Here is a 56,798-nt window from a genome sequence, read left to right as displayed (position 1 = left end):
GCGCGCCTCATCCGCCAGCACAACACCAAGCTGTTCGACTTTGCGCTGGCGCTGCACAAAAAAGACCGCGTGGCCGCTGAGCTGCGTCTGCCCGCCACGGCCATCACGGCGCGGCCGTTTCTGCATGTGTCGGGCATGTTCCCGGTGGAGCGTGGTTGCCTGGGCGTGATGTGGCCGCTGGCCAGCCACCCCACCAACAAGAACGAGCTGATCGCCTGGGACCTGGCCCACGACCCGCGCGAACTGGCCGCGCTGAATGTGGAGGACATCCGCTTGCGCATGTTCACCCGCTCGGCCGACCTGCCCGAGGGCGTCACACGCCTGCCCATCAAGACCATCCACCTCAACAAATCGCCCATGGTGGTGGGCAATGTGAACACCCTCACGCCCGCGCTGGCGCAGCGCTGGGGCATTGACCTGGCCCAGGCAGCAGCGCATGCCGAAGTGGCGCGCAGCCTGCCCGACATGAGCGGCATCTGGCCCGCCGTGTTTGCCCGGCCTGCCGAGCCCGCCCCCGACGTGGACCAGGACCTGTATGGCGGCTTTGTGGGGAACAACGATCGCCGCTATCTGAACGACCTGCGCAGCATGTCCGGCGCCAAGCTGGCCACCGCCCGCACGGGCTTTGACGACCCGCGCCTGACCGAGCTGGTCTGGCGCTACCGGGCGCGCAATTTTCCGCAGACCCTCACGCCTGAGGAGCAAGAGCGCTGGGAGGCCCACCGCGCCGCCTGCCTGTTCGACGGGCAGGGCGGGGCGCGCACGGTGGAGCAGCTGTTCACCGAAATCGATACCTTGTCAGAGACCGCAGACGACGACCGCACGCAGGACATCCTGGGGGCCTTGTACGATTACGCCGAGCACATCGCACCGGAGCGGTAGCTCCCCCTGAGGCGCTGGCGCGCCTTCCCCCAGAGGGGGACGCACCCCGGTGGCCTGGCAAAGCCAGCTCCACGGGGGCGCTGGCGTAGAGATCGCGCCAGTGTTCGTCGTCCCGCCTTGCACGTAGACCAGTAGAAACAGAGCAGCCGCAGATTTTTATGACGACACCGCAAAACCGCAGCTTCACCACCCAGATCGTGCACGCCGACCGCCTGGGCGGCGCAGAGCAGGGCGCCATCCACCAGCCCATCCACACCTCGGTGCAATACGGCTACGAGAAGGTCGAAGACCTGATCGCCGTTTTCCAGGGCACGGCCAAGGGCGGCTTCAACTACGCGCGCCAGGGCACGCCCACCACGGCGGCGCTGGAGGCCAAGATCACGCAGATGGAGCGCGGCCACGGCACCATCGTTTTCTCCACCGGCATGGCGGGCATCTGCGCTGTGTTCCTCACACTGCTCAAGGCGGGCGACCACCTGGTGGCCAGCCAGTTCGTGTTTGGCAACACCAACAGCGTGCTGGGCACGCTGGCCGACCTGGGCATTGAAGTGACCACCGTGGATGTGACCGACGCGGCCCACGTGGCCGCCGCGCTGCGCCCCAACACCCGCATGGTGTTTGTCGAAACCATCGCCAACCCCGGCACCCAAGTCCCCGACCTGGAAGGCATTGGTGCGCTGTGCCAGCAGCACGGCCTGCTGTACGTGGTGGACAACACCGTGGCCTCGCCCTACCTGTTCCGCGCAGCCACGGTGGGCGCGGGGCTGGTGGTCAACTCCCTCACCAAAAGCATCGGCGGCCTGGGCGACGCGCTGGGTGGGTCCATCACCGACACGGGCCTGTACGACTGGTCGGGCTACCCCAACATCTTTGCCGCCTACCGCAAGGGCGACCCCAAGGGCTGGGGCCTGCAGCAGCTGCGCAAAAAGGGCCTGCGCGACATGGGCGGCACGCTGTCGTCCCACGCCGCCCACCAGCTGGCCCTGGGCGCCGAAACCCTGGCCTTGCGCATGGACCGCACCAGCGCCACGGCCCTGGCGCTGGCCCAGTGGCTGGAGGCCCACCCGGCCATCGCGCGCGTGCACTACCCACTGCTGCCCTCGCACCCGCAGCACGCATTTGCCAAAAAGCACCTCAAGGCAGGCTCGTGGCTGCTGTCGTTCGAGCTGCGCAACCCCGACCAGTGCCTGCCCGTGTGCAACCGCCTGCAGCTGCCCATCAAGGCCACAGGCCTGGCTGACACCCGCACGCTCATCATCCCGGTGGCGCACACCATCTTCTGGGAGGCCGGCCCCGCCGTGCGCGCCACCATGGGCATTGCCGACAGCATGATCCGCCTGTCGGTCGGCCTGGAAGAGGTGGAAGACCTGCTTGCCGACTTTGAGCAGGCCCTTGCCGGGGCCTGACCGCGCCCGGCCTCGTTTCACCGTGCGTGCCATCCCATGAAACCGTTCACGCTGAGCTTGTCGAATCGCCGCGCAAGGTGCACGCAGGCCCGGCCCGAACGGCTTGTGCCTGCTGCGCGCAAATAGGCACACTAGGCATCCACCGCCCACCCACGCCGGGAGCCCCGCCATGGCCACAGCCACCTCTGCACCGCCCGCCAACATCGGCAAATACCGCATCGAGCGCGAACTGGGGCGGGGCGCCAGCGGCATTGTGTATTTGGGGCTGGACGGCTTCCGGGGCCGCAAGGTGGCCATCAAGCAAACCCACTCACACCTGCTCAAGGTGCCCGAGCAGGCCGAGCGCTACCGCAAGCTGCTGCGCAACGAGGCCGCGCTGTCGGGCCGCCTGCGCCACCCCAACATCGTGCGCCTGCTGGATGCAGACGAGGAAGCGCTGCCGCCCTACCTGGTGCTCGAATACGTGGACGGCCAGCCGCTGTCCGACTTTGCAACGCCTGATGCGCTGTTGCCCGTGCCCCAGGTGCTCGACATCGCATTCAAGTGCTGCAACGCCCTGGACTACGCCTGCCGCGAAGGCCTGGTGCACCGCGACATCAAGCCCGCCAACCTCATGCTGGCGCGCGATGGGGATGTGAAGCTGACCGACTTTGGTGCCGCGCTGTCATTGCGCAGCGATGCCACGCAGCTGTCGGGCCTGGTGGGCTCGCCGTCGTACATGTCGCCCGAACAGGTGCGCGAGCAGGACCTCACCCACCACAGCGACATGTTCTCGCTGGCCGTGGTGGTGTACGAGCTGCTCACCGGCCGCCGCCCGTTTGATGGCGACACCGATTTCGCCACCCTCTACAAGATCAGCAACGACGCCCCCACGCCCCCCAGCCTGCTGCGCGCGTCGCTGCCCCCGCATGTGGACGAAGTCCTGCTGCGCGCCCTGGCCAAGCAGCCCTCTGATCGTTTTGCCACCTGGCCCGACTTTGCCCAGGCCCTGCTCGCCGCCCACCGGGGCCTGCCGCGCCAGCGCTCGCAAGACACCGAGGCTGAACGTTTTGCCCGCCTGCGCGCGCTGCCATTTTTTGCCGATTTTCACGACGTCGCCCTGTGGGAGCTGATGCGCCTGGGCAGCTGGCGCCGCCTGGAGCAGGGCACCGTGCTCATGCGCGAGAACACGCCAGGCGACTCGTTCTGCATCCTCATCGAAGGCCAGGTCGCCATTAGCCGCCAGGGCTGGAACCTCAGCACCCTGGGCCCCGGCGTCACCCTGGGCGAGATGACCTACCTGCGCCCCGACAACAAGATGCGCACCGCCACCGCAGTGGCCGAAACCGAGGTGCTGGTCCTCAAGGTGCGCAACCCTGCCCTGCGCGAGGCGTCGGAAGATCTGCAGTCACGCTTTGACAAGGCCTTTATCAAGCTGCTGGTGGGGCGGCTGATTGCGACCAATGAGCAACTGGCGGAGTGGGAGCTGGTGGCTGCGCCGGGTGGGGGGATGCAGGAAGGGGTGGGGGATTGAGAGCCAGCTTTCAGAAGTGATTGGATGCTCGGGTTGCCCATAACGGGCCCCTGCTCTCACTCTGCCGCCTTGGGCGCGCTAAGGCTTTTGCTATAGAAGCCCGATTGATCAAAGCAGCAGACGCGTTTCTCGCCCGCCGCCAGCTTGTCGCAGGCAGTTTCCACTCGACTTTTGCGAGTTCTTGCCTGCTTCGCGGATTCAATCCAGTGAATCCAATCAACACGGGCAATGGTTGTCGTGGCATCCCAAACCGCCCTAGCTTTCGGGGAGGCAGAAAGAGCTTGCTGAAAATCCGGGGGCAGCGTTGGCTCTGGCTCGTTTGCCATGGCAGCAAGCTCTAACGTAACCGTGTCGCCGATTTCTGCACCTGAGACTTCGCGCAAGGCTTCATCAACCTTCAACCAGTGGCTCAGTTGACCATCCGGCTCAAGCGTTGCCTGAAAAGAATGACCGTTAATGGTCCCTTCCACGCTCGTTCGCCCACGTCGGGGTAGTGTTTCACTTGCGGACTTTGGCAAAACCAGAAACGCCCACGAATGCTCGTCACTTAAAGTGATTGGGCGGAGCAGTTTGGCTGTGAATTGTGAGCTGTCTGTAGCTTGGCTCATAGAGTCCACCAATAAGACTGACGTTTGACATGAGTGGCGGCGCCAAGCTTGCCGGGTAACGTCCTTGCGATGGGAGAATTAGGCATCGCACTCATTCTCCAGCCCCCGTGATTTTCGGTAGCTTTATTTCGGGGGAAAGGGATTTCTGCCAGTCTCGAAGATCCCATGCGAACCAAAACATCGGCACTGCATATAAGAACGCTAGCCCTATGTCTGGCGCGCCTCCAAACATGCGAGGCATTGGTGACCAAAGTTGAATACCTACGAAGTATTGAATGCCGGCCAGCGCCTGCCCAAAGAGCATTCTCTGTCTAGGACTTCCAAGAGTAGCTATCGACGGGTAGGTGAGCACGACAGCAACGTGTTCCGTTGACGAGAGATATGCGCAGAGGTCACGCACCTGCCTCAGCATTACGCAGCCTACGACTCCAACAACAAAGATTGCGACGGCGCATGTCCATCGTGCTGAGTTAACTGGTACGTTCACATCCGTAAAAGGGAGTCTTAGCTGTGCACCATTGCTAGCCGTGGGCAAGTAGGCAGCGATCAAGCACAAGACCAACCAGACACCAAGCAGTCTGTGCAGCAAATCCAAGCACCGAATTGCGTTTTCACGTATTGAGGAGTTCACATCAGTCATTCGACACGCCTAAAGTAATTTAGATCGAAAAACCTGTAAGACAAACTGGACCATGCGGGATATTTTGGACACTGATTTCTTCTGGAATTGGCTTGTGGCCAGGGTTGCCAGCCGTTTCTCGGTTCATATATCCAGGTGTAAAAATGCCGGAAAACCCGGCAAGGGTTGATCGCGCAAACTATAGCTTGCGAGTGGGTAGGGCCTGAGCCCTTCATGAGCCAACTTTCATGTAGCGAGCAAGCTGGGCGGTGAGCCTACGTGGGCTTCCCAGTCCCCGAGTGCGCACGTCCATCCCCGCTGTACATCGCAAATGCAAATGGTTATCATTTGATTGCCTGAGTACGTTACACCCCGTCCACCGCAAAAGGCTCCTCCAGGAGTTTTGCGATGGACCTGATGGGCACCCCCACCCACCCCCACACCCTTAACTGCGCCGCGACCACCGCCGGTCTGCCGCCAGTCCCCGCCACCTTGCACCAATGGGAGCGCGCCATGCAGCGCGCCCGCGCCGCCGGGCACATGGGCCAGATGGCCATGGCGCTGGCGTTTGAGCAGCAGGCGCTGGCGCTGGCATTGCGCCTGGTGCAGCAAACGCCCCCGGCGGGGCGCGAGGACGATTGCATTGCGGCCCTGGTGGTGTCGCACCTGAACCTGGCCGAATTGCAGGTGCAGGCGGCCGCGCCCGATGCGGCGGCGCGTTTGCTGAGCCGGGCCCACGGGCTACTGCAGAGCCTGGTGGCGGATGGCCGGTGTGGCACCGCCCTGCGCCAGGCGGCGTGGCGGCATGGCCGCGAAACCCATGCTGCCTTGCTCGCCCATGTGCGCAGCCATGGCGCCCATCCCGCCATTGCCCAGGCCCTTGCCGGGGGCGGGCCTGCGGGCCCGCCGTCCTGACGGCCACCCGCACAACCCACCGTTTGGGCCCATTGGCTGCGTGGGTTTTTTCTTCCCGCACCGGTCCTGCGGCCCGCACCGGATGGCCCTTTCTCCCAACCTGATCGAAAACAACCATGCCTTACACCCTGCCTGCCTTGCCCTATGCCTACGACGCGCTGGAGCCGCACATCGACGCACGCACGATGGAGATCCACCATGCCAAACACCACCAGGCCTACATCAACAACCTGAACGCCGCGCTGGAGGGCACGCCCCATGCCGATCTGCCCATAGACGAGCTGGTGGCGCGGCTGGTGCTGCTGCCCGAAAACCTGCAGGGCCCTGTGCGCAACAACGGCGGTGGGCATGCCAACCACAGCTTGTTCTGGCGCGTGATGTCGCCCCAGGGCGGCGGGCAGCCCGAAGGCGAGTTGGCGCGCGCTATCGACACCGACCTGGGCGGCTTTGCCGCGTTCAAGGATACGTTCACCAAGGCCGCGCTCACGCGGTTTGGCAGCGGCTGGGCCTGGCTGTGTGTGGGCGCGGCGGGCCAGCTGGTGGTGGAGAGCACGGGCAACCAGGACAGCCCGCTGATGGCGGGGGCGATGTCGGGCAACACGCCCCTCCTGGGGCTGGATGTGTGGGAGCACGCCTATTACCTGCAGTACCAGAACCGCCGCCCCGAGTACATCGCGGCCTTCTACAACGTGATTGACTGGGCCGAGGTGGCCCGTCGCTTTGCGCTGGCCCGGGCGTGACGGCTTCGCCCAGCGATTCCTGTCCCTGGACCCACCTTTTGCCCACACCCGGAGCCGACGCCATGCAGATGCCGCCCACTTCGCCCGACACCGTTCTGGAACCCGCTGCGCCCACCACCGTGCCCACCATGCCGCCTGCAGGGCGCGGCGTGGCTTTGCGCGGGCGGCAGTGGCTGGGCCTGGGCATTGTGCTGCTGGGCATCGTGGCCGCTGCGGCCCAGGCGTGGCAGTGGATTGTGGGCCAGCCCGCTGTGGAAGCAGCCTGGTGGGGCGGCCTGGCGGCTGCGCTGGCCACGGCGCTGGGCACTGTGCCGGTGCTGCTGGCGCAAAGGTTGTCCGAGCGCACGCAGGACACGCTGTTTGGCTTTGGCGCAGGCGTGATGCTGGCTGCCTGTTCGTTCTCGCTCATCATCCCGGGCATCCACGCGGCACGCGCGGGTGGGGCCAGCGCCTGGGGGGCCGGGGGCACGGTGGGCGCGGCCATTTTGCTGGGCGCGCTGGTGCTGCTGTGGATGGAGCGCCTGCTGCCGCACGAGCATTTCATCAAGGGCGTGGAGGGCGCCCCGGCGTCGCGCACGCTGCAGCGCACCTGGCTGTTTGTGTTTGCGATTGCGCTGCACAACCTGCCCGAAGGGCTGGCCATTGGCGTGGCGCATGCGGGCGGCGACCCCTTGCGCGCCAACGCGTTGGCTACCGGCATCGCCATCCAGGACGTGCCCGAGGGCCTGGTGGTGGCCATGGCGCTGCTGGCAGCGGGCTACCGGCGCGCGCTGGCGGTGGGGCTGGGCATGGCCTCAGGCCTGGTCGAGCCCCTGGGCGCCGTGCTGGGGGCGGCGGTGGTCAGCGCGTCGGCCAGCCTGCTGCCCTGGGGGCTGGGGTTTGCGGCCGGGGCCATGCTGTTTGTGATCAGCCACGAGATCATCCCCGAGTCGCACCGCAAGGGCCACGAGGCCTGGGCCACGGGCGGGTTGATGTTGGGCTTTGTGCTGATGATGCTGCTGGATACAGCGCTGGGTTGAGCTGTTAGCTATGTATTTAGTAGCTATAAAGGCATAATGGTCGCGCGCAGAAGCCCTTTTTTGCTTGTAATTTTCTGCTTCTACCCGAAGAGCTGGTAGCACACAGCAATGGCGGCCACCACGCCTGCCAGCTCGGCCAGCAGCGCGCAGCCTACTGCGTGCCGGGCGCGCTGGATGCCCACCGCGCCAAAGTACACGGCCAGCACATAGAAGGTGGTCTCGGTGCTGCCCTGGATGGTGGCGGCGGCCAGGGCGGCAAAGCTGTCCACGCCCTGGGTCTGCATGGTTTCAATCAGCATGGCGCGCGCCGCGCTGCCCGAGAACGGCTTGACCAAGGCGGTGGGCAGCGCGTCCACAAACCGGGCGTCGGCGCCCAGCGTGGTCACGCACCAGCGGATGCCGTCGAGCACATAGCCCAGCGCCCCCGAGGCGCGGAACACGCCCACCGCGCACAGCATGGCCACCAGGTAGGGCAGCAGGCCCTTGGCCACGTCAAAGCCTTCGCGGGCGCCGTCTATGAACGCCTCGTACACCGGCACCTTGCGCCATGCGCCCAGCGCCACAAACAGCACGACCAGCGCAAACAGCGTGAGGTTGCCCAGCAGCGACGACAGCGAGGCGAGTGCGGCGGCGCTGAGCGTGGTGAGCAGCGCCATGAACCCGCCCAGCACCAGCGCCACGGGCAGCAGGTAGGCCAGCACCACGGGGCTCCACAGCGGCAGGCGCTGCACCACGGCCACACTCAGCAGTCCCACCAGGGTGGAAGCGGATGTCGCCAGCAGGATGGGCAAAAAGACCAGCGTCGGGTCGGGCGCGCCCTGCTGCATGCGGTACATGAAGATGGTCACAGGCAGCAGCGTGAGCGAGGACGCGTTGAGCACCAGAAACAGGATCTGCGCGTTGGTGGCAGTGTCGGGCTGGGGGTTCAGCTCCTGCAGCGACTTCATCGCTTTCAGGCCCATGGGCGTGGCGGCGTTGTCCAGCCCCAGCGCATTGGCCGCAAAGTTCAGCGTGATCAGCCCCAGCGACGGGTGGCCGCGCGGCACCCCGGGCATGAGCCTGGCAAACAGCGGCGCCAGCCAGCGCGCCAGGGCGTCCACCAGGCCCGCCTTCTCGGCGATGCGCAAAAAGCCCAGCCACAGCGTGAGCGTGCCAAACAGCAGCACCATCACCTCGACCGAGAGCTTGGCCATCTGGAACAGGGCCTGCACCATGGCCGAGAAGATGTCGGCATTGCCGCCCACCAGCCACTGGGCCAGCGCGGCCACCGCCGCCGTCAGGAAGAAGCCGAGCCACAGGGTGTTAAGCATGGGAGGGGGAGCGCTGAGGGGCGGGTGAGGGTGGGCGTGTGGCCGAGGTTACACGCTGCCGAGGGCAGGGCGGGGCCGTTGGCAGCCGGTTTGGCGCCGCCACGACAGCGCCAGGGTTGTGTGCCTGGGGGGATTTTGGGGCGCCGGGTAAACTATAGGGTTTTTGCCGCGCGGGGCGACCCACGGCAAATACCCCCCAACCCACACACAAAGGTAACCCCCATGGGCGCGCAGTGGAAAGCAAAAGGCAAGGCTCTGGTAGCCGATGCCAAGGGCAAGCTGTTTGGCAAGCTGGTCAAGGAAATCACCGTGGCCGCACGCGGCGGCGCCGACCCGGCCAGCAACTCGCGCCTGCGCCTGGTGGTCGAGCAGGCCCGCAAGGCATCGATGCCCAAGGACACGCTGGAGCGCGCCATCAAGAAGGGCTCTGGCACCGGGGCCGACGCCGTGAACTACGAGCGCGTGATCTACGAAGGATATGCACCGCATCAGGTGGCGGTGATGGTGGAATGCCTCACCGACAACGTCAAACGCACGGCGCCTGAGATGCGCGTGCTGTTCCGCAAGGGCCAGTTGGGCACCTCGGGCTCGGTGGCATGGGATTTCGACCACGTCGGCATGATCGAGGCCGAGCCTGCCGTGGCAGGCGCTGACCCTGAAGAAGCCGCCATTGAAGCGGGCGCGCAAGACTGCGAGCCAGGCGATGAAGAGGGCACCACCACCTTTTGGACCGACCCCGCTGAACTGGACCTGGTGAGCCGTGCGCTGCCCGCACACGGTTTCAACGTGCTGTCGGTCAAGCTGGGCTACAAGCCCAAGAACCCGGTCAACCCCGCCAATCTGACGGCCGAGCAGCTCGAAGAGGTGGAGAGCTTCCTGGCTGCCATCGACGGCAACGACGACGTGCAGAACGTGTTTGTGAGCCTGGGCGGCTGATACACGGCCGCAGGCCCCTGCGGCCAGCGCCACCGCTACCGGCTTTCACACCACCAACCTTTCCATGACTGCAGACCACTACGCCGCCCTCGGGCTGGCGGCCAATGCGTCGCTGGCCGAGATCAAGAAGGCCTTTCGCCAGAAGGCCTCGTTCTACCACCCCGACCGCAACGACGCGCCGGACGCTGCACAGCGTTTTGCCCAGGTGCAAAAAGCCTACGAGGTGCTGTCGGATGACGAAGCACGCCAGGCCTACGACGACAACCGCCGCCGCAACCTGCTGGACGACCCGCTGCAGACCGCACAAGAGATCTGGCAGGCCTACAGCGCGCGCATTCTTTCTTCTTCCTCTACGTCTTCTCCTTCCTCTCCCCTGTGAAACTTTCTCCCTACTTTCATGACCTGCGCTCCGCCTACCAGGCCGAGCTGGACGACTTGGTGTCCGACTCCGAAGGCAACGATGTGCTGCGCAAGCGCCTGGCAGAAAAGCGCAACGAAATCGCCTTTCTGGTGCAGATGATGGAGCTGGCCCCCGAGATGGTGGCCGTGGTGTTTCACCGGGGCTTCCGCTTCACCAAGCCCGCTGCGGTCGAGCACCTGCTGGGCCAGCCCGTGGATGCCTTGCCCGACTGGCACAGCCTGACCCACGCCGTGGCGCTGGAGCCCTGGGCGCAAAGCCTGGCGCAGACCGTGCTGCGCGAGCCCGAGGGCGCGCGTTTTCTGGCTGTGGCTGCTGGGCTGGAGTACCTGCAGCAGCACGCCCGCATCGCCCCCGCCGCCGCAGGGCATGGCGACGCCGATACCGAGGACGACGGTGAAGACGCCGTCGAACACGACGACGACTACAACGCCTTGAGCGCCGACGACGCGGTGGACCCGCAAAACAGCCGTACGCGCGAAGAGTCCAGCGCCAACTGGCTGGCCGACGCAGGCTTTGACCGCAAGGAGTGACCGACCATGAGCAGCAGCAACCAACATCTCGCCCTGATCACCAAGACCACCAGCCTGATCGCGGCCGGTGACATCGTGGGCGCCGAGTCGGCCCTGGCCGAGCTGGCCGACACCGACGGCGACGGCGCGCTGATGGTGGTGCTGGACCAGCTCGCGCCCAAGGACATCCTGGCCGTGATGCGCGAGTACGACGACTCCAAGGCGTCCGTGGTCAACATGCTGGTCACGCCCGAGCAGTTTGCGCGCGCCATGGTGCTGGAGAAGCAGTATAAGGACCTCACCCACACCCACCTGCGCAACATGGTCAACGCCGTGGTGTTTCGCGACGATGCCGACCCGGTTGAGTTCCTCACCGCGATTGGCGACCTGGAGGGCGGCGCCGAGGCCCTGGCCAACTACTTTGCCGAGAAGTGGAGCCGCATCGAAGCCTTTGCCCGCACCGGCACGTTCGACGCGGTGGAAGACTATGGCGTGACGCTGACGGACGACGAGCTGCTCGCCTCCGGCTATGTGCAGCCGCGTGTGGACCAGGACGAAGTGGCCGACCGCGACTGGATGCAGATGGCCTGGCTGCTGCGCTACGAATGCCGCGACCTGTTCATCGAAATGCTGCTGGTGCTGCGCGCCAAGGCGCGTGCGTTTGACCTGGGCCTGGAGGAGGGCGACGATGCCCCCGCCGAAGAGGACGACGGCAAGTTCGAGACCAGCGAGACCGACCGGGGCAAGGCCACGCCCGCGGCCCGCGCCTCTGACGAAGAATCCGCGATCTAGAGAACATCCCCCTGTGGCGCTGCGCGCCTTCCCCCTTCTCTCGAATCACTGCGTGATTCGGGAAGGGGGACACCGCCCTTGCTGCGGGGCGGCCCTTGCTCGGCGGTCCTGGCTTGGGCCGCGACAGTTGCAAAGAGCGTGAGCAACGCGATGGAGTACCTGCATGACCTTGCCCCCTACGACTGCTTCTGATTCGCCAACGGGCGCCAATGCCCTGCAACTCCACGACGCGCGTCCTTTCTTTGAAAAGGCGCTGGTGTACGGCGTGCAGCATGGCATCCTGGGTGCAGACCGGCTCGCGGCCATCCACACCGATGCGCCCAAGGGCATGGTGCAGATTGCGCGCTACTTTGGCAGCGAGTTTCTGCGGCCCGAGCTGGAAAAAGCGCGGGACCGCATGGTCAACCTGATCAGCCTGTACCTGTTGGAGACCACAGGCGGCGACCTGGCCGAGGCGGCGGTCTCGCTGCGCGACAACTCCTTCTTGTCGCGCTCCAAGGGCGGCTCGGACATGCTCAAGCGGCTGATCGCCATGCCCGAGAGCAGCAACTTCGGCATGGCCGGGTATGCCGATGCCGAAACCCCGCTGCTGGCCGCCTGGTCGCTGCGCAGCCATGCCGACTACCGCGCCGAGCTGGCACGGCGCAGCCAGATCGCCCAGTCGATTGCGGCTGCCGAGTGGCTGGCCACGCAATATGACCTGGACACCGACGAGCTGGAATCTGCCGGGGCCGACGCCGAGGCCGTGGTCCGCACTGGCCTGCTGATGCAGGCCCTGGCCCCGCAGGCCATGGCGGCGGGCGAATGGCCCAGCGCACCGGCGTTTGAAAAACTGGTGACGGGCCTGCGCAAGAAAAAGTTGCCCGTGCCCACGGCACTGCGCCTGCCGCCAGGGCTGCCCGCAGAGCTGCACGATGCCGTGGCGGCGCACTGCAGCGCCGTGCTGGCCGACCTGCCCAAGCTGCTGCAATCCACCACGCCGCTGCGCACCCTGCTGCGGCCCATGGCGGCGTTTCGTGCGCGCTACTTCCTGCTGGACGACCCGCTGGCCGAGGTCGAGGCCCTGCACCACAGCCTGGACGCGCTGGAAGACGACGCCGAACCCCCGCAGCCCGCCAGTAAGACCTGGCTCAAGACCACCGACGGCAACGACGACGAACATTCGTTGCTCACGCTGTTCCTGTGCCTGGCGGCGGGTGTGCCCAAGAAAACCTTGCTGACGGAGAAAACCGCCGCCAGCCTGGTGCGCAAGGCGCGCAAATCCGGCCTGCAACCCGCGCTGGCGGCCGACTTCATCCGCGCCCATGCGCCCGGGGTGCACCAAGAGGACTACCTTGCGCTGTGGGCCAGCTTTGTGCAGGACGCCGAGAAAACCTTGCTCAGCGACATGGACTACCAGATGCACGACGCGCTGGCGCTGCTGCGCCGAGAGTGCAACGTGGCTGGGTAGCCTGCCCGGTCGATTGGTGCGGGGCCGTGGAGCTGCCGCGCTACATGTGCATGCTGCGGGGCCCGTAGGACGTGAATACGTCCTTAACCCAGGTCAGGGAACCCCGCCCGCGCCCGCAACCCGGGGCAGTGCGCGGCGGCGACGCGGTTAACATGCAGGGCGCCTGCCCGCTTTTCACCCCGTGCACACCCCCACACTCACCGTCCTTGCGGCGCTCTTGACCGCACTCGTCACCGCCGTGCTCTACGCCGTGTGGCATTTCAACAAGAACATTCCGGGCCTGCGCCTGTGGGTGTTGTCTTTCCTGTGCAGCTCGGTTTTTACCGTGAGCCTGCTGCTGCGCAGCTGGCTGCCCGAGGTGCTGGGGGTTGTCATCTCGCAGGGGTTTGTGGCGCTGGGGGCCTATCTGTGCCTGCTGGCTGGCCGCATGTACATGGGGCGGCGGCCGTTTTCGCACCTGTATGCGGTTGCTGCTTTGGGGGCACTGCTTGCGTTGTCGGTGGTGTTCACGGAGGTGTATCCGCACGTGGGCATGCGCTTTGTTCTGATGGGACTGGGATCGGGTGTCTGCTACCTGCTGACAGCGCGCACCCTGACTGCGGGGGGCATTCACCGCGTGCCAGCGCGTTATTTGTTGGCTGGTGTGCTGTGCCTGCACGGGCTGTTCGTTCTACTGAGGCCCGCATTGTTCACGTTGGGCGGGACTGCGTCCGACGACGGGGGGCCGGGTGGTGGGCTGATGGCGTCTGTGCCTCAGTTCATTCTTCTGGAGGCTATCGTCGCTACCGTCCTGCTGGGCTTTGGCGCGCTGATCCTTGCGAACGAGTTCATCACCAACGAGCTGCGCCACCTGGCCGAGGTGGACCCGCTCACCAGCGTCTTCAACCGCCGCGCATTTCTGACGCTGCTGGACAAGGCCGTGAGCAGCGCCCGGCGCACCCACACGCCGGTGCCCGTGCTGGTGCTGGACCTGGACCACTTCAAGACCATCAACGACACCTGGGGCCACCGTGCGGGTGACGATGTGCTGCGCCACTTTGTGGCCCTGGCCATCCGCTGCCTGCGCAAGGAAGACGTGATGGGCCGACTGGGGGGCGAAGAGTTCGCCATCTTTCTGCCCAACGCGGGGGTCGAAGGCGCGCATGCCGTGGCCGAGCGCCTGCGGGTGCTGGTGGAGTCCCAGCCCGCAGCGGCGGGGCCGCAGTCCATTGCGCTCACCGTGAGCATTGGCATCGCCCTGTGTGGCCAGGGCGATTCGGCAGGTGCGGTGCTGCAGCGGGCCGATGAAGCCATGTACCTGGCCAAGCAGCGCGGCCGCAACCGGGTGGAGATGGCGGCACCGCCAGGGCTTGCCGCCCGCGCTGCGGCGGCCCCGGCGGCAGCCACCTGAACGGCGTCTCGGCGCCTCCACGACAAACCTCAGCGGCCCCGCCACAAAGCGGCGCCAGTGTCGGCTGTCCGACCTTCGGGGGCCCCTGCGCAGCCAGGGCCTGCCGCAAAATTGCGGGTGTTTTTGTGCGATTCGCCCGTTCCACCCCCTTCACCCCAGCGCAAACCCCATGGCAGCCACACCCCCCAGCCACCCCACGGGCCCCCACAGCGCGGGCGCCCGTCCGCCCGCCGCGCCCCGCAGGGCATTTCTCAAGACCGGCGCGGGTCTGGCCACCGTGGGGGTGGCGGCGGCAGCCGCTGCCGGGGCTGGTTGGTTGCTGCACAAGCCCGGCAACGACCGGCAACTGGTCTATGCGACCGTGGCCGACGCCATGCGGGAGGTAGAGCGCCTGGCCAGCGCTGCGGTGCAGCCGCTGCCCCCCGCCACGGCCTGGAACTGGTCGGAAACCCTGGTGCACTGCGCACAGAGCATCGAGTTTTCGCTGCAGGGTTTTCCGGCGCCCAAGTCGGCCCTGTTTCAGAACACGCTGGGCGCCGCAGCCTTCACGCTGTTTGCCCAGCGCGGGCGCATGAGCCACAACCTGGCCGAACCCATCCCCGGCGCCCCTGCGCTGGACGCAGCAGCCGAGGCCCAGGCCGCCCTGGCCCGCCTGCGCCGGGCGGCGCAAGACTTTGCCGCCCACACCGGCCCCTTGCAGCCCCACTTTGCCTACGGCGCCCTCAACAAGGCGCAGTACGAACAGGCCCATGCCATGCACCTGGCCAACCACCTGTCGGCATTTGATGTGGTGGCGTAGCTATATTTTTGATAGCTATCAAGGCATATCAGGCAGGCGGAAAGGCCGATTTTTGCCTGTAATTTTCCGGTGATGACCCATGGCAGGCCCTGCAACCCAGGTGCCTGCAGACCGGTGGGCGCCCGAGGCCCTGGAGGCGGCCTGTGGGGGCCTTTGTGCAGGGATTGATGCAGGTCAAGAGACCGCGCAGCAGGGCTTGGGGCAGCCCGGGAGGCAGGGCTACCATCCTTCAACGGGTCTGGCCCCGCGCTCAGCGCGGGTTTGCGCCAGCACCCCGCAAGGATGACCCATGACCAAGCGATGGACGATAGTTGCGGCCCTGGCCGTTGTGCTGGCGGGGGGCGCTGTGCTGCTGCGCTGGGCGCTTTGGCAGCCCCAGGGCCCCGGCCCCGGTTTTGTCAGCGGCAACGGCCGCATCGAGGCCACCGAGGTGGCTGTGGCCACCAAGCTCGCAGGGCGGGTGCAGGAGATGCTGGTGGACGAAGGCGCCTTCGTCACGGCGGGCCAGCCCGTGGCCCGTATGCAGATCGACAGCCTGCAGGCCCAGCGCGACGAGGCCGTGGCACGGCTGCAGCAAGCGCAGCTGGCCATCGACAGCGCCCGCGTGCAGGTGGCACAGCGCGAGAGCGACCACCAGGCCGCGCTGGCCGTGGTGGCCCAGCGCGAGAGTGACCTGGACACCGCCCAGCGGCGCCTGCCGCGCTCCGAAAAACTGGCGCGCGAAGGCTTCTTCTCCAGCCAGCTGCTGGACGACGACCGCGCCAAGGTGCACAGCCTGCAGGCGGCATTGACGGCCTCACGCTCCCAGGCCAAGGCCGCGCAAGCGAGCATTGGCGCCGCGCGCACGCAGGTGACCAGCGCCGAGGCCAATGTGCGCGCGCTGCAGGCCACGTTGGCGCGCATCGACGTGGAGCTGGCCGACAGCGAACTCAAGGCTCCGCGCGACGGGCGCGTGCAGTTTCGTGTGGTGCAGCCGGGCGAAGTGGTGGGCGCGGGTGCACGCGTGCTGCAGCTGGCCGACCTGACCGACGTGTACATGACCTTCTTCTTACCCGAGACCGTGGCGGGCCGCGTGGCGCTGGGCAGCGAGGTGCGCATCGTGCTCGACGCCGCCCCCGGCTTTGTGATCCCCGCCAGCGTGTCGTTTGTGGCCAGCACCGCGCAGTTCACCCCCAAGACGGTGGAGACCGCCAGCGAGCGGCAAAAGCTCATGTTCCGCGTGCGTGCGCATATCCCCAGGGAGCTGCTGGTGCGCCACCGCGAACAGGTCAAGACCGGCCTGCCCGGCGTGGCCTGGCTGCGGATGGACCCGAACGCCCCTTGGCCGCCGCAACTGGCGGTCAAAGAAAGCATGCAACCAGCAGCCCCCCAGGCCGCACAGTGACCGCACCAGTTGTCACCCTTGCAGGCGTGGGCCAGCGCTACCGCCGCACTGTGGCGCTGGAGGGCATCGACCTGCAGCTGCCCGCCGCCCGCATGGTGGGCCTGATCGGGCCGGACGGGGTGGGCAAATCCAGCCTGCTGGCACTGGTGGCAGGGGCCAGGGCGGTGCAGCAGGGGCAGGTGATGGTGCTGGGCGGCGACATGGCCGACAGCCACCACCGCAACGCTGTGTGCCCGCGCATTGCCTACATGCCGCAGGGCCTGGGCAAGAACCTGTACCCCACGCTGTCGGTGGAGGAAAACCTGCAGTTCTTCGGCCGCCTGTTTGGCCACGACGCCGCCGAGCGCCGCCGCCGCATTGACGACCTCACGCACAGCACCGGGCTGCACCCGTTTCTGGCGCGGCCTGCGGGCAAGCTCTCGGGCGGCATGAAGCAAAAGCTGGCCCTGTGCTGCGCGCTCATCCACGACCCCGACCTGCTCATCCTCGACGAGCCCACCACGGGCGTGGACCCATTGGCACGCGCCCAGTTCTGGGATTTGATTGCCCGCATCCGCGCAGGCCGCCCCGGCATGAGTGTGCTGGTGGCCACGGCCTACATGGAAGAAGCCCAGCGCTTTGACTGGCTGGTGGCCATGGACGCAGGCCGCATCCTGGCCACGGGCACGCCCGCCGAGCTGATGCAGCGCACCGGCCACGCCAGCCTGGAGGCCGCCTTTGTGGCCCTGCTGCCCGAGGCCAAGCGGCGCGGGCACCAGCCCGTGGTCATCACGCCCCTTCAGGCCGATGCTGCGGCAGAGATCGCCATCGAGGCCCAGGGCCTGACCATGCAGTTTGGCGACTTTGTGGCGGTGGACCATGTGAGCTTTCGCATCCAGCGTGGCGAGATTTTTGGCTTCCTGGGTAGCAACGGGTGCGGCAAGTCCACCACCATGAAGATGCTCACCGGCCTGCTGCCCGCCACCGATGGGCAGGCCTGGCTGTTCGGCCAGCCCGTGGACCCCAGGGACATGGCCACGCGCCGCCGCGTGGGCTACATGTCGCAGGCGTTTTCGCTGTACTGCGAGCTGTCGGTGGAGCAGAACCTGGTGCTGCACGCCCGGCTGTTCCACGTCCCCGAGGACGAAGTACCCGTGCGCGTCACGGCCATGCTGGAGCGCTTTGACCTGCAAGCCGTGCGCGGCACGCTGCCCATGCAACTGCCGCTGGGCATGCGCCAGCGCCTGTCACTGGCCGTGGCCATGGTGCACCAGCCCGAGCTGCTGATCCTGGACGAGCCCACCTCGGGCGTGGACCCCATTGCGCGCGACCATTTCTGGCGGCTGATGGTGGAGCTGGCGCGGCGCGACAAGGTCACCATCTTCATCTCCACCCACTTCATGAACGAGGCCGAGCGCTGCGACCGCATCTCGCTCATGCACGCGGGCCGGGTGCTGGCCAGTGCGGCCCCGGCCGACATCGTGGCCCGGCGCGGGGCCTCCACGCTCGAAGAAGCTTTCATCGGCTACCTGGTGGGCGCGGGCGGTGGCGCGGCTGGCCCGCCGAATGCAGAACCGGCCCCATCGGCCCCGGTGGGCGCCGCCCCGGCCCGCCCGACCTGGGCGCAGCGCCTGCGCCAGAGCCTGGCACGCATCCACAGCACCCAGTGGCGCGAGGCGCTGGAGCTGCGGCGCGACCCGGTGCGTGGCGCGCTGGCGCTGCTGGGCTCGCTGATCCTGATGTTTGTGATGGGCTACGGCATCAGCATGGATGTGGAAAAGCTGCGCTTTGCGGTGCTGGACCGCGACCAGTCGGCCGCGAGCCGTGCCTACACCCTGAACCTGGCGGGCTCGCGCTATTTTGTGGAGCGCCCGCCCATCACCAGCCATGCCGAGCTGGACCAGCGCATGCGCTCGGGCGAAATCTCGCTCGCGCTCGAAATCCCGCCCGGTTTTGCGCGCGACCTGGAGCGCGGCCAGCCTGTGCAGATTGGCGCCTGGGTGGACGGCGCCATGCCCCAGCGCGCCGAGACGGCCATGGGCTACGCGCTGGGCATGCACCAGGACTGGCTGGCCCAGGCCATCCAGAGCCGCACGGGCATGGCCCCGCGAAGCCTGGTCGAGGTGGAAACCCGCTACCGCTACAACCCCGATGTGCGCAGCCTGCCCGCCATGGTGCCCGCCGTGATCCCGCTGCTGCTGCTCATGCTGCCCGCCATGCTCACCGCGCTGGCGGTGGTGCGCGAGAAGGAGCTGGGCTCCATCATCAACCTGTACGTCACGCCCACCACGCGCACCGAGTTCATGCTGGGCAAGCAGCTGCCCTATGTGCTGCTGGCGCTGTTCAACTTCGGGCTCATGTGCCTGGCGGCCGTCACGGTGTTTGGCGTGCCCATGACGGGCAGTTTTGGCACGCTGGCGCTGGCGGCGCTCATCTTCAGCTTCTGCTCCACGGGCATGGGGCTGCTGGCGTCCACGGTCACGCGCAGCCAGATTGCGGCCATGTTCTTTGCCATGGTGGGCACGCTGATTCCGGCGGTGCAGTTTGCGGGCCTGATCAACCCCGTCTCGGCCATGACCGGCTTTGCACGCTGGGTGGGCGAGGTCTACCCGGCCAGCCACATGTTCACCATCAGCCGGGGCGTGTTCAACAAGGCCCTCACGCTGCAGGACTTGCAGGCCGAGTTCTGGCCCATGCTGGTGGCGGTGCCGGTCATCGTCGGCGCGGCGATCTTGCTTTTGCGCAAGCAGGAGACCTGACATGGCACTGCGTGGACGGTGGTCGAACATTTTCCGCCTCGGCATCAAGGAGCTGTGGAGTCTGTGGCGCGACCCGGCCATGCTGTTCCTCATCGTCTACACCACCACGCTGGCGGTGTACTCCGCTGGCAAGGCGCAGCCTGAGACGCTTTACCACGTGCCCATCGCCATCGTGGACGAGGACGGCTCGGCCCTGTCGCAACGCATCGCCAGCTCCTTCTACCCGCCCCAGTTCACCCGTCCGGCCATGGTCGGCATGCACGAGGTGGACCCGGGCCTGGACGCGGGGCGCTTCACGCTGGTGCTGCACCTTCCTGCCCACTTCCAGCGCGATGTGCTGGCGGGCAGGGCACCCTCGGTGCAGCTCAATGTGGACGCCACACGCAACGGCCAGGCGTTTGCCGCCAACGGCGCGGTGGCGCAGATCGTGCAGCTGGAGGCCGCCGAGTTCGTGCAGGGCCATCGCAGCGTGCCCACCCAGCCGGTGGAGCTGGCGGTGCGCGCGCGCTTCAACCCGGCGCTGACCCCGGCGTGGTTCGGCTCGCTCATGGAGCTGATCAACATCGTGACCATGCTCTCCATCATCCTCACGGGTGCAGCGCTGATCCGCGAGCGCGAGCACGGCACGGTGGAGCACCTGCTGGTGATGCCCGTCACCCCCGGCGAAATCATGCTGGCCAAGGTCTGGGCCATGGCGCTGGTGGTGCTGGTCGCTACCTGGGTGTCGCTCACGGCGGTGATCCGCTGGGCGATTGGGGTGCCCATCGAGGGCTCGGTGCCACTGTTCTTGCTGGGCGCCACGCTGCACCTGTTTGCCACCACGTCCATGGGCATCTTCATGGCCACGGTGGCGCGCAGCATGCCGCAGTTTGGCTTGCTGATGGTGCTCATCATGATGCCGCTGCAGATGCTGTCGGGCGGCGTCACCCCGCGCGAGAGCATGCCGCTGTGGGTGCAGTACGGCATGGCGCTGGCGCCCACCACGCACTTCACAGAGCTGGCCCAGGCCATCCTCTACCGGGGGGCGGGCTGGGCGGCGGTGTGGCCGTCGCTGGTGTGGCTGCTGGGGATTGGGGCCGTGCTGTTCAGCCTGGCGCTGGCGCGGTTTCGCAAGACCATTGCGCGCATGGCTTGATGGCTATGCTCTCATTTGTGTAGCACTTGGCGCATAACAGATGCGCGGTAGAGGCCAATTTTTCCTCAAACCGCAGGTTGGTTTGCGCTCTTCGGGCTCACCCGACCTGCGGGCGGGCGCGTTCACCACCGTTGTGGGTGCGGCAGCCGCTGCTACAAAAAGCTCACGCTGCCCGGCCGTCCCGGCAGGTGCAGTTCGGCCACCGGCCTGGGCTGGCTGGCCACCCGCTGGCCGCGCCGCCACACCCCCAGGCGCGCTGCGCGCAGGCGGATCGCGTCCACGGGGTTGCGCGCATGCAGCAGCACCAGGTCTGCATGGCAGCCGGGCGCAATGCCATAGCCCTCCAGCCCCAGCAGGCGCGCGGGGTTCACTGTCACCGCATCAAAACACTGGCGCATCGCCGCCTGGCTGGTCATTTGGCCCACATGCAGGCCCATGTGCGCGGCCTCGAGCATGTCGCCGCTGCCGCCGCTGTACCAGGGGTCCAGCACGCAGTCGTGGCCAAACGCCACCGTCAGGCCTGCGGCCATCAGCTCGGGCACGCGGGTCATGCCCCGGCGCTTGGGGTAGGTGTCGTGGCGGCCCTGCAGGGTGATGTTGATGAGCGGGTTGGCCACCACGCCCAGGTCGGCCTCGGCCATCAGCGCCATCAGCTTGCTCACGTAGTAGTTGTCCATGCTGTGCATGGAGGTGAGGTGCGAGCCCGTCACGCGGCCGTGCAGGCCCAGGCGCTGGGTTTCGTACGCCAGGGTTTCGACGTGGCGCGAGTGCGGGTCGTCGGATTCGTCGCAGTGCATGTCCACGCGCTTGCCGCGCTCTGCCGCCAGTTCGCAGAGGATCTTTACGCTCTCAGCCCCCTGGGCCATGGTGCGCTCGAAGTGGGGGATGCCGCCCACCACGTCCACACCCATATCCAGCGCGCGTTTCAGGTTGTCGAGTCCGCCCGGCGCGCGCAGCACGCCGTCTTGCGGAAAGGCCACCAGCTGCAAATCCAGGTACGGCGCCACACGCTGCTTGACATCCAGCAGCGCCTCTACCGGCAGCAGGCTGGGGTGGCTGGTGTCCACATGGCTGCGGATGGCCTGCAGGCCGCGCGCCACGGCCATGTCGCAGTACTGCAGGGCGCGTTGCACGATGGCGTCGTGGGTCAGCGTGGGCTTGAGTTCGCCCCACAGCGCAATGCCTTCGAGCAGGGTGCCGCTCTCGTTCACGCGCGGCTGGCCGTAGCTCAGGGTGGAGTCCATGTGGAAATGCGCGTCCACAAACGGAGGGCTGACCAGCAGACCATCTGCATCCACCGTTTCATGCGCGGGGGCTTGCAGGCCTTCGGTCACTTCGGTGATGCGGCCGCCCTGCACGGCGATGGACATGTTCTGGCGGCCGTCGGGCAGGGTGGCGTGGGTGATGAGCAGGTCAAGCATGGCGTGGGCGGTGGGCGTGGGGGTGTTGGTTTTTTTCAAGACCGGGGCCGGTTCTGTGCCTAAGCTCTAGGTCTTGCTGTGCGCATTCGTCAATGTGTCAGCGCATCCATTTTTACAAAGGCGGTTTTATGCAGTTTGGCTACACGATCCTGTACGTGGAAGACGTTCCCAAGACCATTGCTTTTTACGAACGAGCTTTTGGCTTGGTCCGCCGCTTTGTGCACGAGGCAGGCGACTTTGGCGAGCTGGACACAGGCGCCACAGCGCTGGCGTTCTCGTCGCTGCGGCTGATGGCCGAGCTGGGCAAGAACCCGCAGCGTGCATCGGCCGATGCGCCCAGTTTCGAGATTGCATTCACCACCGCCGACGTGGCCGCCGCCGTGCAGCGCGCGGTGGGCGCCGGTGCGCGGCTGGTGCAGGCACCCGAGCAGATGCCCTGGGGCCAGACAGTGGCCTATGTGGCAGACATCAATGGCGCGCTGGTGGAGCTGTGCACGCCCATGGGCGCCCCCAGTGCCTGATGGGTCGGGCCTGCGCATCAGCGTCTCTGGCGGGTGCGAAAACGCACTTCGCCCGGTGGGTGCCCCGCATCGATGGTGATGCGGAACACGCTGTTGTCATGGCCCGACGCTGCCCGCGCCGTGAAGCGAATGCCCCGGCGCGTGGCCAGGCAGTTCATTTGGCTCAAGGTGATGGAGGCATGGTCGTTGTTGATGGCGGCAAAACCTTCGGTGTGGACGGCGGTGGCACTGTCGGTGCTGTCACGCACGATCCACTGCAGGTACAGGAACGACTGTGCATGGCGCGTGGCATGCACGATGCGGTACACGCCATCCCCTTGGCCCGGCTGCACAGGCGCAGGCCACTGGCCGCAAACCTTGATCCAGTCCACGTCGGGCGCGGTGGCAAAGGATTCGTAGGGCAGGTCCATGCCCAGGGCATGGACCGGGCCCGCGCAGGCCAGCAGCGCACCAGCCAGCCAGTGCCTCATGCCGTGGCGGATGTGCTTCACCGCTCCCCCTTGCGATACGGCTTCATCAGCGCCTGCGGATACGCCGCCTTGCGCGCCACCAGCACCAGCGCCAGGATGGACAGCAGGTAGGGCAGCATCAAATACACCTGGTACGGCAGCCACGCATCACCCGACTGCTGCAGCCGCAACTGCAAGGCATCAAAAAACGCAAACAGCAGTGCGCCCAGCAGCGCCTTGCCGGGCCGCCACGATGCAAACACCACCAGCGCCACGCAGATCCAGCCGCGCCCGTTGATCATGTTGAAGAAGAAGGCATTGAACGCCGACAGCGTGAGGAACGACCCCGCCACACCCATCAGCGCCGAGCCTGCCACGATGGCGCCCGTGCGCGTGGCCGCCACCGAGATGCCCTGGCCCTCGGCCGCCTGCGGGTTCTCGCCCACCATGCGCACCGCCAGGCCCAGCGGGGTGCGCATCAGCACCCAGGCCAGCAGGGGCACCAGCAGCAGCGCCAGCAGCGTGAGGGGTGTCTGGGCAGAGAGGATGGGCACGCCCAGCCAGTCCATCGGCGCAAACGGCTCGATGGTGGGCGGCGTGTTCACCTTGGGGAAGCTCACCCGGTAGCCGTAGTAGCTGAGCGCCGTGGCCAGCAGCGTGATGCCGAGGCCAGACACATGCTGCGACAGCGCCAGCCCCACGGTGAGCCACGCGTGCAGCAGGCCAAACACGGCGCCGGTGAGCGCTGCCACCAGCACACCCGTCCACAGCCCGTAGCCCGCATACACCGTGAGCCAGCCGGTGAAGGCGCCCGCCACCATGATCCCTTCAATGCCCAGGTTGAGTACGCCCGCGCGTTCGCACAGCAGCACGCCCAATGTGCCGAGGATGAGCGGGGTGGCCACGCGCAGGGTGGCGATCCAGAACGCGGGGTTGGCGAGGATGTCGAGCAGTTCGGTCATGCGGCTGCTCCGGCATGGTTTGCTTTGTTTTTGATAGCTAAAAAGGCATGGTGGACGCGCGGTAACAGCCTATTTTTCTTGCATTTTTGGTGCACGTGCTTGTTCATGGCGTCCTCACTTCCAGCGCACGCGGTACTGCGTCAGCAGCCCGGCCACCAGCACCGCAATCAGCGACGTTGCCACGATCACATCCGCAATGTAGGTGGGCACACCCACCGCGCGGCTCATGCTGTCGGCCCCCACCAGCACGCCCGCCACAAAGGTGCCTGCCGCAATCACGCCCAGCGGGTGCAGCCCAGCCAGCATGGCAATCACGATACCGCTGTAGCCGTAGCCGGGCGACATGTCGAGCGTCACATAACTCGTGCGGCCCGCCACCTCAATCGCGCCCGCCAGCCCGGCCAGCCCGCCCGAGAGCAGGGCGACCAGCACCACCGTGCGGGTGATGGGCACGCCCGCAAATGCGGCAGCCCGTGCGTTGGCGCCCGCAGCGCGAATATCAAAGCCCGGCACCGTGCGCGCCAGCAGCGCCCACAGCATCACGGCCAGCGACACGGCCCACAGCAGCCCCGTGTGCAGCCGCGTCTGCGGCACCAGCTTTGCGAGTTCCAGATCGCCCTGCAGCGCCACGCTCTGCGGCCAGCCCATGGAGAGCGGGTCTTTCATCGGTCCATCGAGCAGGGCCGAAACCAGCAACAGCATGATGAAGTTGAGCAGCAGCGTGGTGACCACCTCGTCCACCCCCAGCCGTGCCTTCATCAGCGCCGGGCCCAGCAGCAGCGCGGCGCCCGCCAGTGCTGCCGCCAGCATCATGAGTGGGAAAAGCACATAGGGCGACCATTCCAGCCCTGTGCCGCCATGCATGCCACCCACGGCCACAGCGGCCAGCGCACCGGCGTAGAGCTGCCCCTCGGCCCCGATGTTGAACAGCCGCGCCCGGAAGGCCACGGCCGCTGCCAGCCCGGTCAGGATCAGCGGCGTGGCGCGGGTGAGGGTTTCGGTCAGTGCGAACACCGAGCCGAATGCGCCCTGCAGCAGGAGCGCATAGGTCTGCCCCACGGGCGCGCCAGCCCACAGCACCAGCAGTGCGCTGACGAGCAGGGTGAACACCACGGCGCCCACCGGCGCCAGCACGTAGGCGGCGGGGGAGGTGTGGTTGCGTTTTTCGAGTCTCATGGGTTTTTCTTGTTGTCGCTCAGTGGGCTGCACCGGCCATGGCGAGGCCGATGGCTTCGCGTGTCCAGTCTTCTGCGGGTCGGGCCTCGCTCAGGTGTCCGTCATGCATCACCGCCACGCGGTCGCCCAGCGCCAGCACTTCATCCAGATCGTCCGAAATCAGCAACACAGCCGCTCCGCCATCACGCGCGTTGATGAGCTGCTGCTGCACAAACATCACCGCGCCAATGTCCAGCCCCCAGGTGGGCTGGTGGGCCACGATGAGTTGGGGCGCGGGAGCCGAATTACCCGCCGCGTCCTGCGGCGGCATCAGCGCCCGGCCCAGGATGAGCTTTTGCATGTTGCCGCCCGACAGCGACCGAGCAGGCGCATCGGCTCCGCCGCCACGCACGTCAAAGGTCGCGGCCACGCGCTGCGCATGTTGGCGGGCCGCCCGGCGCTTGACCCAGAAGGCGCGGAACCACGGGTGCGCAAACCAGGGGCCGCGCAGGCGTTCGGCCACAGCGTTCTCCCACACGGGCAGGTCACCCACCACGCCCACGGCGTGACGGTCTTCGGGGATGCGGGCCACGCCCTGGCTGACCAGCCATGCGGGGCGGGCTTGCAGCGGAGCGCGGCGCAGCGTGACCTGTCCGGTGGTGGCGTTACGCACGCCGCACAGCAGGTCGGCCAGCGCCACTTGGCCGTTACCGCTCACGCCGGCAATCGCCACGATCTCGCCTGCGCGCAAGTTGAGGGACACATCATTCAGCCGGTCGCGTCCTGTGGGTGCGGTGCTGACGTTGGTCAGGGTGCAGATGGGCTCGCCCACCTTCTTCGCGGGGCGGCGCTCGGCCGCCTCAATCGCATGGCCCACCATCCATTGCGCCAACTGCCCCTGCGTGGTGCCCTGCGCAGGTGCCTCGGCCACCAGCTTGCCCTGGCGCAGCACGGCCACGCGGTGCGACACGCGCAGCACCTCGCCCAGCTTGTGGCTGATGAAGATGATGGACAGGCCCTGCGCCACCATCTGCGCCAGGGTGTCGAATAGCGCCTCGCTCTCCTGCGGGGTGAGCACGGCGGTGGGTTCGTCCAGGATGAGGATGCGGGCGCCCCGGTAGAGTGCCTTCAAAATTTCAACGCGCTGGCGTTCGCCCACCGAGAGGCTGCCCACCTTCGCATCGGGGCTCACCGGCAGGCCAAACTGCTGCGACACGGCCAGCAGCTTGGCGCGTGCCTCGCTGCGGCGCGAGAAGGGCTGCCACAGCGGCTCGCAGCCCAGCAGCACGTTGTCCAGCACCGTGAGGTTGTCGGCCAGCGTGAAGTGCTGGTGCACCATGCCAATGCCAGCCGCCAGCGCCGCACGCGGCTGGCCGGGGGGCAGGGGCTGGCCGAAGACTTCGATGCTGCCTTCGTCGGCCACGTAGTGCCCGAACAGGATGGACATTAGCGTGGACTTGCCCGCACCGTTTTCGCCCAGCAGGGCCAGCACTTCGCCGCGTGCCAAGGTCAGGTTGATGCCGTCGTTGGCGACGAGCTTGCCGAAGCGCTTGGTGATGCCCGACAGGCGCAGGACAGGGGCGGTGGACTCTGCCATTTACTTCCAGTTGGCTAAAAATGCCCGCAGCACCTTGGCCGAATTGGCGGCCGCCACGCCCATGAAGGTGCCCATCTCGTTCTCGCCCTCGCCACCACCGGCCAGATCGCTCAGCGACCTAAAGGCGATGTAGGGCACGCCGTTGCTGTGCGCCACCATGGCGGTGGCGGCGGTTTCCATGTCGAGCACGTTGGCCTCGAAGGTCTTGAACGCGTATTCACGGAAGGCCTTGTTGTCTACAAACGCCTGGCCCGAGACGCCGTTGCCACCCACCACCAGTTGCGGGCGCTGCTTGAGGCAGGTGGCGGCCAGGCAGTGCTCCAGGCCCACGTTCTGCAGGCTGCGGGCGGTGGCCAGCATCTTGGGGTCGGCTTCAAACCAGAACTTCTTGGTGATCTTGGGCTGGGCGGCAGAGCGCACCTCCACGGGGCGCGGGTGCATCATGCCGAAGGCGGGCATGGTCAGCTCGCTTTTCATCCAGGCCGGGGCGCTGTACTGGCCGGGTTTGTCTTCGCGCGCCATCAGCCATTCCATGTACTGGCCCCATTGCGCGGGCACCGTCACGTCGCCAATGTGCAGGCTGGGGTTGACGCCGCCCGCAATGCCGCTGAAGACCACGTGGCTCACGTTGAAGCGATCCAGCACCAGCTGGGTGTTCATGGCTGCGTTGGTCATGCTGATGCCGGAGAGGAACACCACCACGGGCTTGCCTTCCAGCGTGCCGGTGGTGAATTCCACGCCGTTGATGCTGTGCTTGGCGGGTTGCTGCACCTGGGGCAGCAGCACGGTCAGCTCGGGCGCAAAGGCGGAGATGACGGCGATGCGGGGGGTGTCGTCCAGCCGCACGGCCGTCTTGCCGGGCGCGGTGGTGGCACAGCCTGCCACCACGGCGGCGAGGGCGAGGGCGCCCAGCAGGCGTGTGCACCGGGCGATCAGGGAGGGCTTGGCCGTGGGGATGGATTGCATGGGGGTGGTGCCTCGTCAAAGAAAACAGCGGTGCGTGCAGTCAACGCTTCAAAACAAACAGGCCACCGCTTTGCCGGGGTGGCCTGTGCACAGACTGGAACAGGGGCGGGCAGGGGGGAGCGCCCGCACGTTCAGTGCTTACTTGGCCGTCGATTTGGGCTGGCTGTCGTCCACCTTCACGGTGAACTTGCCCGCCAGGATGTCGGCCTGCTTGGCCTTGACCTTGGCCACGATGTCGGCGGGCACCTTCTTCTCGAACGTGCCCAGGGGTGCGAGTTCAGAGCCCTTGTGTTTCATCATCGAATACGGGCCGTAGTCCTCGGCGGTGAACTTGCCCTCTTTGACCAGCTTGAGCGCACGGTCGATGCTGGGCTCCATGTGCCAGATGGCCGATGCCACCACCGTGTCGGGGTACTGCGGCTGGGTGTCGATCACGTTGCCGATGGCGAGCTTGCCTTTTTCCTTGGCCGCGTCGCTCACGCCAAAGCGTTCGGCGTAGAGCACGTCGGCGCCCTTGTCGATCATGGCGAATGTGGCTTCCTTGGCCTTGGGTGGGTCAAACCAGCTGTTGATGAAGGTGATGGTGAACTCGACCTTGGGGTTGGTCTCCTTGGCGCCCGCCATGAAGGCGTGCATCAGGCGGTTGACCTCGGGGATGGGGAAGCCGCCCACCATACCGATCTTGTTGGACTTGGTCATGCCGCCCGCGATCATGCCGCTCAGGTACGCGGGCTCCTGGATGTAGTTGTCGAACACGCTGAAGTTGGGCGCCTGCGGCTTGCCGGAGGAGCCGAGCAGGAACGACGTCTTGGGGAAGTCCTTGGCCACCTTGCGGGCGGCGGCTTCCACGGCAAAGGCTTCGCCCACGATGAGCTGGTTGCCGCCGGTGGCGTATTCGCGCATCACGCGCTCGTAGTCGGCGTTGCTCACGTTCTCGCTGGCTTTGTACTCGATCTCGCCGCGCGCTTCGGCGGCTTTGAGCGCCTTGTGGATGCGGCTGACCCATTGCTGCTCGAAAGGCACCGTGTAGATCGCCGCGACCTTGAGCTTGGACTGCGCTGTGGCCAGCGAGGGCGCCATCGCCATGGCGGCCGAGAGGGCCAGGGAGGTGCAGAGCAGGCGTCCGGTGAAAAGGCGGCGAGTGGTCATGGTGGGGTTCCTTCAGACAAACGAACAAAGGGATTGGAGGTGCCTTTGTCAAGCAAGGAGCGCGCCAGTAGGCCCCCCCGGACTGCGGCAAACCGCTGGCAAGTCTGCCAGAGGAAAGCCACCAGGTGGTAAAAATTTGCGGACGTGGACGGGCCACCATGAAAAAAGCCACCGCCGGGCTTCATGGCCCTGCGGTGGCTGGTGCACGCCCTGGCGCGCTGCGCTCTTATTTGGTGCCAAAAATCCGGTCGCCTGCATCACCCAGGCCCGGCAGGATGTAGCCGTGGTCGTTCAGCTCGCGGTCGATGGCGGCGGTGAAGATCGGCACATCGGGGTGCGCCTTCTGCAGCGTGGCCACGCCTTCGGGGGCGGCCAGCAGGCAGACGAACTTGATGGAGCGGGGGTTGAGTTTCTTGAGCCGGTCCACGCAGGCGGCCGCCGAGTTGCCGGTGGCGAGCATCGGGTCCACCACGATGATGTCGCGCTCGTCCATTTCGGACGGCATCTTGAAGTAGTACTCCACGGGCTGCAGCGTGGCCGGGTCGCGGTACAGGCCGATGTGGCCCACGCGCGCGCCGGGCACCACGTTGAGCATGCCGTCCAGGAAACCGTTACCTGCGCGCAGGATGGAGACCAGCACCAGCTTCTTGCCGTCGATGACCTTGCCGGTCATGGTCTCCAGCGGGGTTTCGATTTCGATGTCCTGCAGCGGCATGTCGCGCGTGACTTCGTAGGCCATCAGGGTGGAGAGTTCGCCCAGCAGGCGGCGGAAGCTGTTGGTGCTGGCGTCCTTTTTGCGCATCAGCGTGAGCTTGTGCTGGACGAGGGGGTGGGTGATGACGGTGACGTTGCTCATGGCTGGAAGTAGGGTTTTGCTTTTTTGAAACGGGCGTCAGTCTGCCAGAAACCGCGAGTAGCGCGGCAGATCGACGTTGCCGCCGCTCACGATTACACCCACGCGCTCGCCTTGCAGCAGCTTGGCGCCGTTGTCTTCGCCCGAGAACGCTTGCACGCCCGCAAAGGCCAGGGCGCCCGTGGGTTCGACGACCAGCTTCATGCGCTGGGCAAAAAAGCGCAGGGCTTCGATGAGCTGCTGGTCGCTCACGGTGACGATGTCTTCAACATGCTCGCGGATGATGGGGTAGGTGAGTTCTCCCAGGCTCGGGGCCTGCGCGCCGTCGGCAATGGTGTGCGGGTTGGGGATGTGCACGATGTGGCCCGCGCGCAGCGACTGCTGGGCGTCGTTGGCGGTTTCGGGCTCGACGCCGATCACCTTGCACCGGGGCGCGAGCGCCTGCGCGGCCAGCAGGCTGCCCGACAGCAGGCCGCCGCCGCCCAGGCAGACAAACAGGTAGTCGAGGTCGGGCACCTCCTGCAGCAGCTCCAGGGCGGCCGTGCCCTGGCCTGCAATCACATGGGGGTGGTCGAACGGCGGGATCAGCGTCATGCCCCGCTCGTGCGCCAGCTGGCGGCTGATGGCTTCGCGGTCTTCGGTGTAGCGGTTGTAGGTGACCACCTGGGCGCCGTATTCGCGCGTGGCGGCCATCTTGGAGGCGGCGGCGTCATCGGGCATGACCACCAGGGCGGGCATGTCCAGCAGCCGGGCCGACAGCGCAATGGCCTGCGCATGGTTGCCTGCCGAGAAGGTGAGCACGCCATGTTCGCGCTGCGCATCGCTGAACTGGGCGAGGGCGTTGTAGGCGCCCCGGAACTTGAAGGCGCCGGTGCGCTGCAGGTTCTCGCACTTGAAGAACAGCTTGGCGCCCAGCCGCTCGTCGATGGTGTTGCAGCGCATCACCGGCGTGTGGTGCGCCACGCCCGCCAGCCGCCGGGCGGCGGCGGCCACATCGTCATGGGTGGGCAGGCTCACAGGAGGGGGCATGCTGGGCACGGTCATGGTGGCGTCCTCGCTGCGGGGCATGGGCCGCCCCGGGTTGCCACATGATAGCCCTATGGGTCCAATTCGGGCATAAAAATAGCTGCCAGCGCCTGATGGGTAAGCGCTGGCAGCTATGAATTTGGTAGTGAGCGAGGCGTTTCAGTTTCAGTATCTTCCTCTGCCTTGCCCCCGGCCTCCAGGAGACGGGGCGATCGGTGGTCCGTGGGCTGTCTTTGCGCCGGCCCCCCTGTTTCGTCAGCCCAGGTCGTTGAACCGGATCAGCGGCGTGAGCGAAGGGAACTCACCCGCCCGTTTTTGCTTCATGGCCGTGACGGCCTCCATCACGTGCCGGTTGCTCCAGATGGCGCCCTGCAGCCATCCCATCTGGCGCAGGCTGTCTTCCACGCTGTGGTCGCGCGCGTAGTTCACGGCCTGCTTGGTGCCCCAGATGGCGACGGGGGGCTTGGTGGCGATCTCCTGCGCGCACTGCAGCGCGGCGGCGACCATGGCCTCGTGGGTGTCGAACACCTCGTTGACCAGCCCGTGGCCCAGGGCCTTGGCGGCGCTCAGGCGGCGGCCGGTGTAGGCCAGCTCTTTCACCACGCCCAGCGGGATGAGCTTGGGCAGGCGCTGCAGCGTGCCCACATCGGCCACCATGCCGATGTTGATTTCCTGGATGCAGAAGAACGCGTCGGCCGTGGCGTAGCGCACGCAGGCTGTGGTCACCATGTCCACCGCGCCGCCGATGCAGCCGCCCTGGATGGCCATGATCACGGGGATGCGCAGGCTTTCGATGCGGGTGAAGGTGGCCTGCATGTCGGTGAGCAGGTCAAAGATGGCGGCGCGGCCTTCGGGGCTCTGGTCGTCCATGGTGATGGCGCCGCCAAAGGTTTCGAGCGCCATGCCCGCGCTGAAATGTTTGCCGGTGCTGCTGACGACCAGCGCACGCGCCTCACCGCTTTTGTTCAGCTGGGCCAGCACCTCGTCCAGCTCGCGCCAGAAGGTGGGGTGCATGGTGTTCATGGCCTCGGGGCGGTTCAGCACCAGGTGGGCCACATGGTTGGTGATGCTGAGGGAGAAGCAGGTGAGGGTGGTGTTCATGGGCCGTCACTGTAGACCCGCTGGCCGCTGGCGGGTCGTCGCCTGGGTGACTTGGGTTCTTTTTGGCCTTCTCCGCCTGTCTGTATTGGTTTGTTGCTATAAAAAACGGAGCAATCATGGGTGGGCGGGTCAGTCTCCGCCCCCACCGCCGCAGCCACCACCGCCATCTCCCCCGCCATCCCCTCCATCCCCGCCACCACCATCCGAGCTTTCGGCGCCGCCAAAGTCGCCTGCGCTGCCGCTGTAGCTGCCGTCCGAAAAGCTGGTGCCACAGTAGCTGTCGCCGCCGCTGCCGCCCGCATCGCTTTTGTGGGCGATGTCGGCGCAGTTTGGCACGTAGGTGAAGCCCCCGGCAATGGCGAACTTGGCATCCAGCGCAAACAGCAGGGGCAGGCGGCTGGGGGCCTTGGGGTCGATGGATTCCTCTTTGCACACCCAGTACCAGCAGCGGCGCAGGCCGTCGTTGTGGCGGGCCTTTTTGCCCAGGGCCTCGGCCGGGGTGTGGTGCAGAAAGAAGCCCAGGGCGTTGTGGCACCACAGCTTGTAGGCCTGCGTGTGCAGGATGAACTCATGCCACAGCGCATCGACGGCCTTCGATGGCATGGCCACAAAGTCCTTGTTGCTGCGCAGACAGGCCATAAAGAACTGGCGCAGGCCCCGTTCAACCAGGTCGCAGTCGCGGGGGCTGAGGTGGGGGTAGGTCTCGCGCAGCTTGCGCTGCAGAAAGCGGGGCAGGGGGGCTTCGCGGATGTAGCGCTCGCGCACGGCGGTGGTCCAGCGGATGAGGATCACTGTGACCAGCACCGTGGCAAACACATATAGCAGCCAGATCCATCGGAGCTTCCACACCCCGGCAAACACCCCGATGAAAGCCAGCACCCACAAAATGATGGCCGCCTGGACCACCTTGTTGCCCCAGCGCACCAGGGCGTGTTCTACGCGTTGCATTGTGTCCCTCCTTGTTGTTGTGTGTTTTGGCCATTGCACGGCCGCAATGTGACCGAATCGTGACAAACGCATGGCATTGTCGCCAGCCTGTCACAAGGCCACCACACCTGGGGAGGGTTGGGGCGGCAACGGGCGGGGGCTGCAGGGCCCCGTCGCGCCGCCCCTTCTCCCTTCAGCGGCGCTTGCTGCCGCCGCCGAAGATGCCGCCCAACACGCCGCGCAGGATCTCCTTGCCCACGTTGGTGCCCACCGTGCGCACGGCCGACTTGGCCATGGTCTGCACCAGCCCGTCCTTGCGCCCGCCGCGCGGGCCGGTGGTGCCAAAGAGCAGGTCGTTGAGGAAGCTGCTCTCCTGCGGCTGGGCTCCGCCTGGCGCCGTGCCGATGGGGCTGGCTCCGCCTGTTGTGCGGCTGGCAGGCGTGCCCGCGGGTGCGGGCGGTGCGTTTTCGGCGCGGCCCTTGAGCTTTTCATAGGCGGATTCGCGGTCCACGGTGGTTTCGTACACACCCGCCACCAGCGAACTGGCCATCAGCGCCTGGCGCTGCTGCGGGGTGATGGGGCCGAGCTGGCTGCCCGGGGGCAGCACGAACACGCGTTCTGTGATGCTGGGGCGGCCCTTGGCGTCCAGAAAACTCACCAGCGCCTCGCCCACGGCCAGCTCGGTGATGGCGGTTTCAATGTCCAGGCCCGGCTTTTGCCGCATGGTGGTGGCCGTGGCCTTCACCGCCTTCTGGTCGCGCGGGGTGAAGGCGCGCAGCGCGTGCTGCACGCGGTTGCCCAGCTGGGCCAGCACGCTGTCGGGGATGTCGAGCGGGTTCTGCGTGACGAAGTACACGCCCACGCCCTTGGAGCGCACCAGGCGCACCACCAGCTCGATGCGCTCGATGAGCACCTTGGGCGCTTCGTTGAACAACAGGTGCGCCTCGTCGAAGAAGAACACCAGTTTGGGCTGGTCGGGGTCGCCGATTTCGGGCAGTTGCTCGAACAGCTCCGACAGCATCCACAACAGGAAGGTTGCATACAGGCGCGGCGAATTCATGAGCTTGTCGGCCGCCAGGATGTTGACCACCCCATGGCCGTCCACCGTCTGCATGAAGTCCTGGATGTTGAGCATGGGCTCACCAAAAAACTCGCTGCCGCCTTGTTGCTCGATCTGCAGCAGGCCGCGCTGGATGGCGCCCACGCTGGCTGCGCTCACGTTGCCGTATTCGGTCGTGAACTCCTTGGCGTTGTCGCCCACGAAGGTGAGCATGGCGCGCAGATCCTTCAGGTCCAACAGCAAGAGGCCGTTGTCGTCCGCAATCTTGAAGACCAGGTTGAGCACGCCCAGCTGCGTCTCGTTCAGATTGAGCATGCGGCCCAGCAGCAGCGGGCCCATGTCCGACACCGTGGCGCGCACCGGGTGGCCCTGTTCGCCAAACACGTCCCACAGCGTGGTGGGGCAGGCCAGGGGTGTGGGCAGCTCCAGGCCGCGTTCCTTGAGCACGCCAGCCAGTTTGTCGCCAATCTTGCCCGGCTGGCTGGCGCCGGTGAGGTCACCCTTTACGTCGGCCATGAACACCGGCACGCCAATGCGCGAGAAGTTTTCGGCCAGGGTCTGCAGCGTCACGGTCTTGCCTGTGCCGGTGGCCCCGGTGATGAGCCCGTGGCGGTTGGCCAGGCCGGGAAGCAGGTGGCATTCGGTGGTGTCGTGCTTGGCAATCAGCAGGGGTTCGGCCATTTCGGGTTTCCTCGGGGGTACAGGTTCGGCAAAAAGTAAAATCCGCCAGCTAGATTAAATCAATACAAAAGGACTTCTCGTGGCAGGACACAGCAAATGGGCGAATATCCAGCACCGCAAAGGGCGGCAGGATGAAAAACGCGGCAAGATCTGGACCCGCATCATTCGCGAAATCACCGTGGCTGCCCGTGCGGGTGGCGGTGATCTGTCTGCCAACCCCCGCCTGCGCCTGGCGGTGGACAAGGCCAAGGCGGCCAACATGCCCGCCGACCGCATCAAATACAACATCGACAAGGCCACGGGCAATGCCGAAGGCCTGACCTACGAAGAAATCCGCTACGAAGGCTATGGCATTGGTGGTGCGGCCATCATGATCGACACCATGACCGACAACCGGGTGCGCACCGTGGCCGAAGTTCGCCATGCGTTCAGCAAACACGGCGGCAACATGGGTACCGAAGGCTCGGTGGTGTTCCAGTTCAAGCACTGTGGCCAGCTGATTTTTGCCCCCGGCACCAACGAAGACAAGGTGATGGAAGTGGCGCTGGAGGCGGGCGCCGAAGACGTGGTGACCGACGAAGACGGCGCCGTAGAGGTGCTGACTGCCCCAGCAGACTTTGAGGCCGTGAAGAACGCACTGGAGGCCGCAGGCCTGACGGCCGAGGTGGCAGGTGTGACCATGCGGCCCGAAAACACGATCGAGCTGACCGGCGAAGACGCCGCCAAGATGCAAAAGCTGCTGGACGTACTGGAAGACCTGGACGACACCCAGGAGGTCTACCACAACGCGGCGCTGTGACTTTGCACCCGTAGATCACCGCTTTTTTCTTGCCCTGACCTGTTTTCCGACTGATATTCCCCCGAACCCCACCCAGCAGCGCAGCGCTGTGGGCCGGGTTCACCAAAGGTTCCTATGAAAGTACTTGTGATTGGTGGCGGCGGCCGTGAACACGCGATGGCGTGGAAACTGAGCCAGTCCCCCAAGGTGACCAAGGTGTTTGTGGCACCCGGCAACGGTGGCACGGCCTTGAACCCCAAGCTCGAAAACGTGGCGATCTCTGACGTGCGCGAACTGCGTACCTGGGCCCAGGCCGAGAAGATCGCTCTGACCGTGGTGGGCCCTGAGGCCCCCCTGGCGGCCGGTGTGGTCGATGAGTTCCGTGCCCATGGCCTGCGCATTTTCGGTCCCACCAAGGCTGCGGCCCAGCTCGAAAGCTCCAAGGCGTTTTCCAAGGCCTTCATGCGCCGCCATGGCATCCCCACGGCCGACTACGACACCTTCACCGACCCGGCTGCGGCCCACGCCTTTGTGGACCGTTTGGGCGCGCCCATCGTCATCAAGGCCGACGGCCTGGCTGCGGGCAAGGGCGTGGTGGTGGCGATGACGCTGCAAGAGGCCCACGACGCCGTGGACTTCATGCTGGTGGACAACAAATACGGCGTGACGCACAACGAAGGCGGCGCGCGGGTCGTGATTGAGGAATTCCTCGAAGGTGAAGAAGCCAGTTTCATCGTGCTGTGCGATGGCAAGAACGTGCTGGCCCTGGCCACCAGCCAGGACCACAAGCGCCTGAAGGACGGCGACGAAGGCCCCAACACCGGTGGCATGGGCGCCTACTCGCCCGCACCCGTGGTCACGGCCGACGTGCACGCCCGTGCCATGCGCGAGATCATCCTGCCCACCATCCGTGGCATGGAAAAGGACGGCATTCCTTACACCGGCTTCCTGTACGCCGGGCTGATGATCGACGCGAAGGGCCATCCCAAGACGCTCGAATTCAACTGCCGCATGGGTGACCCCGAAACCCAGCCCATCCTGATGCGCCTGAAAAGCGATTTCAGTGATGTGATGGGCGCTGCGGCCGACGGCAAGCTCGACCAGATGGAACTGCAATGGGACCGTCGCACCGCGTTGGGCGTGGTGATGGCCGCCCACGGTTACCCCGAGGCTCCGCGCAAAGGTGACCCCATCACCGGCCTGCCTGCTGAGGCGGACGATGCCGTGGTGTTCCACGCGGGCACGCAGCTCAAGGACGGCGTGGTCAGCGTGACGGGCGGCCGGGTGCTGTGCGTCACCGTGCTGGCCGACAGCGTCAAGCAAGCGCAGCAACGTGCGTACGACGTGGCGCGTGGCATCCAGTTCGATGGCGCGCAGTACCGTCGTGACATCGGCTTCCGTGCCCTGAAAAGCTGATGGCAGACGCGCAAAGCCTGAACGCAGCCGACACGGTGGCCCGTGTGCGTGGCTACCTGCAGGGCCTGCAGTCCCGCATCACCGATGCGCTCGAAGCTGTCGAAGGCGAGGGCGGTGCCCGCTTTCTGGCCGACGCCTGGAGCAAGCCGCCGGGTGAGCCGCTGCAAGGCGATGGCATCACCAAGATCCTCGAAAACGGCCGGGTGTTCGAGCGCGCCGGGTGCGGCTTCAGCCATGTGCGCGGCCCGCAGCTGCCGCCCTCGGCCACGCAGCACCGGCCCGAGTTGGCGGGGGCGCCCTTCGAGGCCATGGGCGTTTCGCTGGTGTTCCACCCGCGCAACCCGTATGTGCCCACGGTGCACATGAACGTGCGCATGATCGCCGCCGGTCACCCCGGCCAGGCGCCCACCTGCTGGTTTGGCGGTGGCATGGACCTCACGCCTTACTACGGGTTTGAAGAAGACGCAGTGCACTTTCACCGCACCTGCCGCGACGCGCTGGAGCCGTTTGGCGATGACAAGTACCCGCGCTTCAAACAATGGTGCGATGAATACTTTTACCTGAAGCACCGCAGCGAACAGCGCGGCGTGGGTGGTGTGTTCTATGACGACTTCTCGGAGCTGGGCTTTGAGCAGAGCCTGGCGATGACCCAGTCGGTGGGCGACGCTTTCCTGAGCGCCTACCTGCCCATCGTCGAGAAACGCCAGGGCATGCCCCATGGCGAGCGCGAGCGCGACTTCCAGCTCTACCGCCGGGGCCGCTATGTCGAGTTCAACCTGGTCTGGGACCGGGGTACGCACTTCGGCCTGCAGTCGGGTGGTCGCACCGAGTCCATCCTGCTGTCGATGCCACCGCTGGTGTCTTGGTCGTACCAGCGCGCTGACGCTGCCGATTCGGCCGAGGCCGCATTGCTGCAGCGTTTTCTGGTGCGCCGCGACTGGCTGGACAGCGGGGCTGCGACAGCGCCCTGACGGGGTAAAAAGCGCAAAAGCTATAATTTCAATAGCTGTCCGCGCTTTTTACACAGGCGCAAGAGGCCAAAAACACCCCAAACCGATGCTGCGCCAGGGTGCAACACCCGCGCAACAACACGCAATATCCAAGGCGCAGCCCTATTGGTTGCACGCCATGTTGCGCGCTATATTGATTCCATTCCCTCTCTAACCACCGCCTGATGACCACCTCCACCAAATCGGAAACCGCCGCCAAAAAAGACGTTACCAAACTCCAGCGTGCCATCGTCGATGGCCTGGAAGACGTCAAGGCGCAAGACATCCAGGTCTTCAACACCGAGCATCTCTCGCCGCTGTTTGAACGGGTGATCGTGGCATCGGGCACCTCCAACCGCCAGACCAAGGCCCTGGCCGCCAGCGTGCGCGATGCGGTCAAGGAAGCGGGCTTCTCCAAGCCCCGCATCGAAGGCGAAGACAACGGTGAATGGATCATCGTGGACTGCGGCGCGGCCGTGGCGCACATCATGCAGCCTGCCATCCGCCAGTACTACCGTCTGGAAGAGCTGTGGGGCGACACCCCTGTGCGCCTGAAGCTGGGTGCTGCCAAGCCCCAGTCCAGCGCCGCCACCGAGCTGGCCGAGAAGAAGTCGGCCCAGAAGGCTGCCAAATCCGGCGCGAAGGCTTCTGCCAAGGCGCCCGCCAAAAAGACCGCAGCTCCCACGGTAGCCGCCCGTTCGGGCAAGGCCACGGTCAAGGCCGTCGCCAAGACGGCTGCGAAGACTGCCGCCAAAACGCCAGTCAAAGCAGCACCCAAGCCAGCGGCAAAAACAATGGCCAAAGCGGCACCCGCCAAGACTGCAGCCAAAACCACCGGTATGGTGGCTGCCAAGAAGCCTGCAGCGACCAAGACGCCTGTCAAGACGGTGGTGGTCAAGCCCGTGGGCGCCAAGAAGCCCGCAGCCAAGAAGTCGTCACCTGCTGCCAAGGCCCCCGCACGCGCAGCAGCCAAGCCTGCTTCCGCTCCGGCAAGCAAGGCGGCGGCCAAGCCCGCTGCTAAGCCTGTTGCCAAGAAGGCCCCGGCCCGCAAGGGTTGATACGCGTCCGCAGAGCGCCCAGGCGGGTGCGCTGCGGCAACCATCCCCCACGCATCCAGGTTGATCCATGAAGCTGCTTATCGTGGCGGTCGGGCAGCGGGTGCCCGACTGGGCACAAACGGCTTATGACGACTACGCCAAACGTTTTCCGCCCGAACTCAAGGTCGAACTCAAGGCCGTCAAGACCGAGCCACGTGGCTCCAAGACCCTGGAGACGCTGTACTCGGCCGAGCGTGAGCGCATCGAAGCGGCCATCCCGCGTGGCACGCGCGTGGTCGCTTTGGACGAGCGGGGCACCAACCTCACCACCAAGGCCCTTGCCGAACGCCTCAAGGGCTGGCAGCTGGGGGGCGACGATGTGGCGCTGGTGATTGGCGGCCCCGACGGGCTGGACCCTGCCTTTCGCCAGGCTGCACATGAGCGTATCCGCCTGTCGGACCTGACCCTGCCCCATGCCATGGTGCGCGTGTTGCTCATCGAGCAGCTGTACCGGGCCTGGTCGGTGAATGCCGGGCATCCTTACCACCGCGAATGATGCGGGGCAGGGTGGTTGTGCTGCTTCCCAATGCTATTATTTTTATAGCTTCTGGCGCTTGATGGACAGGCGCAGGGGCCGATTTTTATTCAAAATCTGTTCATGCCAGACTTCATCTACCTCGCCTCCCAAAGCCCGCGCCGTCGTCAGCTGCTCGAACAGCTGGGTGTGCGCTATGACTTGCTGCTGCCCAATGTGGAGTGCGATGAAGCCGAAGACACCGAGGCCATCGAGGTGGTGCTGCCCGGAGAAGCGCCCACGGCCTATGTCGAGCGTGTCACGGCGCTCAAGCTGGATGCCGCCGTGGCCCGCCGTGCTCGCCGTGGCCTGCCGGATGCGCCCATCCTTTGCTCCGACACCACCGTGGCCCTGGGCCGCACCATCTACGGCAAGCCCGACGATGCAGCCCATGCCGCGCGCATGCTGGCCGAGCTGGCAGGCCACGAGCACCGCGTGCTCACGGCCGTGGCGTTGCAGGTGGGTACCAAACGCCTCACGGCGCTGTCGGTGTCGCGCGTGACCTTTGCTGCCATGACGCCCGCACAGATCGATGCCTATGTGGCTACTGGCGAGCCGCTGGGCAAGGCCGGGGCCTATGGCATCCAGGGCCGGGCGGCTGCCTATGTGGAGCACCTGGCGGGCAGTTATTCGGGCATCATGGGGCTGCCCATGTACGAGACGGCACAACTGCTGCGCGCGGCGGGCTTCCCTCTATAAGCAAAAACAACACGGTTACCCTCCCATGCAACAAGACATCCTGATCAACTGGTCGCCGCAGGAGACGCGCGTGGCCGTGGTGGAGCACGGCGCCGTGCAGGAGCTGCACATCGAGCGCACGCTGGAGCGGGGCCTGGTGGGCAACGTCTATCTGGGCAAGGTCTCGCGCGTGCTGCCTGGCATGCAGTCGGCCTTTATCGACATCGGTCTGGAGCGCGCGGCGTTTCTGCATGTGGCCGATGTGTGGCAGCGCCAGCCCGATGGCGAGCCGCCCGCGTTCGCGCGCAAGACCGAACCCCAGGTGCCCATCGAAAAGCAGGTGTTCGAGGGCCAGGCGCTCATGGTGCAGGTCATCAAGGACCCCATCGGCACCAAGGGCGCGCGCCTGTCCACGCAGATCAGTATTGCAGGCCGCCTGCTGGTGTTTCTGCCGCAGGACGACCATGTGGGCGTGTCGCAGAAGATCCCGCCCGCCGAGCGCGACGCCCTGCGCGCGCGCCTGCAGGCGCTGGTGGGCGACAAGGCCTCGGGCGGTGGAGGTGGCTTCATCCTGCGCACCAACGGCGAAGACTCCACGGACGAAGAACTGGCCGAAGACATCGCCTACCTGCGCAAGACCTGGGCGCGCATCAAGGAGGCATCGCTCAAGCTGCCCGCCATGTCGCTCTTGCACCAGGACCTGGACCTGCTGCAGCGCGTGCTGCGCGACCTGGTGGGCGACCACACGCAGACCATCCGGCTCGATTCGATGGAGCAGTTCCAGCGCCTGCGCGCGTTTGGGCAGGAGTTCATGCCCGCAGCTGCTGGCAAGCTGCAGCACTACAAGGGCGAGCGACCCATCTTCGACCTGTACTCCATCGACGAAGAAGTGGCCAAGGCCCTGGGGCGCCGGGTGGAGCTGAAGTCCGGCGGCTACCTGATCGTGGACCAGACCGAAGCGCTGACCACCATCGACGTGAACACCGGCGGCTACGTGGGTGCGCGCAATTTTGACGACACCATCTTCAAGACCAACCTGGAGGCCGCGCAGGCCATTGCGCGCCAGCTGCGGTTGCGCAACCTGGGCGGCATCATCATCGTGGACTTCATCGACATGGTGCGCGAGGACCACCAGCAGGCCGTGCTGTCGGAGTTCAAGAAGCAGCTTGCGCGCGATCGGGTCAAGACCATGTCGTCCGGCACCTTCTCGCAGCTCGGCCTGGTGGAGATGACACGCAAGCGCACCCGCGAATCCCTGGCCCACATGCTGTGCGAGCCCTGCGAGGCCTGCCAGGGCAAGGGCAGCGTGAAGACTGCGCGCAGCGTGTGTTACGACATCCTGCGCGAGATCCTGCGCGAAGCTCGCCAGTTCAACCCGCGCGAGTTCCGCGTGGTGGCGTCGGCACGGGTGGTGGAGCTGTTCCTCGACGAGGAAAGCCAGCACCTGGCCGGGCTCTCCGACTTCATCAAGAAACCCATCTCGCTGCAGGCAGAAAGTGCGATGGGGCAAGAGCAGTACGACATCGTGCTGCTGTAGCAGCTTTGTTCGACGCGCTCAAGCCTCGATCTGCATCGCCGGGCGGGCCTGTACCCGGGCCAGCCAGGCTTGCACATGCGGGTGTGCGTTGACGGGGGCACCCAGGTACAGGCTGTAGCCCACCACTGAGCCCACCACCAGATCCACCAATGAGTAGTTGGCACCCAGCATCCAGGGTTGCTGGGCCAGCCGTGCGTCCAGCAAGGCAAGCAGCTCGCTCAGCTGACGCAGAACGGCTTCGGCCTGGGCGGCGTTGCGCCAAACCTCCTCGCCTTGGGTTGCCACATGCAGGCGCCCCACCAGCGCGCCATAAGTCACATACGACCAGGTACACCATGACAGCGCCTGCAGCGCCTCGGGCGTGCCACCTGCGGGCCACAGGCCGGGCTCCACGCCAAACCGGTGGCCCAGCCAGAGGTGGATGGCCAGGGCCTCGAACATGGGGGCGCCATCCACCGTCAGGGTGGGCACCTTGCCGTTGGGGTTCAGGGCCAGGTACTCGGGGCGGCGCTGCTCGCCGGTGCGGATGTCGATCTTGATGCGTTCGTGCGGCACCCCCAGCTCAGCCAGGGCGCAGGCGATGGGGGTGGCGCTGGACATGGGGTGCCAGTAGAGAACGATGGACATGAAGAACTCCTTGGTGGTGGAAGAAAGAAAAGGTGTTGCCACTGTAAGAACCATTGCGGACAATTTCAGTCCTCAATAAAAAGTACAGTGGCCCCATGCTCAGTTCATCGACCCGTCTGCTGCGCCTGCTCTCGCTGCTGCAAACGCGCAGCCACTGGATGGGCCCCGAGCTGGCCGAGCGCCTGGAAGTGCATCCGCGCACTCTGCGGCGCGACATCGACCGCCTGCGCCAGCTGGGCTACCCCGTGCATGCCAGCAGCGGCGTGGCGGGGGGTTACGCCTTTCGCGCGGGGCAGGCGCTGCCGCCGCTGCTGCTGGACGATGAAGAGGCTCTGGCCGTGTCGATTGCGCTGCGCACCGCCACCGCCGGTGCGGTGGGTGGCATTGAAGAGCCCGCATTGCGGGCGTTGGTCAAGCTGGAGCAGGCCATGCCCGCACGCCTGCGCAAGCGCGTGGACGCTTTGCGTTCGGCCATCTTGCCGCTGGACCGCACGGGGCCGGTGGTTGAGGCATCGTTGCTGGCCACACTCGCGTCGGCCTGCCGCGACCAGCTGCGCATTGAGTTCCATTACGAAGACGGCCAGGGCCGCAGCGCGCAGCGTTCCGTGGAACCGCAGGGCGTGGTGCACACCGGCCAGCGATGGTACCTGGTGGCATGGGATCGGGTGCGCAGCGACTGGCGCACCTTTCGCATCGACCGCATCGTGGGCGACCCGCAGTTGGGCGCACATTTTGCGCCCCGGGCCGCGCCCGATGGGGGGGATCTGAAAGGCTATGTGTCGCGCTCCATCTCCGCCCCGCACCATGCCGAACAGGCGCAGGTGGTGCTGCACGCGCCCTACGCGGTGATGTCGCGCCGCATCCCGCAGTCCGCTGGTGTGGTATCTACCCTGGACCAGGGGCAGCGCTGCCAGCTGGAATGCGCAGCCAATGACTCGCTGGTGTATTGGCTGATGGCCCTCGATGTTGAGTTTGAAGTGCTGGCACCCGCATCGCTCAAAGAGCGGCTGCGGGTGGCGGGGGAACGGGCGTTGCGGTGTGTGCTGTGAAGGTCCGTTGCTTGTCCGTGGAGGACGGGGTTACAGGGTTTTGGTCAGCGTGACGATCACGCGCGACTTGTTGACATGGCCGAAGAAGGCCTTCTTGTTGGCGCCGACCACGGCCGCACCCAGCGACAGGCCACCGCCGAAGTCGTAGGCACCGCCCAATTGATAGTCCATGTAGTTGGGCACGCCGGTGTCCTTGATGTCGCTGGCAAAACGCGTGAAGCCCACTGAGGCCTTCACCGTGATGCTGGGCGCCACTTCCTGGGCAAACGCGAAGTTCAGGTAGCCAGTGTTGCGGCCCTTCAGGTCCGAGCCGGACTTGGCACCGGCAAAGCCGAAGTAATCCTTGGAGATGGTGTGCGAATACTTGGCGGTGAAGGGGCCCATGGTGGCCGCGCCATACAGCTCGGTGGTGTTGCCGTTGCTGTTGCCGGGGTAGATGTAGGTCAGTGCGCCCACATCGAAGTCAGCGCCAGCGGCCTTGAACTTGTAGCCGCCGTACAGGTCGGATTCGAGCGAATTGTTGGTCAGCCAGTCCACGCTGGAGTTCCAGTTGCCCACGTACCAGCCGGAGTCACCGAAGGCGTAGTCAAAGCCGCCTTGCAGGGCGGGCTTGACGGCCTTGGCCTTGGTGGCGTCCTGGTCCTGACCACGGAACTTGTAGTTGGTGGTCAGGCTGACGTTGCCGGTGAGCTGGGCGCTGGCCAGCAGGGGCAGCGCGGCCAGCAGGGCGGCGGTGATGGCTTTGGAAGAAGAGACGTTCATGGCAGCAATGTTTGAAAAAAGAACAGAGCGCCAGCGTAGAAAAGCCCGCGTATAAAGTTCGCAAAAATTGCGCCCCCTTGCGTCAATGTTGCGCAAGTCTGCAGCGCGCCCGATGCGGTGGCTCGTCAAGCGCCACCCCAACGCCGCCCGGGCCGGGCCCGCGTTTTTACGCCGTTTTTACGGCGCCCCCCACAGTCTGTGCACACTTTTTACGGCCTCCTTCTCAGAATCAAACACCTGTTCTGATGCAGGAGTTGTCGATGGACGTGATATGGATGGCCGCACTGGCGGCGTTGTGGGTGGTCATGGCCGAGGCCGTGGTTTTGCTGGGCACATATGGCCCAGCCAAGGGGGCGCGTTCATGATCGGCATGGAAATGCTTTACGGTTTTGGCGCCATCGTGGCCCTGGTCTTGCTGGCCTACCTGGTGTTTGCGCTGATCTGCGCGGAGGAGTTCTGAGATGGATACCTCTGCCTGGAGCCTGCTGGGGCTCTTCCTGATCGTGCTGGGCGTGCTGGCGTCGCCGCTTGGCAAATGGCTGGCTGCAGTCTGTGATGGCCGCCTGCCAAGGTGGATGCATGCCATCGAAAAACCCTTGTACAAGCTGGCCGGGGTCGCGCCGGATCAGATGATGCACTGGCGCAGCTATGCGCTGGCGCTGCTGGCTTTCAATGCCATCGGTGCTTTTGCGGTGTATGGCCTGCAGCGTTTGCAGCACCTGCTGCCGCTCAATCCGCAGGGCATGGCCGCAGTGTCGGGCGATTCTTCGTTCAACACCGCCATCAGCTTTGTTTCCAACACCAACTGGCAGGGCTATGGGGGCGAGTCCACCATGAGCTACCTCACGCAGATGCTGGGCCTGTCGGTGCAGAACTTCTTCTCGGCGGCCACCGGCATCGCCGTGGCGTTTGCGCTGGCGCGCGGTTTTGCAGCGCGCCGCACCGATGGCCAAGGCTTTGTGGGCAACTTCTGGGCCGATGTCACGCGCATCACGGCATGGGTGCTGGTGCCCATCGCGTTTGTGATTTCCATCGTGCTGGTCGGGCAGGGCGTGATCCAGAACTTTGACGCCTACAAGGATGTGGCGACGCTGGAGACAACGGCCTATGAAGTGCCTCAACTCGACGCATCGGGCCAGCCGGTGGTGGGCAGCGATGGCGCGCCGGTGATGGAAGCGAAGACAAGCAACACCCAGACCCTGGCCATGGGCCCGGTGGCATCCCAGGAAGCCATCAAGATGCTGGGCACCAACGGCGGTGGTTTTTTCAATGCCAACTCCGCCCATCCCTATGAGAACCCGACGGCCCTGACCAACTTCGTGCAGATGCTGGCGATTTTTCTGATTCCCGCTGCACTGTGTTTTGCATTCGGCCGCGTTGTGGGCGACCAGCGCCAGGGCTTTGCGATCCTGGCGGCCATGACGGTGATGTTTGTGGTGGCCGTGATCGCTGTGGTTTCCGCTGAGAAAGTCGGTAATCCGCAATGGGTGGGGCTGGGCGTGGAGCAAACCGCCAGTGCCCTGCAAGCGGGGGGCAACATGGAAGGCAAGGAGGTACGGTTCGGCATCAATGCGTCGGCACTGTTCGCTGCCGTGACCACTGCCGCCTCATGTGGTGCCGTGAACTCCATGCACGACTCCTTCACGCCCCTGGGCGGCATGGTGCCGCTGGTGCTGATGCAGCTGGGCGAAGTGGTGTTTGGTGGCGTTGGCACGGGCCTCTACGGCATGCTGGTGTTTGCCATCCTCGCCGTCTTCATGGCGGGCCTCATGATTGGCCGCACGCCGGAATACCTGGGCAAGAAGATCGAGGTGCGCGAGATGAAGCTCACCTCGGCGGCCATCCTGGTCACGCCCATCCTGGTGCTGGTGGGCACGGCGATTGCCGTGGCCACGGACGCGGGCAGGGCGGGCATCGCCAACCCGGGTGCGCACGGGTTCTCTGAAATTCTGTATGCGCTAACGTCTGCCGCCAACAACAACGGCAGCGCCTTTGCGGGCCTGTCGGCCAACACGCCGTTCTACAACGTGCTGCTGGGGCTGGCGATGTGGCTGGGCCGTTTCGGTGTGATCGTGCCGGTGCTGGCCATTGCGGGTTCGCTGGCGGCCAAAAAGCGCTTGCCTGTCACGGCGGGCACCATGCCCACACACGGGCCGCTGTTTGTCACGCTGCTGATCGGCACCGTGCTTCTGGTGGGTCTTCTCAACTACGTGCCCTCCCTGGCCCTGGGTCCGATGGTGGAGCACCTGATGCTCCGGGTTCAGTGAGGTATGGCAATGACCAAGAAAAAAACTTCTTCCGTTTCGCTGCTGGATGCAGCGTTGATCAAGACCGCGCTCTGGGGCGCGCTGGCCAAGCTCAGTCCGTTTGTGCAGTGGCGCAACCCGGTGATGTTCATCGTGTACATCGGCAGTATCTTCACCACGCTGCTGTGGCTGCATGCACTCAATGCGCCTGAGGATGCGAGCATGCGCCCAGCGTTTGTGCTGGCCATCACGGTCTGGTTGTGGTTCACCGTGCTGTTTGCCAACTTTGCCGAAGCGCTGGCCGAAGGGCGCAGCAAGGCGCAAGCCGCATCGCTGCGCGGGCTGCGCAAGGAAACCTGGGCCAAGAAGCTCAAGGAGCCTGTGCACGATGCTGCGTTTTTGCCCGAGCTGGCCACCAACCTGCGCCGGGGCGATGTGGTGCTGGTGGAGGCGGGCGATGTGATCCCGCTGGATGGCGAGGTGATCGAAGGCGTGGCCTCGGTGGACGAGAGCGCCATCACCGGCGAATCGGCCCCTGTGGTGCGTGAATCCGGTGGTGATTTTTCTGCCGTGACCGGAGGCACCCGGGTGTTGTCCGACTGGCTGGTGGTGCGCGTGGCGGTGAACCCAGGCGAGTCGTTCCTCGACCGGATGATCGGCATGGTGGAAGCCGCCAAGCGCCAGAAGACGCCCAACGAGATCGCGCTGACCATCTTGCTGGTGGCGTTGACCATCGTGTTCCTGGTTGTTACCGTGACCCTGCTGCCGTTTTCGATCTTCAGCGTGCAGGCATCGGGCGCGGGCACCGTGGTCTCGCTGACCGCGCTGGTGGCCCTGCTGGTGTGCCTAATCCCCACCACCATTGGCGGCCTGCTGTCTGCCGTGGGGGTGGCTGGCATGAGCCGCATGATGCAGGCCAATGTGATCGCCACCTCGGGCCGGGCCGTGGAGGCCGCAGGCGACGTGGACGTGCTGCTGCTGGACAAGACCGGCACCATCACCCACGGCAACCGCCAGGCCAGCGCATTTTTGCCTGCGCCGGGTGTGTCCAAGGAGCGCCTTGCGCGCGCCGCCTTGCTGGCGTCGCTGGCAGATGAAACGCCTGAAGGCCGCAGCATTGTGGAGCTGGCCCGCCGCGCTGGCGTGGATGGCCAGAACCCGCAGGGCGTCAAGCTGGTGCCCTTCACAGCCCAGACCCGCATGAGCGGCGTGGACTTGCCCGCAGGAGAGGGACAGCCGGAATCTGCGGGCACCATGCTGCGCAAGGGCGCCGTGCTGGCACTGGCCAAGCATGTGGAAGCCCTGGGCGGCAAGATGCCTCAGGATGTCATGAGCGCGGCCGACCAGGTGGCCTTGCGCGGCAGCACGCCCCTGGCGGTGGCCGAGGGCAGCCATGTGCTGGGCATCGTCGAGCTCAAGGACATCGTCAAGGCGGGCATCAAGGAGCGCTTCATCGAGCTGCGCCGCATGGGCATCAAGACCGTGATGATCACCGGCGACAACAAGCTCACGGCGGCAGCCATCGCGGCCGAGGCGGGGGTGGACGACTTCCTGGCCGAAGCCACACCCGAAGACAAGCTGGAGCTGATTCGCAAGTACCAGGCGGAAGGCCGCCTGGTGGCCATGACCGGCGACGGCACCAACGACGCCCCCGCGCTGGCCCAGGCCGACGTGGCCGTGGCCATGGGCAGCGGCACACAGGCCGCCAAGGAGGCGGGCAACATGGTGGACCTGGACTCCAACCCCACCAAGTTGCTGGAGGTGGTGGAGACCGGCAAGGCGCTCTTGATGACACGCGGCTCGCTCACCACGTTCTCGATTGCGAACGACGTGGCGAAATACTTCGCCATCGTGCCGGCCATCTTCGTGTCTACCTACCCGCAGCTGTCCGCGCTCAATGTCATGCAGCTGGCAAGTCCGTCGTCCGCCATCCTGTCGGCCGTGATCTTCAATGCGCTGGTGATCGTGTTCCTGATTCCCCTGGCCTTGCGCGGTGTGCGCTACCGCCCGGTGGGTGCGGCGGCGCTGCTGCGTCGCAACCTGGCCATCTATGGGCTGGGCGGGCTGCTGGTGCCGTTTGTGGGCATCAAGCTGATTGACTGGATACTTGTGGCCGTCGGGCTGATCTGAGGAGATTCTGATGAAAAACATTCTTCGCCCCGCGCTGGTGCTGTTTGCCTTGTTGAGCGTGCTGACCGGGCTGCTGTATCCGCTGGTGGTGACGGGCGCCGCCCAGGCGGTGTTCCCCCAGCAGGCAGCTGGCAGCCTGGTGCAGCGCAATGGCCAGACCGTCGGTTCGTCGCTCATCGGCCAGAACTTTTCAGACCCCGGGCATTTCTGGGGCCGCCCATCGGCCACGGCGCCCATGCCGTACAACGCGGCGGCGTCCAGCGGTTCCAACCAGGGGCCGCTCAATCCGGCGCTGGCCGATGCGGTGAAAGCGCGCGTGGAAGCCCTGCGCGCGGCCGACCCCGGCAACACGGCCCCCGTGCCGGTGGATCTGGTCACGGCCTCGGCCAGTGGCCTGGACCCACACATCAGCCTGGCTGCGGCGCAGTACCAGGCAGGGCGCGTGGCGCGGGCCCGCAGCCTGCCGGTGGTCAGCGTGAATGCCGTGATTGGCAAGCACGCGGAGCAGCCGCTGTGGGGGCTGCTGGGCGAACCCCGGGTGAACGTGCTGGCGCTGAACCTGGCGCTCGACGGCTTGCGCTGACGTGCGCTGACATGCTCTGACTTTTGGCACCGATACTTGTTGATGCATGACTGACATCCAGCGCCCCGACCCCGATGCTTTGATTGCGCAACTGCGCGCCCAGGAAGAGCAGACCCAGCGGGGCAGGCTGCGCATCTACTTCGGTGCCAATGCCGGGGTCGGCAAGACCTGGGCCATGCTCAGTGCCGCGCAGCGCGAGCGGCGCGCGGGGCGCGACATCCTCATCGGCGTGGTGGAAACCCATGGTCGCGCGGAAACCGCTGCGTTGCTGGAGGGGCTGGAGTCGCTGCCCCTGAAGCAGGTGGAGTACCGGGGCCGGACGCTTTCCGAGTTCGATCTGGATGCGGCCCTGGCCCGCAAGCCTGCCATCTTGCTGGTGGATGAACTTGCGCACTCCAATGTGCAGGGTTCCCGCCACGCCAAGCGCTGGCAGGATGTGCAGGAGCTGCTGGCCGCTGGCATCGACGTGTGGACCGCGCTCAATGTTCAGCACCTGGAGAGCCTGAACGGCACGGTGGGGGCCATCACCGGTGTGCGTGTGCACGAAACGGTGCCCGACACCGTTCTGGACAACGCCGACGAAGTGGTGCTGGTCGATGCGACGCCCGACGAGCTGATCGCCCGCCTGGGCGCTGGCAAGGTCTACGTGCCCCAGCAGGCCGAACGCGCGGCGCAGAGCTTTTTCCGCAAGGGTAACTTGATCGCCCTGCGGGAGATTGCGCTGCGGCGCACGGCGGAGCATGTGGAAGACGATGTGCTGGGCTGGCGGGTGGAGCAGTCGGGCGCTTCCGGCAGCCGCGTGGCCAGTGCCTGGAACACCTCGGGCAGCATCCTGGCCTGTGTCGGGCCCCATGAAGACGCGGCACAGACGGTGCGCACAGCCGCCCGCCTGGCGGGGCAGCTCAATGTGAAATGGCATGCCGCTTATGTGGAGACGCCAAGGCTGCAGCGCCTGGGCGCAGCCCTGCGCGACAAGATTCTGGCCGTGCTGCAACTGGCGCAGGAGCTGGGAGCCGAAACGGCCGTGCTCACGGGCGACCGCGTGGCGCCCGCCTTGGCGGCCCAGGCGCTGCATCTGAACTGCGCCACCCTGGTGCTGGGGCGCCCCGCCGCGCGGGCGGGGTGGCGCAAACTTCTCGCATCCAAAGGTGTTGCGCGCGATTTGGCCGAACGGGCGCCATCACTCGACATCGTGGAGGCAGCGCATGCGGGTAGCTCGCGGCGCCTGCCTCGGGCGCTGTGGGACCGCAACATGGGCCTGGATGATGACGGGGATGTGGGCGAGCCCGGCGCAGGGCGCTATCGCTGGCAGGGGTTTTTGTGGGCGCTGGGCGCCAGCGTTGCCGTTACGGTGCTGGCGACACCGCTGCATGGTTTGCTGGAGCTGACCAACATCGTGATGCTCTACCTGGTGGGGGTTGTCGCGGTGGCCATGCGTTTTGGGCGCGTGCCCGCAGCGATGGCGGCCTTGCTGAATGTGCTGGCGTTCGATTTTTTCTTCGTCTCACCGCGCCTGTCGTTCGCGGTGAGCGATGTGCAGTACATCGTCACCTTTGCGGTGATGCTGGGTGTGGGGCTGCTGGTGGGGCAGCTCACGGCCGGGTTGCGGTTTGCCGCTGGGGTGTCGATCAGCCGGGAGCGGCGGGCCCAGTCGCTGTTTGAGCTGACGCGCGAGCTGTCTGCGGCGCTGGAGACCAGCCAGGTCATCGAGATCGGCGCGGCGGCCGTGCAGGGGCACTTCGGGGGCCGCGCCGTGGTGGTGGCGCTGGACGCGTCGGACCGCCTTCAGTACCCCGACGATTTGCCGCCGGGCTTCGACAAAAGCGTGGCGGACTGGACGCTGCGCCAGGGCCAGAGCGCCGGGCTGGCAACCAGCACCCTGGCCGCGCAGGCCTGGCGCTACGTGCCGCTGAAGGCCCCCATGCGCGTGCGTGGTGTGCTGGCGCTGGAACCCGCCCAGCCCCGCTGGCTGCTGATCCCCGAACAGGCGCAGCAACTCGACACCCTGGCCCGGCAGATCGCCATTGCCCTGGAGCGTGTGCACTACGTGGACATTGCGCAGCAGGCCGTGGTGGACATGGAGTCTGAACGGCTGCGCAATGCCCTGCTGGGCGCGGTGTCGCACGATGTGCGCACCCCCCTCACGGCTCTGATCACGCTCGCCGAATCGCTGCGGAGCGCGCCGCCGCAAGAAACCGGCGCCGTGGCCAAGGCCATCGTGCACCAGGCGCACCAGCTCAATGCGCTGGTCAGCAACCTGCTGGACATGGCGCGCCTGGAGAGCGATGTGTCGGGGCAGAGCGTCCATCTGCGGCGGGACTGGCAGTCGGTGGAAGAGGTGGTTGGCTCTGCCATCCGGGCCGCCCGACCCGCGCTGGGCGACATGCCTGTGCGCACCGAGGTGCCCGCCGACTTGCCGCTGGTGGAGTTCGACCCTGTGCTCATCGAGCGCGTGCTGGTCAATCTTCTGGAGAATGCAGCCAAATACGGCGCGGGGCCGGTGGTGGTGAAAGCATCCACCACAGACAACATGCTGGTGCTGAAGGTGCGAGACCATGGCCCGGGCCTGCCCGCCTCGGTGCGTGGCAAAGAACACACCCTGTTTGAAAAATTCACCCGGGGCCAGGCGGAATCCGCGACCCCGGGCGTGGGCCTGGGGCTGGCGATCTGCAAGGCCGTCGTGCAAGCGCATGGCGGTGCGATCTCCGCCGCCAGCGTAGAAGGGGGCGGGGCAGAATTCACGGTGACCCTGGCGCGGCGCGAGCCGCCGCCCGACCCCGGTTTGAGTGAGATGGAGCGGGGCATTTCTGCCCCCTGAAGAAAACAATGCAGATACGTACCGTTTTGGTGATCGAGGACGAGCCACAGATCCGGCGCTTTGTGCGCAGCGCGCTGGAGGCCGAGGGCTGGCAGGTGCACGAGGCGGGAACCCTGCGCGAGGGGCTGTCGGCTGCTGGCACCCGCCACCCCGACCTGCTGGTGCTGGACCTGGGGCTGCCCGATGGCGATGGGGTGGAGCTGATCCGCGATGTGCGGGGCTGGTCCGCCGTGCCCATCATCGTGCTGTCTGCACGCACCGATGAGACCGACAAGATCGCCGCACTCGATGCCGGTGCAGACGACTACCTCACCAAACCCTTTGGCACCGGCGAGTTGCTGGCGCGGGTGCGGGCCAACCTGCGCAGGCCCCGCGCCGCCACCGGCAACGGGCTGGTGCAGGAGGCGGCGGAGCCCCTGTTCCATTTCGGCGATGTCGAGGTGGACCGCAGTGCGCGCCTGGTGCGCAAGGCGGGTGTGGAGGTGCACTTGACCCCCACCGAGTACCGCATGCTCATGGTGCTGGTGGCCAATGCGGGGCGGGTCATCACCCAAAAGCAGCTGTTGCGCGAAGTGTGGGGGCCCATGCGGTCGGACCAGAGCCACTACCTGCGCATCTACATGGGGCACCTGCGCCAAAAGCTGGAGGCCGACCCTGCGCAGCCCCGCCACCTGCTCACCGAGTCGGGGGTGGGATACCGCCTGGCGGTGTAGGGCTGGCGCCAGCCCTTCGCACCCGCGCACATGCGTGGCCAGCCCCGCTGGATTGACAGCGATTTGATGTCTTCCCCCGCATTTTTTACGAACGATTTACGCCGGATTTTCTAGACTGAAAGCATGTTCAACACCGGCCACAAGCGCCCCTGCCGGGGGCTCCGTGTGGTGAAAACATGCTGATGAAGAGTTGTCCCAGTATGGGCTTGCACCGGGTATCCCTGTTGCCTTTGGGTGAGAGCGATAGCGATCCCACCGCGTTGGTGCTGGTTCCGTTCACCACACCGTATGCCGATGGGAAAAGCCTGCGTGCAAGGCTGCAGGCCGTGCTGGGGCGGCAGCTGCGCGGATACAGCCTGGCGTTCGACGTGCCCCGCCACACGGCCAGGGGCACTTTGTACATCCACCGGCGCGACCTGGAGAGTGCCAAGCGTTGCCTGGTCTCTGGCCTGCCCCAGCTCGAACTCGGTTGTGTGGCCAGTGTTGCTTGCGCGGGGGCGTTTTCATGCCATTGAACCATTGCAGCGCGCGACGTTGCCAGGCCATTGAGGCAGGCTCTGTGCGCAGCGCCCTGCGTGGCGTGGGCCCGGAGCTGCAGCGCCATGGCTGATTGGATCGCGTTGCTATTGGCCGTGCTGGTGCTTGTCGTTCCGATCGGAGTGGGGTGGGTGGCATTGAAGCTGTCTGACCGCAAGGCGCAGCGGCCCCGTGGGGACTGCCCGTGAAGCGACAACCATCGACGGATGTGCGGGGCGTCGCAACGGCGGGTCCTGCAGATTTGCCCGCACTGGAGCAGCTGGAAAACACCGCGTTCTCCAGCGATCGGATTTCGCGCAGGAGCTGGGGGCGTCTGTTGTTGAGCCCCTCGGCACGTGTACTGGTGGTCAGATCAGGGCAGACATTGGACGGGGCCTGCGTGGTATTGCGCCGCGAAGGGTCGTCTGTGGCACGCCTGTATTCCATTGCGGTGGCGCCGTCCATGCGGCGCGCAGGCGTGGCCAGCGGGCTGCTGGCGGCGGCAATCCAGGGTGCGCGCGATGCGGGCTGCGCAGTGCTGCGGCTCGAGAGCAGGGCAGGCAACCTGTCGGCGCACCGTCTCTTCGCGCGCCACGGCTTTGTGCACACCGGTTGCAAAAATGCCTACTACGAGGATGGCGAACAGGCCCTGTGTTTTCAGAAGGACCTGTTCGATGGCGCATTGGCCCAGGCAGCGGCGTCGTACCAGGTGCGCCACTATGCACAGACGCTGGACTTCACCTGCGGCCCCTGTGCGCTGCTGATGGCGATGTCCGCCATGGACCCCGCCATGCCGGTGAATCAGGCGGCCGAGATCCGCCTGTGGCGCGAGGCCACCACGGTGTTCATGGCCGCAGGCCATGGCGGGTGTGGGCCTTTTGGGTTGGCGCATGCCGCGCTGGCCCACGGTTTTGAGGTGTCGGTGTATGCGGCTGCCGGTGCCTCGCTGTTCATGGACAGCGTGCGCGACCCCCGCAAGAAGGACGTGATCCAGTTGGTGGAGAACGACTTCAGGGCGGCGCTGGAGGCGCGCCAGGTGCCGATCCATGCGCGGCCCGTGTCGCCCGACAGCGTGATCGAGCAGCTGCGGGCGGGGCGCCTGCCCATTGTGCTCATCAGTTTGTGGCGCCTGCACCGGCAGAAGACGCCGCACTGGGTGGTCATCACAGGCTTCGACGGTGCGGTGTTTCGCCTGCTGGACCCCATGGCACGTTCCGGTGACCCGGACGGCGGTGTGTCCATCAGTTGGAGTGAATTCAAGAAAGTCGCAAGGTATGGGCGCCGTGGGCGCACTGCGGCCGTCATCCTTTCTGGAAAGAAATAAATTGTCCTCAGAACATGTCATCGTGGTGGAGAAGCTGGCCGACTTTCGATGGAGCCAGCCCGACATCAAGGTCATCACAGCAGAGCAATTCGTTGCAGAACAGCCGCTTCACCGTGGGCGCGTGCGCAAGGTCACCAACCTGTGCAGGAGCTACGGCTACCTCAGCATGGGCTACTACTGCTCGCTGCTGGCCGAGGCGCGTGGTGACCGCGTAACGCCCAGCGTGGACACCATCCTGAGCCTGCAGCGCAAACGCATCGAGCCATCGGCGCTGGCGCAGCTCAACCGGCTGATTGGCCCGCTCAAGGAAATACCGCGCTCTGTGAACACACTGACGCTGCATGTCTTCTTCGGGATCATGGAAGACCCCGCACTGGCTGCGCTGGCTCGCAAAAGCTTCGAGCTGTTCCGTTGCCCACTGATGGAGGTTACGCTGGAGAGGCAGGAGCAGTCGGCCCATTGGCAGATCGGTGGCATACAGGCGCTGGACCTGCGCGATGTGGATGCCGCGCGCGACGAGGTCTTCGTGCAAGCGCTGCTCCAGTACACACGGCGAAGTTGGCGCCCCATGATCGCGATGCCCCAGCCGCGCATGGACCTGGCGGTGCTGCACGACCCGCACGATCGCTTGCCGCCGTCCAACCTCAAGACCCTGCGCAAGCTGGTCGATGTGGGGCAGGAGATGGGTATTGCCGTGGAGCTGATCGAAAAAAAGGACTTGGCGCGGCTGACCCAGTTTGATGCACTCTTCATCCGCGAGACCACGGCCGTGACCCACCACACCTTCCAGTTCGCGCGCAAAGCCATGGCGGAGGGCATGCCGGTCATCGACGACCCCGCGTCCATCCTGCGCTGCACTAACAAGGCTTTTCTGGCAGAGCTGCTGCGCGAGCATGCCATTGCCACCCCGCTCACGCACATGGTCAGCCGCCGCACGCTGGCCGACATGCAGCACCGGCTGGCCTACCCGGTGGTGGTGAAGGTGCCGGACGGCGCGTTCAGCCGCAGTGTGAAAAAGGCGGAGAACTTTGAACAGCTGCATGGCATCGCCCGGGACATGCTCAAGGAGTCGGAAATCATCCTCGTGCAGGAGTTCATGTACACCGACTTCGACTGGCGCATCGGCGTGCTGGCAGGCCAGGCCATCTTCGCAGCGAAGTACTTCATGTGCGACGGCCACTGGCAGATCCTGCAACACACGGCCAATGGCAAGTACACCGAAGGCCGGGTGCAGGCCGTACCGCTGGACCAGGTGCCCCCGCAGGTGCTGGCGGCGGCAGTCAGCTCTGCCCGCCTGGTGGGTCATGGTTTTTATGGCGTGGACCTGAAGGCCACGGCATCCGGGGTGTACGTGATCGAGATCAACGACAACCCGAACCTGGATGTGGGGGTGGAGGACGCCGCCCTGGGCGATGGCCTGTACCGCTTGCTGCTCACGCATTTCCTCAGGCAGGTGGAGCAGCGCTTCAGCACCAGCCGGGTGGTGGGCGGCCTGGATCACCAGCCCGCCTTGGGCCTGGCGGTGGCTGCGGGCTAGCGCGTGTTTTCCGTTGGCGTACCGGCCCCCGAAGCCGACCGGTTTGCGAAGGGAGGGTGTGGGCAGATGGTGGGGCTGCTCACACCCGCTCTTTCTATCGCGACGGAGTGAATCCATAATTTGCTATTAATTGGATAGCTTAAAGCGCATGATGGATGCGCGGAGGGCCGCATTTTCTTGTGTTTTTTTGCGCTGGCCTGCCCTGCGCTCACCAACGGGCTTCCCACCTGTGCCTTGGGGTTTCGTGCAGCCGGTGCAGGAGTCAACTGCAGGCCAGCGGATTGATCAGCCCGGCGCCAAAACCTACGCTCGGGGCATGAAATTCATCCCCAAGGAAAGCCCCATGGCAGTGAGCGTTCGGATCAATGCGGCAGGTGGGCCAGAGGCCCTGCGACTGGAGGCGGTTGAGCCTCAGGTGCCCGGCCCCGGGCAGGTGTGGCTCGAACAGGCGGCCATCGGCGTGAACCCGCTGGACGTGGGCCAGCGCAAAGGCGCGGTGACCATCCCGTTCCCGTCCGGCCTGGGGCTGGAGGGCGCAGGGCGGGTGGTGGCCGTGGGCCCAGGGGTGCTGAATGTGGCGGTGGGCGACCGTGTGGGTTATGCCACCGGGCCGCTGGGGGCCTATGCCAGCGCCCGCCTGTTCCCGGCCGAGCGGCTGGTCAAGCTGCCCGATGCGCTGGGTTTTGACGAGGCGGCGGCGGTGCTGTTCAAAGGCATCACGGCGCAGTACCTGCTCAAGACAACCTATGCCGTCGTGCCCGGAACCAAGGTACTGATCTATGGGGCGGGCGGAGCGCTGGGGCAGCTCATGTGCGCCTGGGCCCGGCACCTGGGTGCGTTGGTGATGGGGGTGGTCTCCAAACCAGAGAGCGTGGAGCGGGCCCGTGCGGCAGGGTGCGACGCGGTGTTTGTCTTTGACCCCGCCACCTTGCCCGCGCAGGTGCTGGAGGTCACGCTGGGGCACAAGGCGGACGTGGTGTACGACCCCATCGGACGGGTCACGCTCAACGCGTCTCTGGACTGCCTGCGTCCGCGCGGCCTGCTGGTGTC

Annotated in this window: 51 protein-coding genes (2 of these 51 cut by a window edge); 35 read left to right on the top strand and 16 right to left on the bottom strand. The window is 66.0% G+C overall.

What is annotated here, in order from left to right; all coding sequences use genetic code 11:
* The 3 genes from sbcB to AvAM_RS15645 all read left to right on the top strand — a co-directional run.
* Positions 1-882 carry the 3' portion of an exodeoxyribonuclease I gene (sbcB, locus tag AvAM_RS15655; protein ID WP_137747903.1) on the top strand. The gene continues 564 nt to the left of window position 1, outside the view, so 882 of the gene's 1,446 nt are visible here — the last part of the coding sequence; the start codon falls outside the window, past its left edge; the stop codon is at positions 880-882.
* Between the two features lie 158 nt (positions 883-1,040).
* Positions 1,041-2,288 (top strand): cystathionine gamma-synthase family protein, encoded by a 1,248-nt coding sequence (locus AvAM_RS15650; RefSeq protein WP_137747902.1) that lies wholly within the window; start codon positions 1,041-1,043, stop codon positions 2,286-2,288.
* Positions 2,289-2,457: 169 nt separating this feature from the next.
* On the top strand, positions 2,458-3,801 hold the full coding sequence (locus AvAM_RS15645) for a protein kinase (protein ID WP_137747901.1): 1,344 nt from the start codon (positions 2,458-2,460) through the stop codon (positions 3,799-3,801).
* Positions 3,802-3,857: 56 nt separating this feature from the next.
* Here AvAM_RS15645 and AvAM_RS15640 read toward each other — a convergent pair whose 3' ends face one another.
* Complete coding sequence (locus AvAM_RS15640; protein ID WP_137747900.1) at positions 3,858-4,409, bottom strand: YdeI/OmpD-associated family protein; 552 nt, start codon at positions 4,407-4,409, stop codon at positions 3,858-3,860.
* Between the two features lie 1,027 nt (positions 4,410-5,436).
* On the opposite strand from AvAM_RS15640, the gene AvAM_RS15635 reads away from it, so the two are divergent.
* From AvAM_RS15635 to AvAM_RS15625, 3 genes are all read left to right on the top strand, one after another.
* Positions 5,437-5,943, top strand: a complete 507-nt coding sequence (locus tag AvAM_RS15635) for a hypothetical protein (protein WP_137747899.1) — start codon at positions 5,437-5,439, stop codon at positions 5,941-5,943.
* A 116-nt stretch (positions 5,944-6,059) separates the two neighbouring features.
* On the top strand, positions 6,060-6,683 hold the full coding sequence (locus tag AvAM_RS15630) for a superoxide dismutase (RefSeq protein ID WP_137747898.1): 624 nt from the start codon (positions 6,060-6,062) through the stop codon (positions 6,681-6,683).
* Between the two features lie 128 nt (positions 6,684-6,811).
* Positions 6,812-7,702 carry a ZIP family metal transporter gene (locus tag AvAM_RS15625; RefSeq protein WP_137748115.1) on the top strand — a complete coding sequence of 297 codons (891 nt, stop codon included), beginning with the start codon at positions 6,812-6,814 and terminating at the stop codon, positions 7,700-7,702.
* Between the two features lie 80 nt (positions 7,703-7,782).
* Here AvAM_RS15625 and AvAM_RS15620 read toward each other — a convergent pair whose 3' ends face one another.
* Positions 7,783-9,012, bottom strand: coding sequence for a nucleoside recognition domain-containing protein (locus tag AvAM_RS15620; RefSeq protein ID WP_137747897.1), 1,230 nt, complete (start codon positions 9,010-9,012; stop codon positions 7,783-7,785).
* Positions 9,013-9,234: 222 nt separating this feature from the next.
* Here AvAM_RS15620 and AvAM_RS15615 point away from each other — a divergent pair, with 222 nt between their 5' ends.
* The 10 genes from AvAM_RS15615 (at position 9,235) to AvAM_RS15570 (ending at position 20,566) form a co-directional block, all read left to right on the top strand.
* Positions 9,235-9,948 (top strand): YebC/PmpR family DNA-binding transcriptional regulator, encoded by a 714-nt coding sequence (locus tag AvAM_RS15615; RefSeq protein ID WP_137747896.1) that lies wholly within the window; start codon positions 9,235-9,237, stop codon positions 9,946-9,948.
* 64 nt (positions 9,949-10,012) lie between these two features.
* The gene (locus AvAM_RS15610; protein ID WP_137747895.1) at positions 10,013-10,327 is read left to right on the top strand and encodes a DnaJ domain-containing protein; all 315 of its coding nucleotides are present in this window, start codon (positions 10,013-10,015) and stop codon (positions 10,325-10,327) included.
* Entirely contained in the window at positions 10,324-10,899 is a 576-nt protein-coding gene (locus tag AvAM_RS15605; RefSeq protein WP_137747894.1) for a hypothetical protein, read from the top strand. Before AvAM_RS15610 ends, AvAM_RS15605 begins: the two co-directional genes overlap by 4 nt.
* Positions 10,900-10,905: 6 nt before the next feature.
* The gene (locus AvAM_RS15600; RefSeq protein WP_137747893.1) at positions 10,906-11,670 is read left to right on the top strand and encodes a hypothetical protein; all 765 of its coding nucleotides are present in this window, start codon (positions 10,906-10,908) and stop codon (positions 11,668-11,670) included.
* A gap of 163 nt (positions 11,671-11,833) precedes the next feature.
* The gene (locus AvAM_RS15595; RefSeq protein WP_137747892.1) at positions 11,834-13,120 is read left to right on the top strand and encodes a hypothetical protein; all 1,287 of its coding nucleotides are present in this window, start codon (positions 11,834-11,836) and stop codon (positions 13,118-13,120) included.
* A 181-nt stretch (positions 13,121-13,301) separates the two neighbouring features.
* Positions 13,302-14,510 carry a GGDEF domain-containing protein gene (locus AvAM_RS15590; RefSeq protein WP_137747891.1) on the top strand — a complete coding sequence of 403 codons (1,209 nt, stop codon included), beginning with the start codon at positions 13,302-13,304 and terminating at the stop codon, positions 14,508-14,510.
* Positions 14,511-14,679: 169 nt separating this feature from the next.
* A complete protein-coding gene (locus tag AvAM_RS15585) occupies positions 14,680-15,309 on the top strand; it encodes a DUF1569 domain-containing protein (RefSeq protein ID WP_137747890.1) in 630 nt (209 codons plus the stop codon).
* Between the two features lie 289 nt (positions 15,310-15,598).
* Positions 15,599-16,693, top strand: coding sequence for an HlyD family secretion protein (locus tag AvAM_RS15580; RefSeq protein WP_137747889.1), 1,095 nt, complete (start codon positions 15,599-15,601; stop codon positions 16,691-16,693).
* Positions 16,690-19,431 (top strand): ribosome-associated ATPase/putative transporter RbbA, encoded by a 2,742-nt coding sequence (gene rbbA / locus AvAM_RS15575; RefSeq protein ID WP_137747888.1) that lies wholly within the window; start codon positions 16,690-16,692, stop codon positions 19,429-19,431. Before AvAM_RS15580 ends, rbbA begins: the two co-directional genes overlap by 4 nt.
* Position 19,432: 1 nt before the next feature.
* The gene (locus AvAM_RS15570) at positions 19,433-20,566 is read left to right on the top strand and encodes an ABC transporter permease (protein WP_137747887.1); all 1,134 of its coding nucleotides are present in this window, start codon (positions 19,433-19,435) and stop codon (positions 20,564-20,566) included.
* 152 nt (positions 20,567-20,718) lie between these two features.
* Here the strand turns inward: AvAM_RS15570 and AvAM_RS15565 are convergent, their stop codons facing one another.
* Entirely contained in the window at positions 20,719-21,987 is a 1,269-nt protein-coding gene (locus tag AvAM_RS15565; RefSeq protein ID WP_137748114.1) for an amidohydrolase family protein, read from the bottom strand.
* Positions 21,988-22,115: 128 nt separating this feature from the next.
* Between AvAM_RS15565 and AvAM_RS15560 the strand changes: the two genes are divergently transcribed.
* Positions 22,116-22,508, top strand: a complete 393-nt coding sequence (locus tag AvAM_RS15560) for a VOC family protein (RefSeq protein WP_137747886.1) — start codon at positions 22,116-22,118, stop codon at positions 22,506-22,508.
* Between the two features lie 17 nt (positions 22,509-22,525).
* Here the strand turns inward: AvAM_RS15560 and AvAM_RS15555 are convergent, their stop codons facing one another.
* The 11 genes from AvAM_RS15555 to AvAM_RS15500 all read right to left on the bottom strand — a co-directional run bounded on the left by AvAM_RS15555 (position 22,526) and on the right by AvAM_RS15500 (position 34,434).
* Positions 22,526-22,999 carry a hypothetical protein gene (locus AvAM_RS15555; protein WP_249368163.1) on the bottom strand — a complete coding sequence of 158 codons (474 nt, stop codon included), beginning with the start codon at positions 22,997-22,999 and terminating at the stop codon, positions 22,526-22,528.
* Positions 22,996-23,919 carry an ABC transporter permease gene (locus AvAM_RS15550; RefSeq protein WP_137747885.1) on the bottom strand — a complete coding sequence of 308 codons (924 nt, stop codon included), beginning with the start codon at positions 23,917-23,919 and terminating at the stop codon, positions 22,996-22,998. Before AvAM_RS15550 ends, AvAM_RS15555 begins: the two co-directional genes overlap by 4 nt.
* Positions 23,920-24,033: 114 nt before the next feature.
* Entirely contained in the window at positions 24,034-25,095 is a 1,062-nt protein-coding gene (locus AvAM_RS15545; protein ID WP_137747884.1) for an ABC transporter permease, read from the bottom strand.
* A gap of 19 nt (positions 25,096-25,114) precedes the next feature.
* Positions 25,115-26,671, bottom strand: coding sequence for an ABC transporter ATP-binding protein (locus AvAM_RS15540; RefSeq protein WP_137747883.1), 1,557 nt, complete (start codon positions 26,669-26,671; stop codon positions 25,115-25,117).
* Complete coding sequence (locus tag AvAM_RS15535; protein WP_137747882.1) at positions 26,672-27,637, bottom strand: 5'-methylthioadenosine/S-adenosylhomocysteine nucleosidase; 966 nt, start codon at positions 27,635-27,637, stop codon at positions 26,672-26,674.
* A gap of 138 nt (positions 27,638-27,775) precedes the next feature.
* Positions 27,776-28,786, bottom strand: coding sequence for a BMP family protein (locus tag AvAM_RS15530; protein WP_137747881.1), 1,011 nt, complete (start codon positions 28,784-28,786; stop codon positions 27,776-27,778).
* 226 nt (positions 28,787-29,012) lie between these two features.
* A complete protein-coding gene (upp, locus tag AvAM_RS15525) occupies positions 29,013-29,642 on the bottom strand; it encodes a uracil phosphoribosyltransferase (protein ID WP_094291073.1) in 630 nt (209 codons plus the stop codon).
* Positions 29,643-29,678: 36 nt separating this feature from the next.
* Positions 29,679-30,683, bottom strand: a complete 1,005-nt coding sequence (locus AvAM_RS15520) for a threo-3-hydroxy-L-aspartate ammonia-lyase (protein ID WP_137747880.1) — start codon at positions 30,681-30,683, stop codon at positions 29,679-29,681.
* 237 nt (positions 30,684-30,920) lie between these two features.
* The gene (locus tag AvAM_RS15515; RefSeq protein ID WP_137747879.1) at positions 30,921-31,766 is read right to left on the bottom strand and encodes an enoyl-CoA hydratase-related protein; all 846 of its coding nucleotides are present in this window, start codon (positions 31,764-31,766) and stop codon (positions 30,921-30,923) included.
* A 129-nt stretch (positions 31,767-31,895) separates the two neighbouring features.
* On the bottom strand, positions 31,896-32,714 hold the full coding sequence (locus AvAM_RS15505) for a hypothetical protein (RefSeq protein ID WP_212742276.1): 819 nt from the start codon (positions 32,712-32,714) through the stop codon (positions 31,896-31,898).
* A gap of 172 nt (positions 32,715-32,886) precedes the next feature.
* Positions 32,887-34,434, bottom strand: coding sequence for a helicase HerA-like domain-containing protein (locus AvAM_RS15500; protein WP_137747877.1), 1,548 nt, complete (start codon positions 34,432-34,434; stop codon positions 32,887-32,889).
* A 79-nt stretch (positions 34,435-34,513) separates the two neighbouring features.
* Here AvAM_RS15500 and AvAM_RS15495 point away from each other — a divergent pair, with 79 nt between their 5' ends.
* From AvAM_RS15495 to rng, 7 genes are all read left to right on the top strand, one after another.
* Complete coding sequence (locus tag AvAM_RS15495) at positions 34,514-35,233, top strand: YebC/PmpR family DNA-binding transcriptional regulator (RefSeq protein WP_137747876.1); 720 nt, start codon at positions 34,514-34,516, stop codon at positions 35,231-35,233.
* Positions 35,234-35,347: 114 nt separating this feature from the next.
* Positions 35,348-36,628: a phosphoribosylamine--glycine ligase gene (purD, locus tag AvAM_RS15490; RefSeq protein ID WP_137747875.1), complete on the top strand. Its 1,281-nt coding sequence runs from the start codon at positions 35,348-35,350 to the stop codon at positions 36,626-36,628.
* Entirely contained in the window at positions 36,628-37,599 is a 972-nt protein-coding gene (gene hemF / locus AvAM_RS15485; RefSeq protein ID WP_137747874.1) for an oxygen-dependent coproporphyrinogen oxidase, read from the top strand. The genes purD and hemF overlap by 1 nt, the downstream gene beginning before the upstream one ends.
* A gap of 203 nt (positions 37,600-37,802) precedes the next feature.
* Positions 37,803-38,675 (top strand): ribosome silencing factor, encoded by an 873-nt coding sequence (gene rsfS / locus AvAM_RS15480; RefSeq protein WP_137747873.1) that lies wholly within the window; start codon positions 37,803-37,805, stop codon positions 38,673-38,675.
* Between the two features lie 67 nt (positions 38,676-38,742).
* Positions 38,743-39,210 carry a 23S rRNA (pseudouridine(1915)-N(3))-methyltransferase RlmH gene (gene rlmH, locus AvAM_RS15475; RefSeq protein WP_137747872.1) on the top strand — a complete coding sequence of 156 codons (468 nt, stop codon included), beginning with the start codon at positions 38,743-38,745 and terminating at the stop codon, positions 39,208-39,210.
* Between the two features lie 102 nt (positions 39,211-39,312).
* Positions 39,313-39,927: a nucleoside triphosphate pyrophosphatase gene (locus AvAM_RS15470; RefSeq protein ID WP_137747871.1), complete on the top strand. Its 615-nt coding sequence runs from the start codon at positions 39,313-39,315 to the stop codon at positions 39,925-39,927.
* 25 nt (positions 39,928-39,952) lie between these two features.
* The gene (rng, locus tag AvAM_RS15465; protein WP_137747870.1) at positions 39,953-41,443 is read left to right on the top strand and encodes a ribonuclease G; all 1,491 of its coding nucleotides are present in this window, start codon (positions 39,953-39,955) and stop codon (positions 41,441-41,443) included.
* Between the two features lie 18 nt (positions 41,444-41,461).
* On the opposite strand, the gene AvAM_RS15460 is transcribed toward rng, so the two are convergent.
* Positions 41,462-42,070, bottom strand: coding sequence for a glutathione S-transferase family protein (locus AvAM_RS15460; protein ID WP_137747869.1), 609 nt, complete (start codon positions 42,068-42,070; stop codon positions 41,462-41,464).
* Between the two features lie 95 nt (positions 42,071-42,165).
* Between AvAM_RS15460 and AvAM_RS15455 the strand changes: the two genes are divergently transcribed.
* Positions 42,166-43,119 (top strand): YafY family protein, encoded by a 954-nt coding sequence (locus AvAM_RS15455; RefSeq protein ID WP_137747868.1) that lies wholly within the window; start codon positions 42,166-42,168, stop codon positions 43,117-43,119.
* Between the two features lie 30 nt (positions 43,120-43,149).
* Here AvAM_RS15455 and AvAM_RS15450 read toward each other — a convergent pair whose 3' ends face one another.
* Positions 43,150-43,881 (bottom strand): TorF family putative porin, encoded by a 732-nt coding sequence (locus tag AvAM_RS15450; protein WP_137747867.1) that lies wholly within the window; start codon positions 43,879-43,881, stop codon positions 43,150-43,152.
* Positions 43,882-44,242: 361 nt separating this feature from the next.
* On the opposite strand from AvAM_RS15450, the gene AvAM_RS15445 reads away from it, so the two are divergent.
* The 10 genes from AvAM_RS15445 to AvAM_RS15400 all read left to right on the top strand — a co-directional run.
* On the top strand, positions 44,243-44,341 hold the full coding sequence (locus AvAM_RS15445; protein ID WP_056414695.1) for a potassium-transporting ATPase subunit F: 99 nt from the start codon (positions 44,243-44,245) through the stop codon (positions 44,339-44,341).
* A gap of 1 nt (position 44,342) precedes the next feature.
* The gene (gene kdpA, locus AvAM_RS15440) at positions 44,343-46,148 is read left to right on the top strand and encodes a potassium-transporting ATPase subunit KdpA (RefSeq protein ID WP_137747866.1); all 1,806 of its coding nucleotides are present in this window, start codon (positions 44,343-44,345) and stop codon (positions 46,146-46,148) included.
* 9 nt (positions 46,149-46,157) lie between these two features.
* On the top strand, positions 46,158-48,257 hold the full coding sequence (kdpB, locus tag AvAM_RS15435; protein WP_137747865.1) for a potassium-transporting ATPase subunit KdpB: 2,100 nt from the start codon (positions 46,158-46,160) through the stop codon (positions 48,255-48,257).
* 10 nt (positions 48,258-48,267) lie between these two features.
* The gene (kdpC, locus tag AvAM_RS15430; RefSeq protein ID WP_137747864.1) at positions 48,268-48,840 is read left to right on the top strand and encodes a potassium-transporting ATPase subunit KdpC; all 573 of its coding nucleotides are present in this window, start codon (positions 48,268-48,270) and stop codon (positions 48,838-48,840) included.
* A gap of 46 nt (positions 48,841-48,886) precedes the next feature.
* Complete coding sequence (locus AvAM_RS15425) at positions 48,887-51,658, top strand: DUF4118 domain-containing protein (RefSeq protein WP_137747863.1); 2,772 nt, start codon at positions 48,887-48,889, stop codon at positions 51,656-51,658.
* An 8-nt stretch (positions 51,659-51,666) separates the two neighbouring features.
* Positions 51,667-52,371, top strand: a complete 705-nt coding sequence (kdpE, locus tag AvAM_RS15420) for a two-component system response regulator KdpE (RefSeq protein WP_094291090.1) — start codon at positions 51,667-51,669, stop codon at positions 52,369-52,371.
* A gap of 230 nt (positions 52,372-52,601) precedes the next feature.
* Entirely contained in the window at positions 52,602-52,886 is a 285-nt protein-coding gene (locus AvAM_RS15415) for a hypothetical protein (RefSeq protein WP_137747862.1), read from the top strand.
* Positions 52,887-53,092: 206 nt separating this feature from the next.
* Complete coding sequence (locus tag AvAM_RS15410) at positions 53,093-54,211, top strand: peptidase C39 family protein (RefSeq protein ID WP_307722879.1); 1,119 nt, start codon at positions 53,093-53,095, stop codon at positions 54,209-54,211.
* Between the two features lies 1 nt (position 54,212).
* Positions 54,213-55,748: a RimK family protein gene (locus AvAM_RS15405; protein WP_137747861.1), complete on the top strand. Its 1,536-nt coding sequence runs from the start codon at positions 54,213-54,215 to the stop codon at positions 55,746-55,748.
* A 343-nt stretch (positions 55,749-56,091) separates the two neighbouring features.
* Positions 56,092-56,798, top strand: the 5' portion of a protein-coding gene (locus AvAM_RS15400; RefSeq protein ID WP_137748111.1) for a quinone oxidoreductase. Its footprint extends 268 nt past the window's final position; 707 of the gene's 975 nt are visible here — the first part of the coding sequence; it begins with the start codon at positions 56,092-56,094; the stop codon falls past the right edge of the window.

It is taken from the genome of Acidovorax sp. NB1 (genome assembly GCF_005405905.1).
GTDB lineage: Bacteria > Pseudomonadota > Gammaproteobacteria > Burkholderiales > Burkholderiaceae_C > Acidovorax.
The sequence above is the reverse complement of the archived record's forward strand: the minus strand, read 5'-3'. Positions and strand labels throughout refer to the sequence as shown.

Excerpts from the sequence above, each read along its gene's own strand:
- AvAM_RS15650 (WP_137747902.1), top strand. The coding sequence starts at position 1,041 with ATGACGACACCGCAAAACCGCAGCTTCACCACCCAGATCGTGCACGCC.
- AvAM_RS15645 (WP_137747901.1), top strand. The coding sequence starts at position 2,458 with ATGGCCACAGCCACCTCTGCACCGCCCGCCAACATCGGCAAATACCGC.
- AvAM_RS15640 (WP_137747900.1), bottom strand. The coding sequence starts at position 4,409 with ATGAGCCAAGCTACAGACAGCTCACAATTCACAGCCAAACTGCTCCGC.
- AvAM_RS15635 (WP_137747899.1), top strand. The coding sequence starts at position 5,437 with ATGGACCTGATGGGCACCCCCACCCACCCCCACACCCTTAACTGCGCC.
- AvAM_RS15630 (WP_137747898.1), top strand. The coding sequence starts at position 6,060 with ATGCCTTACACCCTGCCTGCCTTGCCCTATGCCTACGACGCGCTGGAG.
- AvAM_RS15625 (WP_137748115.1), top strand. The coding sequence starts at position 6,812 with ATGCCGCCTGCAGGGCGCGGCGTGGCTTTGCGCGGGCGGCAGTGGCTG.
- AvAM_RS15620 (WP_137747897.1), bottom strand. The coding sequence starts at position 9,012 with ATGCTTAACACCCTGTGGCTCGGCTTCTTCCTGACGGCGGCGGTGGCC.
- AvAM_RS15615 (WP_137747896.1), top strand. The coding sequence starts at position 9,235 with ATGGGCGCGCAGTGGAAAGCAAAAGGCAAGGCTCTGGTAGCCGATGCC.
- AvAM_RS15610 (WP_137747895.1), top strand. The coding sequence starts at position 10,013 with ATGACTGCAGACCACTACGCCGCCCTCGGGCTGGCGGCCAATGCGTCG.
- AvAM_RS15600 (WP_137747893.1), top strand. The coding sequence starts at position 10,906 with ATGAGCAGCAGCAACCAACATCTCGCCCTGATCACCAAGACCACCAGC.
- AvAM_RS15595 (WP_137747892.1), top strand. The coding sequence starts at position 11,834 with ATGACCTTGCCCCCTACGACTGCTTCTGATTCGCCAACGGGCGCCAAT.
- AvAM_RS15585 (WP_137747890.1), top strand. The coding sequence starts at position 14,680 with ATGGCAGCCACACCCCCCAGCCACCCCACGGGCCCCCACAGCGCGGGC.
- AvAM_RS15580 (WP_137747889.1), top strand. The coding sequence starts at position 15,599 with ATGACCAAGCGATGGACGATAGTTGCGGCCCTGGCCGTTGTGCTGGCG.
- AvAM_RS15570 (WP_137747887.1), top strand. The coding sequence starts at position 19,433 with ATGGCACTGCGTGGACGGTGGTCGAACATTTTCCGCCTCGGCATCAAG.
- AvAM_RS15565 (WP_137748114.1), bottom strand. The coding sequence starts at position 21,987 with ATGCTTGACCTGCTCATCACCCACGCCACCCTGCCCGACGGCCGCCAG.
- AvAM_RS15560 (WP_137747886.1), top strand. The coding sequence starts at position 22,116 with ATGCAGTTTGGCTACACGATCCTGTACGTGGAAGACGTTCCCAAGACC.
- AvAM_RS15550 (WP_137747885.1), bottom strand. The coding sequence starts at position 23,919 with ATGACCGAACTGCTCGACATCCTCGCCAACCCCGCGTTCTGGATCGCC.
- AvAM_RS15545 (WP_137747884.1), bottom strand. The coding sequence starts at position 25,095 with ATGAGACTCGAAAAACGCAACCACACCTCCCCCGCCGCCTACGTGCTG.
- AvAM_RS15540 (WP_137747883.1), bottom strand. The coding sequence starts at position 26,671 with ATGGCAGAGTCCACCGCCCCTGTCCTGCGCCTGTCGGGCATCACCAAG.
- AvAM_RS15535 (WP_137747882.1), bottom strand. The coding sequence starts at position 27,637 with ATGCAATCCATCCCCACGGCCAAGCCCTCCCTGATCGCCCGGTGCACA.
- AvAM_RS15530 (WP_137747881.1), bottom strand. The coding sequence starts at position 28,786 with ATGACCACTCGCCGCCTTTTCACCGGACGCCTGCTCTGCACCTCCCTG.
- upp (WP_094291073.1), bottom strand. The coding sequence starts at position 29,642 with ATGAGCAACGTCACCGTCATCACCCACCCCCTCGTCCAGCACAAGCTC.
- AvAM_RS15520 (WP_137747880.1), bottom strand. The coding sequence starts at position 30,683 with ATGACCGTGCCCAGCATGCCCCCTCCTGTGAGCCTGCCCACCCATGAC.
- AvAM_RS15515 (WP_137747879.1), bottom strand. The coding sequence starts at position 31,766 with ATGAACACCACCCTCACCTGCTTCTCCCTCAGCATCACCAACCATGTG.
- AvAM_RS15505 (WP_212742276.1), bottom strand. The coding sequence starts at position 32,714 with ATGCAACGCGTAGAACACGCCCTGGTGCGCTGGGGCAACAAGGTGGTC.
- AvAM_RS15500 (WP_137747877.1), bottom strand. The coding sequence starts at position 34,434 with ATGGCCGAACCCCTGCTGATTGCCAAGCACGACACCACCGAATGCCAC.
- purD (WP_137747875.1), top strand. The coding sequence starts at position 35,348 with ATGAAAGTACTTGTGATTGGTGGCGGCGGCCGTGAACACGCGATGGCG.
- hemF (WP_137747874.1), top strand. The coding sequence starts at position 36,628 with ATGGCAGACGCGCAAAGCCTGAACGCAGCCGACACGGTGGCCCGTGTG.
- rsfS (WP_137747873.1), top strand. The coding sequence starts at position 37,803 with ATGACCACCTCCACCAAATCGGAAACCGCCGCCAAAAAAGACGTTACC.
- rlmH (WP_137747872.1), top strand. The coding sequence starts at position 38,743 with ATGAAGCTGCTTATCGTGGCGGTCGGGCAGCGGGTGCCCGACTGGGCA.
- AvAM_RS15470 (WP_137747871.1), top strand. The coding sequence starts at position 39,313 with ATGCCAGACTTCATCTACCTCGCCTCCCAAAGCCCGCGCCGTCGTCAG.
- rng (WP_137747870.1), top strand. The coding sequence starts at position 39,953 with ATGCAACAAGACATCCTGATCAACTGGTCGCCGCAGGAGACGCGCGTG.
- AvAM_RS15460 (WP_137747869.1), bottom strand. The coding sequence starts at position 42,070 with ATGTCCATCGTTCTCTACTGGCACCCCATGTCCAGCGCCACCCCCATC.
- AvAM_RS15455 (WP_137747868.1), top strand. The coding sequence starts at position 42,166 with ATGCTCAGTTCATCGACCCGTCTGCTGCGCCTGCTCTCGCTGCTGCAA.
- AvAM_RS15450 (WP_137747867.1), bottom strand. The coding sequence starts at position 43,881 with ATGAACGTCTCTTCTTCCAAAGCCATCACCGCCGCCCTGCTGGCCGCG.
- AvAM_RS15445 (WP_056414695.1), top strand. The coding sequence starts at position 44,243 with ATGATCGGCATGGAAATGCTTTACGGTTTTGGCGCCATCGTGGCCCTG.
- kdpA (WP_137747866.1), top strand. The coding sequence starts at position 44,343 with ATGGATACCTCTGCCTGGAGCCTGCTGGGGCTCTTCCTGATCGTGCTG.
- kdpB (WP_137747865.1), top strand. The coding sequence starts at position 46,158 with ATGACCAAGAAAAAAACTTCTTCCGTTTCGCTGCTGGATGCAGCGTTG.
- kdpC (WP_137747864.1), top strand. The coding sequence starts at position 48,268 with ATGAAAAACATTCTTCGCCCCGCGCTGGTGCTGTTTGCCTTGTTGAGC.
- AvAM_RS15425 (WP_137747863.1), top strand. The coding sequence starts at position 48,887 with ATGACTGACATCCAGCGCCCCGACCCCGATGCTTTGATTGCGCAACTG.
- kdpE (WP_094291090.1), top strand. The coding sequence starts at position 51,667 with ATGCAGATACGTACCGTTTTGGTGATCGAGGACGAGCCACAGATCCGG.